Origin of the sequence: Haloplanus sp. GDY1, assembly GCF_023703775.1 — an archaeon.
In the GTDB taxonomy this organism is placed as follows: domain Archaea; phylum Halobacteriota; class Halobacteria; order Halobacteriales; family Haloferacaceae; genus Haloplanus; species Haloplanus halophilus.
The window spans coordinates 2,249,307-2,303,336 of record NZ_CP098514.1 but is presented as its reverse complement, the minus strand read 5'-3'; the positions used below and the strand labels follow the sequence as shown (position 1 = coordinate 2,303,336).

The 54,030-nt window shown below is 69.5% G+C and carries 61 protein-coding genes and 1 tRNA gene (2 of these 62 running past the window's edge); 33 read left to right on the top strand and 29 right to left on the bottom strand.

Features of this window, described 5'->3' with window-relative positions:
- From NBT67_RS12370 to NBT67_RS12345, 6 genes are all read left to right on the top strand, one after another.
- Nucleotides 1–609 carry the 3' portion of a [LysW]-lysine hydrolase gene (locus tag NBT67_RS12370; RefSeq protein WP_425498922.1) on the top strand. 456 nt of this gene lie to the left of the window's left edge, so the window shows 609 of its 1,065 coding nt (coding positions 457–1,065); its start codon lies off the left edge, out of view; the stop codon is at nucleotides 607–609.
- The gene (gene argF, locus NBT67_RS12365; protein ID WP_251342018.1) at nucleotides 606–1,505 is read left to right on the top strand and encodes an ornithine carbamoyltransferase; all 900 of its coding nucleotides are present in this window, start codon (nucleotides 606–608) and stop codon (nucleotides 1,503–1,505) included. Before NBT67_RS12370 ends, argF begins: the two co-directional genes overlap by 4 nt.
- 154 nt (nucleotides 1,506–1,659) lie before the next feature.
- Nucleotides 1,660–2,130: a histidine kinase gene (locus NBT67_RS12360; RefSeq protein WP_251342017.1), complete on the top strand. Its 471-nt coding sequence runs from the start codon at nucleotides 1,660–1,662 to the stop codon at nucleotides 2,128–2,130.
- 40 nt (nucleotides 2,131–2,170) lie between these two features.
- Entirely contained in the window at nucleotides 2,171–4,333 is a 2,163-nt protein-coding gene (locus NBT67_RS12355) for an ATP-dependent DNA helicase (RefSeq protein ID WP_256474649.1), read from the top strand.
- 72 nt (nucleotides 4,334–4,405) lie between these two features.
- Nucleotides 4,406–5,005, top strand: a complete 600-nt coding sequence (locus NBT67_RS12350; RefSeq protein ID WP_251342016.1) for a hypothetical protein — start codon at nucleotides 4,406–4,408, stop codon at nucleotides 5,003–5,005.
- A 56-nt stretch (nucleotides 5,006–5,061) separates the two neighbouring features.
- On the top strand, nucleotides 5,062–6,405 hold the full coding sequence (locus NBT67_RS12345; protein WP_251342015.1) for a cytochrome P450: 1,344 nt from the start codon (nucleotides 5,062–5,064) through the stop codon (nucleotides 6,403–6,405).
- Here NBT67_RS12345 and NBT67_RS12340 read toward each other — a convergent pair.
- Together NBT67_RS12340 and NBT67_RS12335 are read right to left on the bottom strand one after the other, a co-directional pair.
- Nucleotides 6,402–6,911: a 2'-5' RNA ligase family protein gene (locus tag NBT67_RS12340; protein ID WP_251342014.1), complete on the bottom strand. Its 510-nt coding sequence runs from the start codon at nucleotides 6,909–6,911 to the stop codon at nucleotides 6,402–6,404. The genes NBT67_RS12345 and NBT67_RS12340 overlap by 4 nt on opposite strands.
- Before the next feature lies 1 nt (nucleotide 6,912).
- Entirely contained in the window at nucleotides 6,913–7,101 is a 189-nt protein-coding gene (locus tag NBT67_RS12335) for a DUF7554 family protein (RefSeq protein WP_251342013.1), read from the bottom strand.
- A gap of 324 nt (nucleotides 7,102–7,425) precedes the next feature.
- Between NBT67_RS12335 and NBT67_RS12330 the strand changes: the two genes are divergently transcribed.
- Nucleotides 7,426–8,505, top strand: a complete 1,080-nt coding sequence (locus NBT67_RS12330; RefSeq protein WP_251342012.1) for a sulfite exporter TauE/SafE family protein — start codon at nucleotides 7,426–7,428, stop codon at nucleotides 8,503–8,505.
- 53 nt (nucleotides 8,506–8,558) lie between these two features.
- On the opposite strand, the gene NBT67_RS12325 is transcribed toward NBT67_RS12330, so the two are convergent.
- The 3 genes from NBT67_RS12325 to NBT67_RS12315 form a co-directional block, all read right to left on the bottom strand.
- Nucleotides 8,559–8,717: a hypothetical protein gene (locus NBT67_RS12325; protein WP_251342011.1), complete on the bottom strand. Its 159-nt coding sequence runs from the start codon at nucleotides 8,715–8,717 to the stop codon at nucleotides 8,559–8,561.
- A gap of 116 nt (nucleotides 8,718–8,833) precedes the next feature.
- Nucleotides 8,834–10,885, bottom strand: coding sequence for an excinuclease ABC subunit UvrB (gene uvrB, locus NBT67_RS12320; RefSeq protein ID WP_251342010.1), 2,052 nt, complete (start codon nucleotides 10,883–10,885; stop codon nucleotides 8,834–8,836).
- Nucleotides 10,886–10,923: 38 nt separating this feature from the next.
- Nucleotides 10,924–12,780: an SLC13 family permease gene (locus tag NBT67_RS12315; protein ID WP_251342009.1), complete on the bottom strand. Its 1,857-nt coding sequence runs from the start codon at nucleotides 12,778–12,780 to the stop codon at nucleotides 10,924–10,926.
- Between the two features lie 83 nt (nucleotides 12,781–12,863).
- Here NBT67_RS12315 and NBT67_RS12310 point away from each other — a divergent pair, with 83 nt between their 5' ends.
- Nucleotides 12,864–13,133, top strand: coding sequence for a DUF7553 family protein (locus tag NBT67_RS12310; protein WP_251342008.1), 270 nt, complete (start codon nucleotides 12,864–12,866; stop codon nucleotides 13,131–13,133).
- Between the two features lie 76 nt (nucleotides 13,134–13,209).
- On the opposite strand, the gene NBT67_RS12305 is transcribed toward NBT67_RS12310, so the two are convergent.
- Entirely contained in the window at nucleotides 13,210–13,833 is a 624-nt protein-coding gene (locus NBT67_RS12305; RefSeq protein WP_251342007.1) for a transcription antitermination protein, read from the bottom strand.
- 105 nt (nucleotides 13,834–13,938) lie between these two features.
- Here NBT67_RS12305 and NBT67_RS12300 point away from each other — a divergent pair, with 105 nt between their 5' ends.
- Both NBT67_RS12300 and NBT67_RS12295 read left to right on the top strand, forming a co-directional pair.
- Entirely contained in the window at nucleotides 13,939–14,820 is an 882-nt protein-coding gene (locus NBT67_RS12300) for an NmrA/HSCARG family protein (protein ID WP_251342006.1), read from the top strand.
- 79 nt (nucleotides 14,821–14,899) lie between these two features.
- Nucleotides 14,900–15,775 (top strand): hypothetical protein, encoded by an 876-nt coding sequence (locus NBT67_RS12295; RefSeq protein WP_251342005.1) that lies wholly within the window; start codon nucleotides 14,900–14,902, stop codon nucleotides 15,773–15,775.
- Nucleotides 15,776–15,931: 156 nt separating this feature from the next.
- Here NBT67_RS12295 and NBT67_RS12290 read toward each other — a convergent pair whose 3' ends face one another.
- Nucleotides 15,932–16,798, bottom strand: a complete 867-nt coding sequence (locus NBT67_RS12290) for a sulfurtransferase (RefSeq protein WP_251342004.1) — start codon at nucleotides 16,796–16,798, stop codon at nucleotides 15,932–15,934.
- 241 nt (nucleotides 16,799–17,039) lie between these two features.
- Here NBT67_RS12290 and NBT67_RS12285 point away from each other — a divergent pair, with 241 nt between their 5' ends.
- On the top strand, nucleotides 17,040–17,828 hold the full coding sequence (locus tag NBT67_RS12285) for a sulfurtransferase (protein ID WP_251342003.1): 789 nt from the start codon (nucleotides 17,040–17,042) through the stop codon (nucleotides 17,826–17,828).
- Between the two features lie 6 nt (nucleotides 17,829–17,834).
- On the opposite strand, the gene NBT67_RS12280 is transcribed toward NBT67_RS12285, so the two are convergent.
- A complete protein-coding gene (locus tag NBT67_RS12280; RefSeq protein ID WP_251342002.1) occupies nucleotides 17,835–18,836 on the bottom strand; it encodes an AI-2E family transporter in 1,002 nt (333 codons plus the stop codon).
- Between the two features lie 83 nt (nucleotides 18,837–18,919).
- Between NBT67_RS12280 and NBT67_RS12275 the strand changes: the two genes are divergently transcribed.
- Nucleotides 18,920–19,363, top strand: coding sequence for a DUF2391 family protein (locus NBT67_RS12275; protein ID WP_251342001.1), 444 nt, complete (start codon nucleotides 18,920–18,922; stop codon nucleotides 19,361–19,363).
- A 92-nt stretch (nucleotides 19,364–19,455) separates the two neighbouring features.
- On the top strand, nucleotides 19,456–20,040 hold the full coding sequence (locus NBT67_RS12270; RefSeq protein ID WP_251342000.1) for a DUF7090 family protein: 585 nt from the start codon (nucleotides 19,456–19,458) through the stop codon (nucleotides 20,038–20,040).
- 57 nt (nucleotides 20,041–20,097) lie between these two features.
- On the opposite strand, the gene NBT67_RS12265 is transcribed toward NBT67_RS12270, so the two are convergent.
- From NBT67_RS12265 to NBT67_RS12250, 5 genes are all read right to left on the bottom strand, one after another.
- Nucleotides 20,098–20,889 (bottom strand): DUF7089 family protein, encoded by a 792-nt coding sequence (locus NBT67_RS12265; protein WP_251341999.1) that lies wholly within the window; start codon nucleotides 20,887–20,889, stop codon nucleotides 20,098–20,100.
- Nucleotides 20,889–20,978, bottom strand: coding sequence for a hypothetical protein (locus NBT67_RS18175; protein ID WP_425498841.1), 90 nt, complete (start codon nucleotides 20,976–20,978; stop codon nucleotides 20,889–20,891). Before NBT67_RS18175 ends, NBT67_RS12265 begins: the two co-directional genes overlap by 1 nt.
- Nucleotides 20,979–21,371: 393 nt before the next feature.
- Nucleotides 21,372–22,079 carry an OapC/ArvC family zinc-ribbon domain-containing protein gene (locus NBT67_RS12260; RefSeq protein WP_251341998.1) on the bottom strand — a complete coding sequence of 236 codons (708 nt, stop codon included), beginning with the start codon at nucleotides 22,077–22,079 and terminating at the stop codon, nucleotides 21,372–21,374.
- Entirely contained in the window at nucleotides 22,079–22,468 is a 390-nt protein-coding gene (locus tag NBT67_RS12255) for a DUF2073 domain-containing protein (RefSeq protein ID WP_251344378.1), read from the bottom strand. Before NBT67_RS12255 ends, NBT67_RS12260 begins: the two co-directional genes overlap by 1 nt.
- Before the next feature lie 5 nt (nucleotides 22,469–22,473).
- Nucleotides 22,474–23,115, bottom strand: a complete 642-nt coding sequence (locus NBT67_RS12250) for an Era-like GTP-binding protein (RefSeq protein ID WP_251341997.1) — start codon at nucleotides 23,113–23,115, stop codon at nucleotides 22,474–22,476.
- Between the two features lie 886 nt (nucleotides 23,116–24,001).
- Between NBT67_RS12250 and NBT67_RS12245 the strand changes: the two genes are divergently transcribed.
- Nucleotides 24,002–25,525: a Cdc6/Cdc18 family protein gene (locus tag NBT67_RS12245; RefSeq protein ID WP_251341996.1), complete on the top strand. Its 1,524-nt coding sequence runs from the start codon at nucleotides 24,002–24,004 to the stop codon at nucleotides 25,523–25,525.
- 73 nt (nucleotides 25,526–25,598) lie between these two features.
- On the opposite strand, the gene NBT67_RS12240 is transcribed toward NBT67_RS12245, so the two are convergent.
- Nucleotides 25,599–26,372: a S26 family signal peptidase gene (locus NBT67_RS12240; RefSeq protein WP_251341995.1), complete on the bottom strand. Its 774-nt coding sequence runs from the start codon at nucleotides 26,370–26,372 to the stop codon at nucleotides 25,599–25,601.
- A 99-nt stretch (nucleotides 26,373–26,471) separates the two neighbouring features.
- Here NBT67_RS12240 and NBT67_RS12235 point away from each other — a divergent pair, with 99 nt between their 5' ends.
- Nucleotides 26,472–28,085 (top strand): DNA-directed DNA polymerase II small subunit, encoded by a 1,614-nt coding sequence (locus NBT67_RS12235; protein WP_251341994.1) that lies wholly within the window; start codon nucleotides 26,472–26,474, stop codon nucleotides 28,083–28,085.
- A gap of 96 nt (nucleotides 28,086–28,181) precedes the next feature.
- Here NBT67_RS12235 and NBT67_RS12230 read toward each other — a convergent pair whose 3' ends face one another.
- Nucleotides 28,182–28,610, bottom strand: coding sequence for a hypothetical protein (locus NBT67_RS12230; RefSeq protein ID WP_251341993.1), 429 nt, complete (start codon nucleotides 28,608–28,610; stop codon nucleotides 28,182–28,184).
- 81 nt (nucleotides 28,611–28,691) lie between these two features.
- Nucleotides 28,692–30,785, bottom strand: a complete 2,094-nt coding sequence (gene fdhF / locus NBT67_RS12225) for a formate dehydrogenase subunit alpha (RefSeq protein ID WP_251341992.1) — start codon at nucleotides 30,783–30,785, stop codon at nucleotides 28,692–28,694.
- Between the two features lie 155 nt (nucleotides 30,786–30,940).
- Here fdhF and NBT67_RS12220 point away from each other — a divergent pair, with 155 nt between their 5' ends.
- On the top strand, nucleotides 30,941–32,122 hold the full coding sequence (locus NBT67_RS12220; RefSeq protein WP_251341991.1) for an aspartate kinase: 1,182 nt from the start codon (nucleotides 30,941–30,943) through the stop codon (nucleotides 32,120–32,122).
- Between the two features lie 73 nt (nucleotides 32,123–32,195).
- On the opposite strand, the gene NBT67_RS12215 is transcribed toward NBT67_RS12220, so the two are convergent.
- Nucleotides 32,196–32,873: a metallophosphoesterase family protein gene (locus tag NBT67_RS12215; RefSeq protein ID WP_251341990.1), complete on the bottom strand. Its 678-nt coding sequence runs from the start codon at nucleotides 32,871–32,873 to the stop codon at nucleotides 32,196–32,198.
- Between the two features lie 78 nt (nucleotides 32,874–32,951).
- Between NBT67_RS12215 and NBT67_RS12210 the strand changes: the two genes are divergently transcribed.
- On the top strand, nucleotides 32,952–33,365 hold the full coding sequence (locus NBT67_RS12210; RefSeq protein WP_251341989.1) for a hypothetical protein: 414 nt from the start codon (nucleotides 32,952–32,954) through the stop codon (nucleotides 33,363–33,365).
- Here the strand turns inward: NBT67_RS12210 and NBT67_RS12205 are convergent.
- Entirely contained in the window at nucleotides 33,362–33,934 is a 573-nt protein-coding gene (locus NBT67_RS12205) for an IMP cyclohydrolase (protein WP_251341988.1), read from the bottom strand. The genes NBT67_RS12210 and NBT67_RS12205 overlap by 4 nt on opposite strands.
- Before the next feature lie 110 nt (nucleotides 33,935–34,044).
- Between NBT67_RS12205 and NBT67_RS12200 the strand changes: the two genes are divergently transcribed.
- The 10 genes from NBT67_RS12200 to NBT67_RS12155 all read left to right on the top strand — a co-directional run bounded on the left by NBT67_RS12200 (nucleotide 34,045) and on the right by NBT67_RS12155 (nucleotide 43,271).
- Complete coding sequence (locus NBT67_RS12200; protein ID WP_251341987.1) at nucleotides 34,045–34,524, top strand: FlaD/FlaE family flagellar protein; 480 nt, start codon at nucleotides 34,045–34,047, stop codon at nucleotides 34,522–34,524.
- Nucleotides 34,525–34,668: 144 nt separating this feature from the next.
- Nucleotides 34,669–34,741: transfer RNA gene (locus NBT67_RS12195), tRNA-Gln, on the top strand.
- A 124-nt stretch (nucleotides 34,742–34,865) separates the two neighbouring features.
- Nucleotides 34,866–38,426, top strand: coding sequence for a bifunctional DNA primase/polymerase (locus tag NBT67_RS12190; RefSeq protein ID WP_251341986.1), 3,561 nt, complete (start codon nucleotides 34,866–34,868; stop codon nucleotides 38,424–38,426).
- A gap of 167 nt (nucleotides 38,427–38,593) precedes the next feature.
- The gene (locus NBT67_RS12185) at nucleotides 38,594–38,839 is read left to right on the top strand and encodes a winged helix-turn-helix transcriptional regulator (RefSeq protein WP_251341985.1); all 246 of its coding nucleotides are present in this window, start codon (nucleotides 38,594–38,596) and stop codon (nucleotides 38,837–38,839) included.
- A 206-nt stretch (nucleotides 38,840–39,045) separates the two neighbouring features.
- Nucleotides 39,046–39,288 carry a hypothetical protein gene (locus NBT67_RS12180; protein WP_251341984.1) on the top strand — a complete coding sequence of 81 codons (243 nt, stop codon included), beginning with the start codon at nucleotides 39,046–39,048 and terminating at the stop codon, nucleotides 39,286–39,288.
- 3 nt (nucleotides 39,289–39,291) lie between these two features.
- The gene (locus tag NBT67_RS12175; RefSeq protein WP_251341983.1) at nucleotides 39,292–39,768 is read left to right on the top strand and encodes a hypothetical protein; all 477 of its coding nucleotides are present in this window, start codon (nucleotides 39,292–39,294) and stop codon (nucleotides 39,766–39,768) included.
- Nucleotides 39,765–40,781, top strand: a complete 1,017-nt coding sequence (locus tag NBT67_RS12170; protein WP_251341982.1) for a hypothetical protein — start codon at nucleotides 39,765–39,767, stop codon at nucleotides 40,779–40,781. The genes NBT67_RS12175 and NBT67_RS12170 overlap by 4 nt, the downstream gene beginning before the upstream one ends.
- Nucleotides 40,778–42,043 carry a hypothetical protein gene (locus NBT67_RS12165; protein ID WP_251341981.1) on the top strand — a complete coding sequence of 422 codons (1,266 nt, stop codon included), beginning with the start codon at nucleotides 40,778–40,780 and terminating at the stop codon, nucleotides 42,041–42,043. The genes NBT67_RS12170 and NBT67_RS12165 overlap by 4 nt, the downstream gene beginning before the upstream one ends.
- 303 nt (nucleotides 42,044–42,346) lie before the next feature.
- Nucleotides 42,347–42,628, top strand: a complete 282-nt coding sequence (locus NBT67_RS12160) for a hypothetical protein (protein WP_251341980.1) — start codon at nucleotides 42,347–42,349, stop codon at nucleotides 42,626–42,628.
- Nucleotides 42,629–42,701: 73 nt separating this feature from the next.
- Entirely contained in the window at nucleotides 42,702–43,271 is a 570-nt protein-coding gene (locus NBT67_RS12155; protein WP_251341979.1) for a hypothetical protein, read from the top strand.
- A 72-nt stretch (nucleotides 43,272–43,343) separates the two neighbouring features.
- On the opposite strand, the gene NBT67_RS12150 is transcribed toward NBT67_RS12155, so the two are convergent.
- Genes NBT67_RS12150 through NBT67_RS12120 form a run of 8 tightly spaced genes read right to left on the bottom strand, consistent with a single transcriptional unit; the run spans nucleotide 43,344 to nucleotide 46,082 of the window.
- Nucleotides 43,344–43,979: a transposase gene (locus NBT67_RS12150; RefSeq protein WP_251341978.1), complete on the bottom strand. Its 636-nt coding sequence runs from the start codon at nucleotides 43,977–43,979 to the stop codon at nucleotides 43,344–43,346.
- Nucleotides 43,972–44,217, bottom strand: a complete 246-nt coding sequence (locus NBT67_RS12145; RefSeq protein ID WP_251341977.1) for a hypothetical protein — start codon at nucleotides 44,215–44,217, stop codon at nucleotides 43,972–43,974. Before NBT67_RS12145 ends, NBT67_RS12150 begins: the two co-directional genes overlap by 8 nt.
- On the bottom strand, nucleotides 44,214–44,345 hold the full coding sequence (locus NBT67_RS18020) for a hypothetical protein (protein WP_256474648.1): 132 nt from the start codon (nucleotides 44,343–44,345) through the stop codon (nucleotides 44,214–44,216). Before NBT67_RS18020 ends, NBT67_RS12145 begins: the two co-directional genes overlap by 4 nt.
- A complete protein-coding gene (locus NBT67_RS12140) occupies nucleotides 44,342–44,563 on the bottom strand; it encodes a hypothetical protein (RefSeq protein WP_251341976.1) in 222 nt (73 codons plus the stop codon). The genes NBT67_RS18020 and NBT67_RS12140 overlap by 4 nt, the downstream gene beginning before the upstream one ends.
- Nucleotides 44,556–44,987: a hypothetical protein gene (locus NBT67_RS12135; protein ID WP_251341975.1), complete on the bottom strand. Its 432-nt coding sequence runs from the start codon at nucleotides 44,985–44,987 to the stop codon at nucleotides 44,556–44,558. Before NBT67_RS12135 ends, NBT67_RS12140 begins: the two co-directional genes overlap by 8 nt.
- Nucleotides 44,984–45,229: a hypothetical protein gene (locus NBT67_RS12130; protein WP_251341974.1), complete on the bottom strand. Its 246-nt coding sequence runs from the start codon at nucleotides 45,227–45,229 to the stop codon at nucleotides 44,984–44,986. Before NBT67_RS12130 ends, NBT67_RS12135 begins: the two co-directional genes overlap by 4 nt.
- A complete protein-coding gene (locus tag NBT67_RS12125; protein WP_251341973.1) occupies nucleotides 45,226–45,393 on the bottom strand; it encodes a hypothetical protein in 168 nt (55 codons plus the stop codon). Before NBT67_RS12125 ends, NBT67_RS12130 begins: the two co-directional genes overlap by 4 nt.
- Entirely contained in the window at nucleotides 45,393–46,082 is a 690-nt protein-coding gene (locus tag NBT67_RS12120; protein ID WP_251341972.1) for a hypothetical protein, read from the bottom strand. The genes NBT67_RS12125 and NBT67_RS12120 overlap by 1 nt, the downstream gene beginning before the upstream one ends.
- Nucleotides 46,083–46,300: 218 nt before the next feature.
- On the opposite strand from NBT67_RS12120, the gene NBT67_RS12115 reads away from it, so the two are divergent.
- Nucleotides 46,301–46,519: a hypothetical protein gene (locus NBT67_RS12115; RefSeq protein WP_251341971.1), complete on the top strand. Its 219-nt coding sequence runs from the start codon at nucleotides 46,301–46,303 to the stop codon at nucleotides 46,517–46,519.
- Between the two features lie 120 nt (nucleotides 46,520–46,639).
- Here NBT67_RS12115 and NBT67_RS12110 read toward each other — a convergent pair whose 3' ends face one another.
- Nucleotides 46,640–47,260, bottom strand: a complete 621-nt coding sequence (locus NBT67_RS12110; RefSeq protein WP_251341970.1) for a DUF8102 family protein — start codon at nucleotides 47,258–47,260, stop codon at nucleotides 46,640–46,642.
- Between the two features lie 54 nt (nucleotides 47,261–47,314).
- Between NBT67_RS12110 and NBT67_RS12105 the strand changes: the two genes are divergently transcribed.
- From NBT67_RS12105 to NBT67_RS12095, 3 genes are all read left to right on the top strand, one after another.
- A complete protein-coding gene (locus NBT67_RS12105) occupies nucleotides 47,315–47,452 on the top strand; it encodes a hypothetical protein (RefSeq protein WP_251341969.1) in 138 nt (45 codons plus the stop codon).
- Between the two features lie 177 nt (nucleotides 47,453–47,629).
- A complete protein-coding gene (locus NBT67_RS12100; protein ID WP_251341968.1) occupies nucleotides 47,630–47,797 on the top strand; it encodes a hypothetical protein in 168 nt (55 codons plus the stop codon).
- Nucleotides 47,798–47,959: a hypothetical protein gene (locus tag NBT67_RS12095; RefSeq protein WP_251341967.1), complete on the top strand. Its 162-nt coding sequence runs from the start codon at nucleotides 47,798–47,800 to the stop codon at nucleotides 47,957–47,959.
- Here NBT67_RS12095 and NBT67_RS12090 read toward each other — a convergent pair.
- Nucleotides 47,941–49,185, bottom strand: coding sequence for a tyrosine-type recombinase/integrase (locus NBT67_RS12090; protein WP_251341966.1), 1,245 nt, complete (start codon nucleotides 49,183–49,185; stop codon nucleotides 47,941–47,943). The two genes, NBT67_RS12095 and NBT67_RS12090, sit on opposite strands and share 19 nt — an antisense overlap.
- A gap of 194 nt (nucleotides 49,186–49,379) precedes the next feature.
- On the opposite strand from NBT67_RS12090, the gene NBT67_RS18015 reads away from it, so the two are divergent.
- Together NBT67_RS18015 and NBT67_RS12085 are read left to right on the top strand one after the other, a co-directional pair.
- Nucleotides 49,380–49,505, top strand: a complete 126-nt coding sequence (locus NBT67_RS18015) for a hypothetical protein (protein ID WP_256474647.1) — start codon at nucleotides 49,380–49,382, stop codon at nucleotides 49,503–49,505.
- Between the two features lie 256 nt (nucleotides 49,506–49,761).
- Nucleotides 49,762–53,580, top strand: a complete 3,819-nt coding sequence (locus NBT67_RS12085; protein WP_251341965.1) for a PGF-pre-PGF domain-containing protein — start codon at nucleotides 49,762–49,764, stop codon at nucleotides 53,578–53,580.
- A gap of 105 nt (nucleotides 53,581–53,685) precedes the next feature.
- Here the strand turns inward: NBT67_RS12085 and NBT67_RS12080 are convergent, their stop codons facing one another.
- Nucleotides 53,686–54,030 carry the 3' portion of a hypothetical protein gene (locus tag NBT67_RS12080; protein WP_251341964.1) on the bottom strand. 54 nt of this gene lie beyond the right edge of the window, so the window shows 345 of its 399 coding nt (coding positions 55–399); its start codon lies off the right edge, out of view; it ends in the stop codon at nucleotides 53,686–53,688.

The following is a 54,030-nucleotide window of genomic DNA, read 5'->3' as shown; positions in this document are numbered from 1 at the left end:
ATCACGCTCGGCTACCGCGGCCTGCTGGCGGGGACGTACGTCGCCACCAGCGAGTCGGGCCACACCTCCCGCCCGGAGAACAACGCCATCCAGGACGCGATGGACTGGTGGTCCCGGGTCGAAGAGGAGTTCGACCCCGACGAGTACCTGCCCGTCTTCGAGCGGGTCACCTGCAAACCCACCTCGTTCGAGGGCGGGACCAGCGTCGACGGGCTCTCCGTCGAGGCGACGATGGAGGTACAGCTCAGGGTTCCGCCGAAGTACACCGTCGACGACGTGCGCGAGATCGCCGACGGCCAACTCGACATCGGCACCGTCCACTGGTACGACCACGTCCCCCCGGTGATGGAGAGCCCGCGGACGCCCGTCGCGCGGGCGTTCCGCGCGGCCATCCGGGAGGCGGGCGGCGATCCGCGGCTCCTCCGCAAGACGGGGACGGCCGACATGAACGTCTTCGCCTCGGCGTGGGACTGTCCGATGGTCACCTACGGCCCCGGCGACTCGGACCTGGATCACGCGCCCGACGAACACCTCCGCCTCGCGGAGTACGACCGCTCCATCGACGTGCTGATCGACGTCTGTGAGCGCCTGACGGAGGTGGACGCGTGAGCGTCGAGACGACCGACCTGCTGGACGTGGACGACCTCACGGCCGCGGAACTGGCGGCGGTACTGGACCGCGCGGCGGCGATCAAGGCCGGCGAGGACGACACCGACCTGCCCCGGCAGACGCTCGCGATGGTGTTCGAGAAGCCGAGCACGCGCACCCGCACCTCCTTCGAGACGGCGATGACGCGCCTCGGCGGTCACGCCATCTTCCTCGGTCCGGACGACATCCACCTCGGCCGCGGGGAGCCGGTGAAGGACACCGCCCGCGCGCTCGCGGGCTACGCCGACGCCATCATGGCGCGGCTGTTCGACCACGCGGACGCCGAGGAACTGGCCGAGTACGCCGACGTGCCGGTCATCAACGGGCTGACCGACGACGCCCACCCCTGCCAGACGCTCGCGGACCTCCTGACGATCCGCGAGCGGTTCGGCGGGTTCGACGACGTGACCGTCGCGTGGGTGGGCGACGGCAACAACGTCGCCCAGTCGTTCGTCCTCGGGGCGGCGCTCGCGGACCTGGACGTGACGGTTTCGACCCCGCCGACCTACGGCGTCGACGGGGCGGTGATGGACCGCGCGGCCGAACTCGGGCGCGCGCCGACCGTCGTCGAGGATCCCGGCGACGCCGTCGCCGACGCGGACGTCGTCTACACCGACGTCTGGGTGTCGATGGGCGAGGAAGACGAACGCGAGGAGAAACTGGCGGCGTTCGAGGGCTACCAGGTGAACGCCGACCTCCTCGCGGGGACCGACGCCGCGGTGATGCACTGTCTGCCCGCCCACCGCGGCGAGGAGATCACCGACGACGTCGTCGAGAGCGACCGCGCGATCGTCTGGCAGCAGGCCGAGAACCGCCTGCACGCACAGGCGGGGCTGCTGGTCGAACTGCTGACGTAGGCGGACTGCCGACGGAAGCGGTCGTGCGTCGCCAGCGCACGACACCCGAACGCAACTACCGGACGACGTGACAGTTCATTATCCTTTCGGGGCGGTGTGTGGGCGGCGCCCGACTCCCGAAGGGGGTTCTCCCCGGAGCGCGTCGGCGTCGTGTATGGCGACGATAACCGACACGACCGACGACACCGGAGTCCGGAGCGGCAACTGGCGGGCGGGCGTCCTCGGCGGGATCGGGGGGGCGCTGGTGATGGGCGCGCTCGTCCTGGCGATGAACCCGCCGACGCTGGCGGTGGCGATCCCCTCGCTGTACGGGCTGGCGCCGCCGCCGAACCCCGGCCTGGGGATGGTCGTCCACGTCTCCCACGGGGCGGTGCTGGGCGTGGTCTTCGCGGCGCTGGTCGGGGCGGCGGCGGTCGAAGAACCGGTGCGGATCGTCGGCCTCGGGATCGCGTGGGGGGTCGCGACGTGGATCGGCCTCGCGGCGCTGCTCATGCCCCTCTGGCTGGGCGCGGTGGGGTCGCCGGCGTCGCCGCCGTTCCCCAACTTCGCGCCCCCGTCGCTGCTGTGGCACGTCGTCTACGGCGCGGTCCTCGGGGCCGTCTACGTCGCGACCGAGGGCGTGTGACTGCCGAGGGTTTTAATCCCGGCACGCGCAAGTCTCTCCCGTGGCAGACAGGGCGGGACACGAGCGGTTCTTTCCGTACGAGTCGCCGTATCCGAACCAGCGCGAGGCGATGGACCGGATCGCCAACGCGCTCGCTCGCGGTCAGGACGTGCTGATGGAGGGCGCCCCCGGGACGGGCAAGACGCTGTCCGCCCTGGTGCCGGCGCTCGCCCACGCCCGTGAGGAGGACCGAACGGTCGTCATCACGACGAACGTCCACCAGCAGATGCGCCAGTTCGTCGAGGACGCCCGCGCCATCGCGGCCGAGGAGCCCATCCGGGCGGTGGTGTTCAAGGGCAAGGCCTCGATGTGCCACCTCGACGTGGGCTACGAGGAGTGCCGGAGCCTCAAGGAGACGACCCGGTCGCTGGTCGAGGCCGAGCGGGACCGCCGGGAACTCGCCGAGCGAAGCGAGGCGCTCCTCGACGACGCCCGGGCCGGGGAGGAGGAGGCCGCCGAGGCCCGCTCGGCCGTCCTCGACGAACTCGACGGACTGGCGGAGGAAATCGAGGACCTGGAGTCGGCCAACGTCTGCGAGCACTACCGCGCGAACCTCACCCGCGACACCGACGACTTCCACGACTGGCTGTTCGAGGGCGTCCGAACCCCGGAGGAGATCTACGCCTACGCCGACGAGCGGGGGCTCTGTGGCTACGAACTCCTCAAGGAGGGGATGGAGGGGATCGACCTCGCGGTCTGTAACTACCACCACCTGCTCGATCCGTCGATCCGCGAGCACTTCTTCCGGTGGCTCGGGCGGGAGCCCGCCGAGGTGATCACCGTCTTCGACGAGGCTCACAACGTCGAGTCGGCGGCGCGGGACCACGCCACGCGGACGCTCTCGGCGCGCACGCTGGAGGGGGCGCTCTCGGAACTGGCGGACGCCGACGACTCGCGGGCCGGGCGGGCGAGAAACGTCGTCGAGGCGTTCCGGTCGGGGCTGGAGACCGCGGTCGACGACGCCCTCGGCTTCGGCGAACGCGAACAGGTCGGCGAGGAGTGGCACGAACTCGGCATCGCCAACGAGGACCGGCGGGACGACCTCACCCTCGCCTTCCTCGACGCCTACGAGGGCGGGGGGATCGACGCCGAAATCGACCTCGCGCGGCAGGTGGGCGAGAGCCTCGACGAGGCGTACGAGGAGGCCTACCGCCGGGGCGAGACGACGACCCGAAAGGAGTCCGCGACCCTGCAGGCGGCGGGCTTCATCGCCGACTGGATGGGCGAGGGGGCCGACCTCGGCCGGCACCCCATGGCCGCGGTGCGCCGCGACGCGGGCACCGACGAGGTGTACGGCCGGGCGGAACTCTACACCGCGATCCCCCGGCAGGTGACCGAGGGGCTGTTCGAGGAGGTGGCCGCGAGCGTGCTGATGAGCGCGACGCTCCGCCCGTTCGACGTCCTCGGGGACGTCCTCGGCCTGTCGGACCCGGTGACGCTCGCCTACGGGCTTGAGTACCCCGAGGAGCGCCGGCGGACCTTCGCCGTCGAGGGGCCGGCGCTGTTCGCGAGCGACCGCGACGACCCCGAGACGCAGGCGACGGTGGCCGAGACGCTCGACGACGTGGTCCGGATGACGCCCGGGAACGTCCTCCTGTTTTTCCCCTCCTACGGCGAGGCCGAGCGGTACCACGACCTGCTCGACGCCCCGAACGCCTACCTCGACGAGGCGGGGACACCGACGGAGGACCTCCGAGCGCGGTTCGTCGCCGACGACGGCGCCGCCCTCTTCACGTCGCTGTGGGGGACCCTCGGCGAGGGGGTGAGCTTCGACGGCGACGACGCGCGGGCCGTCGTCGTCGTCGGGGTTCCCTACCCCAGCCTCTCGGAGCGGCTGGAGGCCGTCCAGGACGCCTACGACCGGGTCTACGACGACCGGCGGGACGCGGGGTGGCGCTACGCCGTCGAGATTCCGACGATCCGGAAGACCCGACAGGCCCTCGGGCGGGTGATCCGCTCGCCGGACGACTACGGCGTGCGCGTCCTGCTGGACAAGCGCTACACGCGCGCCGGGCGCGACATGGGGAAGTACGGCGTCCGCGACTCGTTCCCGCCGGAGGAGCGGGACGAACTCATCGACGTGGCGCCCGAGAAACTGAAGTTCGCGACGCTGAACTTCTTCGCCGACCTGGACGCCTACGACGGCGATCCGCCGTCGCCGTGAGGGGTCACTCGCGTCTTCGATACCCGAGTCGGGGCCGCAAAACATTTGCGAGCGAACCCACAGGGGTCGGATATGCGACGCGGCGTTCCCGTCCTCGCCCTCGCCCTCTCGCTGGTCCTCGCCGGCTGTGTGGGACTGGCCCCCGAGGCATCGCCGACGACCACGCCGACGCCGACATCGACGGCCACGCCGACCCCCTCGCCGGTCGGCGTCGAGTACGTCGTCCGCGCGGGCACGGTGCCCGAGAACGTCGAGTCGGTGACCGTGACCCTGCAGGTGGTCTTCGTCGAACGCTCCGAAGACATGGGGCCGTGCTGGCGTGGGACGTTCTCCGGGCCGTACGAGCCGACGATCACGCCCATCGCCCCGCCGAGCGGCGAGTGTCGGCGCTCGGAGCCGGTCACCGTGGACCTCACCGAACTCGACGACGGCCGCTCGCTCGGCCGGATCGCCGCCCCCGGTCGGTTCGACGCCGGACACGCCCTGCTCGTCACCGACGTGACGGCGACGTACCCGAACGGGACGGCGGCGACCGGCGTTCGGGGCGCGAGCGGCAAGCGCGTCAGGGTGGCGTCCGGGCGCCCCGCGGGGCGCCACGAGGTGACGCTCTCGCTCGAAGCCTACACGGACCGGCCGTACGACTACTGGCTCGTCGCGGAGTCCGGGGGGTAGGTCCGGCGCCCGTACCGGGCCGTGCGCTTATGCCGGTCCCTTCCTAACCCCCCTCGATGCGCCAGCAGTCACGGCCGCCCGGTCCCCGCGGAGAGCCAGTCTTCGGCAACAGCAGGCAGTACGCCCGCGATCCCTTCGCGTTCCTGTCGGCGTGTGAGTCGGCCTACGGCGACGTGGTCGAGGTGGAACTCGGCCCGCTGGAGACGTACATCGTCACGAACCCGGCCGACGTCGAACGGGTCCTCGTGGGCGACCACGGGAAATACCGGAAGCCGGCGTTCCAGGACGACGCGCTCGGACGCCTCCTCGGCGACGGGTTGCTCCTGAGCGAGGGGGAGCGGTGGCGGCGACAGCGCGACCTCGCCAACCCCGCGTTCGACATGTCGCGGCTGTCGAGAATCGCGGAGGCGATGACGCGGCACGCGGCCGAGGCGGTCGGGGAGTGGTCGGCGGGCCAGCGTCTCGACCTCGAATCCGAGATGGCGCGGCTGACGGTGAGGATCATCGCCGACGCCATGCTGGGGGTCGACCTCGGCGAGGCGCGGGTGCGGACGATCCAGGAGAACCTCGAACCGCTGGGGGCGCGGTTCGAACCCGACCCCGTCCGGTTCGTCACGCCGGACTGGCTACCGACCCGCGAGAACCGGGCGTACGAGGCCGCCGTCGAGCGACTGGAGGAGGTGGTCGCGGACGTCGTCGCCGAGCGCCGGGGGACGGAGGGGAGCGACGCCGACGACCCGCCGATGGACCTGCTGTCGATCCTCCTGCGGGCGCAGGAACGGGGCGAACAGACCGACGAGCAGTTGCGCGACGAGGTGGTGACGATGCTGCTCGCGGGCCACGACACGACGGCGCTGACCCTCACCTACGCGTTCTACCTGCTCTCGCGACACCCCGAGGCCGAGCGCCGCGTCCACGGGGAACTGGACGCGGTCCTCGACGGCCCGCCGACGTTCGCCGACGCCCGCGAGTTGACGTATCTGGACCGGGTCCTCCAGGAGACGATGCGGCTCTATCCCCCCGTCTACGTCACCTTCCGCGAGCCCCGGGTCGACGTGAAACTCGGGGGGTACCGGATCCCCGAGGGGTCGGCGATCATGCTCCCGCAGTGGGCCGTCCACCGCTCCCCGCGGTGGTGGGCGGAGCCCGAGCGGTTCGACCCCGACCGGTGGACCCGGGAGCGACGGGCCGACCGCCCCCGGTTCGCGCACTTCCCCTTCGGCGGCGGGCCGCGGGGCTGTATCGGCAAGCAGTTCTCGCTGCTGGAGGCGAAACTCGTCCTCGCGGTCGTGGGTCGGGAGTACCGACTGGAGTACGACCGCGACGACCCCATCGACCTCCGGGGGTCGCTGACGATGCATCCCGAAGACGGGCTGCCGATGCGGGTGCGCGAGCGCTAGGAGCGCGGGAGCGGGACGCTCCGGACCGTCTCGCGGCGGGCGCGGCTCCAGAGGTGGAGTTCCGACACCGTCCACGTGACGGGGTCGATGTCGGTTTCGCGCAGGCGCGCGACGGCGTCGGCGGGACCGTCGCGCGCGAGAGTGACGTGGGGGACGTAGGCCGGCCCCTCCAGGTCGTCGTCGACGGCGCCGAACGCCTCGACCAGCCGCGAGTGCAGGTCGCGGAGTCCGGGGCTCTCGACGGCGAGGTAGACGACCGGGCCGGGGCCGTGCGTGGGCGTCTCGAAGGCGTCGATTCCGGTGATCCGCGCCTCGAACGCCGGCGTGGGCGAGAGCGCGGTGCGGAGGCGTTCGCGCAGGCGGTGCAGGTCGGCCTCGTCGGCCTCGAAGCGCTTGCAGACCAGGGAGTGACGGTCGCGGATCCGGTCGAACCCGGACAGGTTCGGGTGGAGGTCGGCCGCGAGGCGTTCGACCGCCCCGGGGACCGGCACGTTGAGGCTGTACACGTCAGATCCGGTCGAGGAGCCAGAGGACGATGAGGACGACGACGAGCAGTCCGATCACCGGCCGGAAGACGCCGAGCAGGCTGGTGAAGAGGTCGAGTACCGAGCCGAGGATTTCGAGTGCCAGCCAGACGACGACCAGCACGAGGACCAGTTTCAGCAGGTCCTCGACGTCGAGCGAGGCGCGGTTCATGGCTACTCGTGGGAGGGGCGCGGGCAAAAGGGTGGTGGCGGCCCCGCGTGGGGCCGCGACGCACGGCGACGACGAACCTCAAGGCTTTTTACACACACCACGCTACGAGGGTTCGAGAATGAGTCGTGACGCGGCTGCTGGCGTGTTGCACACTGGCACGGTCGGTTCGCACGGGGACGGACGCCGGATGGGCGTGACCGATCCGCGGGGGAGAGTCGTGGCACCGCGTGGCGGTTCGAACGACCCCGTCTCCGGCCCTGCGTCGTCGCACGACCGACCACGAACGAGCGTCACGGCCACCCACTACTGATCCTGACTGCGCCAATGAGTGCCTCGTCATACAGCCGCGTCCAGAAGTGGTTCCTGAAGTATCAACACGTGTTCGTCTTCGCGGCGCCGGTGATTTTCGTCGCCGCCGTCTTCTTCGCGGCGCCCGCGCCGAGCGACGCCGGCACGGACTACTGGCTGGAGTTCTGGTGGCTGTTCCCCGCCTTCCTGCTGGGGGCGACCATCGTGAACACCGTCGGCATCAGCGGGTCGGCCATCTTCGTGCCCTTCCTCATCTTCATCTTCCCGCTGTTCGCCGCCCCGCTCGAGCCCGAGACCATCGTGAAGGTCGGGCTGATCAGCGAGGCCTTCGGCCTGTCGAGTTCGTCCGTCGCGTTCATCCAGTACGGCCTCGTCGACCGCCGACTGGCGCTGTCGCTCGTCGGTGGGGCGATCCCCTTCGTCGTCGGCGGAGCGCTGCTCTCTTTCATCATCCCCGAACCGGTCTTTCACGCGCTGCTCGGAATCGCCCTGCTGTCCGCGGCGTACCTCCTCTTCAGGACCAACCTCGACCACGGCGGGGACGACGACGACGCCGCGGCGGACGGCGGGACGGCCGAAACCGGGGCGGAACTGCCGAACGACAGGGGGAAACTCGGGCCGGCGGGGGTCGAGACGGCCGACGACGGGACCGTCACCCGCGTCGACCGCGACGGCGACGACTACACCTACACCCGCGGGGGCTACCTGCGGCGGGCCGCGAACTACAGCATCGGCGGCACCTTCCAGGGACTCGCGGGCTTCGGCATCGGCGAACTGGGCATCATCTCGATGCTCGGGACCAAGGTTCCGGTTCGGGTGGCCATCGGGACGAACCACATCGTCGTCGCGCTGACGGCCATCCTGGCGTCGCTCGTCCACGTCTTCGGCGGGGGGTTCGTCGGCGGGCACTCCCTGTCGCTCGCGTCGACGCCCTGGAACATGGTCGCGTTCACCGTCCCGGCGACGGTGACGGGCGGACAGATCGCTCCCTACGTCTCCAACGCGCTCAGCACCCGGACGATCAAGCGGTTCGTCGCCGGCCTGTTCGGAACCATCGCGGTGGCGCTGTTCCTGATGGCGGCGGGGCTGGGATGACGGATCGACGCGGCGGCGGCTGACGACGCGAGAAGACGCGAGTCGCTGGTCGCTTACTCCTTCGGATCGAGCGCTTCGACCTGCATCTCGATATAGCGCCGCGGCCACTCGGCGAGATACGTGGTGAGACGGCCGAAGAGACCCTGCGACGCCGGGCCCTCGGGAGTCGGTCGCCCTTCTCCACGAAGGCGGGGATCGGTTTCGTGACTCATCGGTACCACCTGATAGTTCGTGACCCCTGGATAATAAACATTGGTGAGTATGGATGATATAAGGACATAGATACTCCTTAAGGCCACGCGTGGCGCGAGGGGACGCGCCGGGCGGGTCAGAAGTCGGAGTCGATTTCGGGGGCGACGCCGTCGTCGTCGGCCGCGAACTCGAACTCGTCGCGGAGTTCGCGGATCCGGTCGCGGATGTCGGCCGCGAGTTCGAACTCCAGGTTGTCGGCCGCCTCGGCCATCCGCTCCTCGAGGGCCTCGATGCGGGCGCGGGCCTCGTCCTCGCTCTCGGGGGCGTCGCCGGTGACGCCCGAGGTGTCCGTCTCGCTGCCCGGGAGGTTCGTCTCGCCGACCGGCTTGTCGATGGTCGTCGGATCGTGGCCGTGTTCCTCGTTGAACGCCTGCTGGATGCGGCGGCGGCGACGGGTCTCCTCGATGGCCGACTCCATGGCGTCGGTCGTCTCGTCGGCGTACAGCACCACCTCGCCGTTGACGTTTCGCGCCGCCCGCCCCATCGTCTGGACGAGCGTCGTCTCCGAGCGGAGGAAGCCCTCCTGGTCGGCGTCGAGGATGGCGACCAGCGACACCTCGGGGATGTCCAGTCCCTCCCGGAGGAGGTTGATGCCGACGAGGACGTCGAACTCGCCGAGGCGAAGCCCCCGGATCAGTTCGTGACGCTCCAGCGTGTCCGTCTCGTCGTGCATGTACTCGACGGCGACGCCCGCCTCCGAGAGGTACTCCGTGAGGTCCTCGGCCATCCGCTTGGTGAGCGTCGTCACGAGGACGCGTTCCTCCCGCCCGATCCGGTCGTCGATGCGGTCCATGAGGTCCTCGACCTGTCCCGTCGCGTCGGCAACCTCGACGGCGGGGTCGACGAGGTAGGTCGGGCGGACGATCTGTTCGACGACCTGCTCGGAGTGCTCCCGTTCGTAGTCGCCGGGCGTCGCCGAGACGTACATGGTGCGACCGGTCTTCTCCTCGAACTCCTCGAAGGTGAGCGGCCGGTTGTCGTAGGCGGTGGGGAGACGGAAGCCGTTCTCGACCAACGAGTCCTTGCGGGACTTGTCGCCCTCGTACTGTCCCTTGATCTGGGGGATGGTCTGGTGGGACTCGTCGATCACCGTCAGGAAGTCGTCGGGGAAGTAATCGAGCAGGGTGTAGGGCGCCTCGCCCGACTCCCGGTCCGAGAGGTGGACGGAGTAGTTCTCGATGCCCGAACAGTAGCCGGTCTCGCGAAGCATCTCGACGTCGAAGGTGGTTCGCTCCTCGATGCGCTGGGCGGCGACCAGGTCGCCCTGCCGCTCGAAGTAGCGCACGCGATCCTCCATCAGGTCCTCGATCTCCTCGATGGCGTTTTCGAGGCGCTCCTCGGGGATCGAGTAGTGTTCCGCGGGGTGGATCAGGACGGCGGGTTCCCGGCTCTTCACCTCGCCTTCCAGCGGATCGAGCTTCGTCAGGCGGTCGATCTCGTCGCCCCAGAACTCCACGCGGACGGCGTAGCGGCCGTACATCGGGAACACCTCGACGGTGTCGCCGCGGACGCGGAAGGTGCCCTGCGTGAAGTCCACGTCGTTGCGGTCGTAGTTCAGGTCGACCAGGCGGGCGAGCAGGTCGTCGCGGTCGATCGCCTGGCCCGTTTCGAGGCGCAACGCCATGTCGACGTAGTTCGCGGGGTCGCCGAGGCCGTAGATGGCCGACACCGAGGCGACGACGATGACGTCCTCGCGGGTCAACAGCGACCGGGTGGCGGAGTGGCGCAGGCGGTCGATTTCGTCGTTGATCGAGGCGTCCTTGTCGATGAAGGTGTCCGTCTGCTCGACGTACGCCTCGGGCTGGTAGTAGTCGTAGTAGGAGACGAAGTACTCGACCGCGTTGTCCGGGAACAGGTTGCGAAACTCCTCGTACAACTGGGCGGCGAGGGTCTTGTTGTGGGCGATCACCAGCGTGGGCTGCTGGAGTTCCTCGATCACCCAGGACACTGTGTTGGTCTTGCCGGAGCCGGTCACCCCGAGGAGGGTCTGCTCGTCCATGCCGGCCTCGTAGCCGGCGACGAGTTCCTCGATGGCGTCGGGCTGGTCGCCCGCGGGGTCGAAGGGGGCGTCGACCCTGAACGGCTCGTCGACGTCGGGGCGGTCCGGCTGGAGCGGGCCGTCTGTCACGCCCGTCGGTTGGGGCCGCGACTACTTGGGTCGCTCGGCTACACGCCCCAGAAGACGGCCAGCCCGAGCGTCGTGACGACGGCCACGAGGGCCTGCAGCGGCCCGCCGACACGGAGGTAGTCGGTGAACCGGTAGCCGCCGGGGCCGTAGACCATCAGGTTCGTCTGGTAGCCGACGGGCGTGACGAACGCCGTCGACCCCGCGAACATGACGGCGAGCAGGAAGGTGAGGCGGGTCGCGCCGATGCGGGCGGCGGTGTCGACGGCGACGGGGATCATCAACACGACGCTCGCGACGGGCGTGATGAGGTTCGCGAGGGCGGCGGTGACGACGTAGACGAGCGCGAGGACGCCGAGCGCGGGGAGGAGGGCGTCGCTCGCGACCAGCACGCCCGCGAGCACAGCGTCGCCGCCGGTGCGCTGCATCGCGAGGCCGAGCGGCAGAATGCCGGCGAGCAGGAAGATCACGTTCCAGCTGACGGCGTCGTAGGCGTCGGTCGGGCGGAGACAGCCGGTGACGATCATGGCCACGACGCCCCCGAGCGCGGCGATGACGATGGGGAGCCAGTCGAGTGCGGCCACGGCGACGACGCCGAGCAGGATGGCGACGGCGACCGGCGTCCGGGGATCGAGCGGGTCGGCGGCCTCGGCTCGCTGGGGAGCGTCGAGGCTCGGCGGATCCTCGGCCTCGCGGGTGACGACCACCTCGTCCCGGTCCGCGAGGTAGGCGATGGCGCCGGCCGTCGTCTGGAGCAGGAGCGTATCGCCGGCGCGGAGTTCGACCGCGTCGAGGCCGTCACGCGTCAGCTCGTCGCCGCGACGGAGGGCGAGCACCGTCGTGTCGAACCGCTCGTCCAGCGCGGAGTCGCCGATTCGCCTGCCGACGAACCGCGACTCGGGCGGGATCACCACCTCGGCGAGCGTCCCCCGGTGGGGCGTCTCCGAGAGGTCGTCCTCGGTCACCTCGTCGCGGTGGCGGTGCCGGAGGCCGAACTCCCCGGCCACGCGGTTCGCGGTCTGCAGGGAGGTGCGGACGGTGAGCAGGTCGCCGGCCCGGAGTCGCTGGTCGCTCGTCGTCGCGAGGTACGACTCGCCGTCGCGTTCGATCTGGAGGATGTCGACGTCGTGCCCGGCGGCCGCGAGTTCCGCGTCGGCCGCCTCGGCGGTGGCGTCGATCAGGGGGGACGACTCCCGAACGACGAGGCGGACGAGGTGGTTCTCCAGGTCGAACGTCTCGGTCAGGTCCGACGCGGGGTCGATCCGGGCGGGCGTGAGCCACCGGCCGACCGTGAGCAGGTACGCGACGCCGACGAGGAAGACGACGACGCCGAGCTTCGTGAACTCGAACATCGAGAGCGGGTGGCCGAGCAGTTGCCGGGAGAGGTCGCTCGCGAGGATGTTCGTCGCCGTGCCGACGAGCGTCAGGGTGCCGCCGAGCATGGCCGCGTAGGAGAGCGGGAGGAGGAGTTTCGACGGCGAGAGGCCGTAGCGGTCGGCCAGATCCGTGATCATCGGGATGAACACCGCGACGATTGGGGTGTTGTTGACGACGCCGGCGGCGAGTCCGGTCGTCCCCACCGTCGCCCCGAGGAGGCGTCGCTCGTCGCCGCCGGTGATCCGCCCAAGCGTCGCACCGAGTCGGGAGACGAGGCCCGTGCGCTGGATCCCCTCGCTCAGCATGTACATCGCGACGACGGTGAGCGTCGCCGGGCTGGCGAACCCCGAGATGGCGTCTGCCGGCCCCACCCGCGTCCACGGTTCGAGAACCGCGAGCGAGACGAGGACGGCAAGCGCCGTGGTGTCGTTCGGGATGCGCTCGGTGACGAAGAGGAGGAGGGCGACGAACACGAGGCCGAACACCAGCAGGGTGCCGGTCGGGAGCGGTGTCGGGACCATCGCCTCCCACTCCGCGGGGAGCGAAAATATAGGTGGAGGTCGACAGGGACAGGAACTTGATCCCCGGGGGCGTAGCGCCGACCATGACGCGACCCCAACTCCAGCGAGCGAGCGACGAACTGTCGGCCGCGGCGGAACTGACCGACGGCGACGCGAAGGACCGGCTCGAATACCAGGCGGACCAACTGGCCACGCTGGCGACGCGGGAGTCGGAGACGGACCACGGGCGCCTCGCCAGACACACGAACGCCCTACGCGAACTCGCGGCGGCGACGGAGGGCGAGGCGGCGGCCCACGTCGAGGCGGCGATGGACGCGATCAGCGAGTACCGCGAGACCCTCGACGGGGTGTGAGCGGGGACGGCGGGCGTGAGAAGGGACGGGGATGTGAGAACCGTTCACGAACCCCCACGCTTCGGGTGGAGATTCCTCAACAGACGTTCTTCGGCTCGATCCCCATCGACTGAAGCGTCTCGACGTACTCCTCGTAGGCGGCCTCGACGACGGCCGTCGCGGCGCTCCGGGCGCGGTCCCAGTCGTCCCCGCCGTCGAGGGCCGAATCGAGCGTGGCGACGATCCGGTCGCGGTCGGCGGCGGCCTCGCTCCGGAGGTCACGGAAGGTGTCGGCCGTCGAGGGGTCGGCGTCGCCGACGAAGAAGCCGACCATCTGGCCGAGCGTCCGGTCGGTCACGAGGGCGTAGCCGAGCGCCCCGCCGAGGCGGGACGCGGTCCCGTCGAGACCCGCGAGCGTCCCGTGGGTCCGCCGGTCGGCGTCGGCGGGGTCGGCGTCGACCGCCTCGCGTCGGTCGGCCGCCGTCGTCGCGAGGGACTCGAAGAGCGTCGCGGCCTCCGCTTCGCCCTCGCCCTCGGCGTCGGCCGCCCACGTCTCGAACCGCTCGGCCGCGGCGTCGGCGTCGGCGGCCGCGGCGGCGCGAACCGCGTCGCCGGTCATCTCGCCGCCGGTCAGGGCGTACAGCCACTTCGAGGAGCCGAGTCGGGAGAGTTCCGTCTCCAGGTCGTCGGTCACGGTGTCGACGAGCGTCGTTTCGTCCATGGCTCGCGGTACGTGAGGCCCCGGTTTGTATGCATCGGGAGGCGAGCGCGTGCTATCACGCCTCCATACGAGGTTATGTCCTGTGAAGCCGTTTACACGTTTGCTATGTCGAAGATTCTCGTCACGGGCGCGACCGGACAGCAGGGCGGTGCCGTCGTCGACCACCTGACGTCGGGCGCGTACGGGGAGTGGGAGGTGTACGGGCTGACGCGCGACGCCGACGGGGCGGGCGCGCGAGCCCTCGCGGAGCGCGGCGTCACCGTCCTCGAGGGCGACCTGACCGACGCCGAGCGGATGGCCGAGTGCTGTGCGGGGATGGACGGCGTCTTCCTCGTCACCACCTTCTTCGAGGACGGGACGGCCGCGGAGCGACGGCAGGGGGAGACGATGGCGACGGCCGCCGCCGAGGCGGGGGTCGACCACCTCGTGTTCTCCTCCGTCGGGGGCGCCGACCGCGACACCGGGCTGGCCCACTTCGAGTCGAAATACGGGATCGAACGCCACATCGACGGCCTCGGGATCGACGCGACGATCGTTCGGCCCGTGTTCTTCATGCAGAACTTCGACCGGACCCCGACCGACGAGATCCGGGCGGGCCGGCTCCCCATGCCCCTCGCCGCGGGCGTCACGCTCCAGTTGGTCGACGCGGACGACATCGGACGGATCGCGGCCGCGGCCTTCGGGGACCCCGAGCGGTTCGTCGGCGAGGTGATCGAACTCGCGGGCGACGACCGGACGCTCGAATCGATGGCCGGCGTCTTCGCCGATCACCTCGGGACCGACGTGGAGCCGATCCACGTCGACGTCGAGGACTACCGCGCCGAGGCCGGCGACGAGATGGCCGACATGTTCGCGTGGTTCAACGCGGTCGGATACGACGCCGACATCGAGGACCTGTCCGCACGATACGGCATCGATCTCACGGACCTCCCGGCGTACCTCGACGCGAGCGACCACTGGCACCCGGCGCCCGCCGCGACGCGGTGACGGCCACCCGGATGCGGTGACCGAAACGCTCGGCTGACCCTTCTGAAGACACTTATCCCCGCGGCGAGTTGGAGGAGGTATGCCCCGCCCGTCGCGCCGTCGCATCCTCGCGGGGGTCGGCCCGTTGCTGGCCGGCCTCGCAGGGTGTGGCAGCAGTTCCTCCTCGACGCCCGATCCCTCGACCGACACGGCGACGGCCGCACCCGATCCGGCGCGCCTCCGATTCGACCCGGTCCCCGTCGCGAACGCCGACGAGGGCGACCGGATCGGCGTGTACCCGCCGAACCTGAAGGCGTGGATCCGCGAGGCCGCGGCGGGCGACGGTCCGCTCCGGGTCGACGCGCCGGCGCGGGTGTCCTCGCCCGACGCCCCGTTCGTGCTGTTTCGCCGGGCACGGGTGGCCGCCGACGAGTCCGACGTCGCCGGCTCGTACGCGGTGCGGGCGACCGGCGGGCCGCGGTATCGCTACCTCGCCGACGCGCGGGAGGCGACGCCGCCGGCGGACGCGACGGTGACGCCCGTCTCGAACCTCCCCGAGGACCGGCGACGACTCGTCCGGGCGGCCGTCTCGGATCGCGCGCGGTTCTACCCCGAGACGGAACGCGGGGCGTGGGCGCGACGGTTCTTCCTCGGGGGCTACTTCCGCGTCGACGGGACCGTCTATCGGGGCCACGAACTCCAGCGAACCGACGCCGCCTTCTTCAGCGAGACGGCCTGGTACGTGCTCGACCTGGATCCGATCGACGGGGCGTCGGCGCCGACGTTCGACGTCGGGGGCGTCGACGCCGGAGTGCGGTCGGTGATCGACGAACTGCTGGACCGGCGGAATCCCACGGAGGCGGTGACGCTCGACGCCGGCGCCCTCCCCGAGTCGGTGGTCCGGTTCGTCGGGGAGCGGGACTACCTCCTGACCCACGCGGCGCTGCTGAAATCGAGCGTCGAGCGCGGCGGGTGAGCGCGCCGGATCGAAAAGAACGGTCGTTCGGACCGGCGGCCGCGGGGTTCGGGAGGGCCGATTCGAGGTCGATTCGAGGTCGACTAGTCGTCGGCCTCGCCCGCTTCACGGCTCGCTACCGCTCGCCGTTCCGCCACGAGGCCTCGTTCCCTGCGGTCACTCGGCCTCGCCTTTCTCTACCGGGGCGCCCACGAGGTTCCCCCACTCGGTCCACGAGCCGTCGTAGTTGATGGTGTCCTCGTAGCCGAGGAGTTCGTGGAGCGCGAACCAGGCGACCGAGGAGCGCTCGCCGATCCGGCAGTACGCGACGGTCGTCCCCTCGCCGTCGATGCCCTCCTCGGCGTACAGGTCCTCGATCTCCTCGCGGGTCTTGAACGTGCCGTCGTCGTTCGTCACCGCGGCCCACGAGATGTTCCGCGCGCCGGGGATGTGGCCGCCGCGCTGGGCGGTCTCCTGCAGTCCCGGGGGCGCGAGGATCTCGCCGCGGAACTCCTCGGGGCTTCGCACGTCGACCAGCGGCAGGCCGCGCTCGATGGCGTTCTCGACGTCCTCGCGGTACGCGCGGATGCTCTCGCGGGGACCGGAGGCCTCGTAGTCGACGGCGGGGAACTCCGGCACCTCCTCCGTGAGCGGGTAGTCGTTGTCGAGCCAGTAGTCCCGGCCGCCGTCCATCAGGCGCACGTCGTCGTGGCCGTAGTACTTGAACTGCCAGTAGGTGTAGGCCGCGAACCAGTTGGAGTTGTCACCGTACAGCACGACGGTGGAGTCCTCCGAGATGCCGTGGCCACCCAGCAGCGCCTCGAAGTCGCCCTTCGAGAGGATGTCGCGGGTGGTCTGGTCCTGCAGCTGGGTCTCCCAGTTGAAGCCGATGGCACCCGGAGCGTGGGCGTCGTCGTACGCCTCGGTGTCCACGTCGACCTCCACGAGTCGATAGTCGGGGTCGTCGCTCTGGAAGTCGTCGAGGTGGTCTTCCACCCAGTCCGCCGAGACGAGAACGTCCTTCGCGTACGCTGAATCTGACATGGCGATCCCACCTACGTCACCCTCCCCTATAACCCTCACACAACGGGCAGACACGGCCATTCCTCACCTGAACCGGAAAGAATTGCCACAGCTTCCGGGGACGAACCGTTCGCCGGCCCGGATCGGCCCCGAACCGTCGGTGCGACGGCGCGACGTTCCGGCAAACATTGCCACGAAGAGCGACGGGCGCGCGAACCGCGGAAACGCCGTCACTAAATCCGACGGGCCCCCAGCCCCGGGCATGGACGAGGACATCGTGGTATCCATCGACTGGCTCGCGGCCCACCGCGACGAGGTGCGCGTGGTCGACGTGCGCGACGCCTGGGAGTTCGACGGCATCGGTCACGTGCCCGGCGCGGTCAACGTCCCCTTCGAGACGTTCCGGAGCGAGGCGGACGACGAGGGGATGCTCCCCGGGGCGGAGCGGTGGGCGGAGCTGCTGTCGGAGGCGGGAATCGCCGCCGACGACCGGCTGGTGGCCTACGACGACGAACACGGGGTCTTCGCGGCCCGGTTCCTGGTGACGGCGCTGCTGTACGGCCACCGCGACCTCCACCTGCTCGACGGCGACTTCAGCGCGTGGAGTCGGGGACACGGGACGACGACGGCCGAGGCGGACGTGACGCCGACGACCTACGAGGTCCGCGACCCCGAGTCGTCGCCGCTGGTCGACTTCGAGACGGTGCGGGACGCGCTCGACTCCGAGGCGGTGATCGTCGACACCCGCGAGGCGTGGGAGTACGAGGAGAGTCACCTCCCGGGCGCGGTGCAGCTCGACTGGCGGGAACTGGTCGACGAGGAGACCCGAGGGCTGAAACCCCGGTCCGAACTGGAATCGCTCCTCGCCGACCGGGGGATCACGCCCGACCGACGGATCGTCCTCTACTGCAACACGGCCCGGCGCATCAGCCACACGTACGTCGTCCTCCGGCATCTGGGGTACGGCGACGTCGACTTCTACGAGGGGAGCCTCACGGAGTGGAAAGAGCGGGGCGGGCCCCTGGAGGCCGGCGCGGACGACGGCCCGTGATCCCCGTCAGTCCTCGTCGACGGGGACGGCGTTGAGTTCCTCCGAGAGGAGTTCGGCAGCCTCGACGACGAGCGCGACGACCAGCGGACCCGCGATGATGCCGACGGTGCCCACCGTCAGGAGGCCGCCGACGAAGCCGACGAAGTAGAGGCTGCCGGGCAGGTCGGCCGTCTCGCGGGCCAGGCGGGGCCGGACGACCACGTCGGGGAGCCACGCCACGAGGACGCTCCCGGTGACGAAGACCAGCGCCGCGCGGGTCGGTTCGCCGACGCCCAGGTGAGCGACCGAGAGGACGACCACGAGCAGCGAGGGGCCGACGACGGGGAGGAACTGCAGGACCGCCGAGAGGACGGCGAGCGTCAGGAAGTAGGGGTAGCCGAGCAGGAAAAAGAGCACGAGGGCGACGGCGAAGGTGGCGACGGCCGTGGCCGCCTGGAGGACGTAGATGCCGAAGAGGGTGGCGCGGGTCCGGCGGCTCAGCGCCCGAACGACGTCGCGGTAGCCGGGCGGGACGACGGCGATGGTCGCGCGGTGTGCGTCTGCCGTCCGCGAGAGGAGGGCGAAAAGCACCATCACGAACACCGTCAGTTTGAGCGCGAGGACGGGCGCCGCGACGGCGAAGGAGCGAGCGAGCCGACGGCCGAAGGCGACGGCGACCGACCGCGCCTCGGAGAGGGTGACCGTCGCCGAGAACCCGTAGACGTCGACGGTGAACGTCGGCGGGAGCCCCAGGAGGAAGGTCACGACGGCGTCGAGGCGGGTGGCGACGACGACCACGAGCGGGAGCGCGAGCGCGAGGACGGCGCCGGCGGCGGTGATCGTCGCGACGAGGCTGGCCCGCCACGAGGAGAGGCCGCGATCCGTCAGTTCCTCCCGGAGCGGGATGAGCAGGTACGCGACGGTGACGGCGAAAAAGACCGTCGCGAGCACGTCCGCGAGGAGGGCAGCGGCTCCGACCGCCAGCACGGCGACGAGGATCCCGAGGACGTACCGTCGCTGGAGCGTCACGGTGGCACCTGCGACTGGCGCGGTGAAAACCGTTTCCCGGGATCGAGCGGCGCGCCTATACACCGGGAGCGCGAGGGTGGGGTATGGTCGGAGCGAGTCGGCGGTTCAAACTGACGGACACCGCCCAGCAGATCGTCGGCGGGTTCCTCCTCGCGGGACCGTTCGTCGTCACCGAGGAGGTGTGGACGCTCGCCGCGAACATGTCGTGGGTGCAGGCGCTCGCGACCGTCGGCATCGTCCTCGGGATCGGATACGGCGCGCTCTACAAGGCCGACGACCGCGACCCGGAGCGCGAAACGGAGATCGGGGGCGTCCCGCTCCGGTTCGTCTCCCTGATCGTCGTCTCGTACTGCTCGGTCGTCGCGCTCGCACTCGCGTTCGGGGCGCCGGGGACGTTCCTGGGCGATCCCCCGGGGCCGACGGTCGGGGGCGTCGCCGTCCGGACGGTCGAGGTGACGCTCAAGGCCGTCAGCGTCGGCGCGGTGTTCAGCGTCGTCGGCGCCGCGACGGCGGACTCGCTGTTCTGATCGTTCGACCGGGGCGGTCACGGCGCCCTCCCGCGTCGAGGCCCGAGCGGACGCCTCGCAGAAGTTAAGTCCGTCCAGTCGGTGGAAGTGGTATGGATTACACGCTCGCCATCGACGGCGCGCCGGAGACGATTCCCGGCGGGACGGGTGTGCTCTTGCTCCACCCGAGCATCGGCGAGACCGACCGCATCGACACCGACTTTCTGAAGACCGACACGGACAACTTCCTCGTCATCTCGACCCGAACCACCGCCCGCGAAGTGGAACAGAAACTCGAACACTACGACGTCGACGAGTCGCGCGCGGACATCCTCGATACGCTCTCGGTCGAGCGGGGCTACTCCCGCCGCCCCTCGGACCGCGTCCACTACGTCGCCTCGCCGGACGACCTGAACGGCATCGTCGACAAGACCGAGGCGTTCCTGGAGAGCCACGGCGGCAAGCGACGGGTGAGCGTCGACTCGCTCACCGAGATGGCGTACTACGCGGACGAGGAGCGGGTGTACCAGGCGACGGAACGGCTGCTCGACCTGCTGGTCGAGTACGACGCTGTCGGACTGTTCCACCTCTCGAAGGAGGTCCACGACGAGGAGACGCTGTCACGCTTTCGGGACCTGTTCGACGGGGTGCTCGACCTGGGCGTCGACGGCGACGTGACCGCGTCGTTCGAGACCTGAGCGGGTGACCGGGGTCGAAACGCCGGGCGGATCGACGGGGGAATCCCGGCCCGCCGCTCACCCGTCGCGCTCGTCGAGTTTTTCGAACGTCGTCGCCGCCCACCGGACGGCGTACTCGGGGCCGTAGTCGACGTAGGCCGTCGTATCGAGGGCGGCGAAGGGCGCGGGCAGGTCGAGGCCGTGCTTGATCGCCGAACAGGCGAGTTCCGTCGCGTCGGCGAAGTCCGTCTCGCCCCGGGCGACCGCCCCGGGGAGGCCGTCGACGCGGTCACGGATCCCCTCGCCGGCGTCGACCCACGCGCCATGGAGGCGGGGGTGGTCGTCGTCCCAGTCGGAGAGGACGGGCCGGGTCCGCAGGCCGAGCCAACCGTCGTAGAGGGCCGCCGCGATCTGATAGACCGACGCGGGGTCGAGCGGGACCGCCGCGTCGAGGTCCGGGTAGGCCGCACCGAAAAACGGGAGGAAGGACTCGGGGGCGTCGAGGCCGACCTGGACGAGCGCCTCCGCGATCAGGAAATCGAGGAAGTCGTCGGGCGTGCCCGCCGCGCGAGCCTTCGCGAGGACGGTCGGCGGGGCGGTCTGGCGGGTCCACGTCACCGTCCCGTCGCCCGGGAGGCCGACGGTGAAATCCGGGCCTGCGTAGCGGTGGAGGGGCCGGGGGGCGTCCTCGGGCACCCACTCGGCGGGGTACGCCGCGGGATCGAGGGCGTCGACCAGCAGGCCGAGATCCTCCGCGGTCGCCGGGGGGAGCGTCTCGAAGTCGGCGTCGGCGTCGAGGACGAGCGCGTCGGGTGCGTGTCGCTCGCGGACGGCGTCCAGTTCCTCGGGGAGCGATCGACGCTCGAACATCAGCCGAGCAGGATGCCGACCACGAGGGCGGCCGCGAGAACCGCCGATACACCCACCGTTCCCACCACGATCTTCGTCGCCTGACTCATACGGGAGGGTCGGAGCGGGGCCGCCATAAACGTTGTAGTCTCCCCGACGGCCGGCGACCCGTCGAACCAGGTGAGGCCGAGTGACCACGGGGGACGGGACCCCGTGGCGGAACGGCGAGCGGTAGCGAGCCGTGAACCGCACAGGGGCCGCTTTTCCGGCGCACGACCGACGTTTCACCTCCACAGAGAGTCCGACTTGAAAGCGTTTTGAATGAGGTTTGGAGGTGAATTGGAGTTGAAAGGAAGGGGTCGAAACCGAGTGACGGGTGGGGGCGAGAGGTGGGAGATGGGGAGAAAGAGGAGCGGGAAGCGAACGCGGAAGGGCGGGACGGGCGGAGCCACTCGCTGACGGGGAACGGTGCGGGACGGGGGGAGATGAATCCTGTGGAACCGCTACGACTCGTCGTCGCGCCAGGTGTCGGCCACCTCGATGACGTAGTGGCCGTCCTCCTGCAGCGAGATGATGCACTCCTGTCGGTCGTACAGCTCCATCAGGTTGAGTTCGTACTGACCGGGTTCGAGGATCTTGATGCTCTCGAACTGGTCGTTGAGTTCCGCCCGGAGGTCGTCGATACCCGGGGAGGCCGCCGAGTCGGGGGGGACGGCGTGTGCCGCGTCGTCGGATCCGGGGGGCGGGGAGGAGGACGCGTCGTCGAGTTCGTCGGGAGTGACCACGTCGCGGCGGGCGTCCGCCTGGGCGGTGTCCTCCCCGAGGACGCTGGGGTCCGACTCGGCCTCGATGAAGTCGCCGTCGGATCCGGGGGACTCCGTGGCGTCGGCCGCGGTCGTCTCGGGATCCGAGTCGGAGTCGGAGTCGGAGCCGACGGGCGGGTCCGCCGCGGGAGTCGACGGTGATCCGGCGGGCGGATCGGCGGGCGTCGACGGCGGATCGGTCGACGCCGACGGCGCGTCGACCGACTGCGAGACGTTCGGACTCGACCCCGCGTCGTCGCTACCCCCGTCGTCGCCGAGGGTCGGCGTCTCCGTCGCGGAGTCCGGCTTGAACTGGAACTTGTTCCCGCCGCAGTCGGGACACCCCGAGAGCATCTCCTTGGAGCCGTCGGGGAAGGTCCGCTCGCAGTTCGTACACTGGTGGGGCATTACTTTCGGGAGACGAGCGCGCTGATGAGGTTCTCGTCCTTGTGGAGCGTCTGGATCTGGTTGGCCGGGCCGATGACGGTGAGTTTCTTCGTCGACTCGCGACCCATCAGTCGGTCGAGGAAGCTCCGGTCCGCGGTCTCGGATCGAGGGTACGTCTCGATTTCGATGCCGTTGAACTCGTCGGGGCTGATCTCGGTCATCGTCACCTCGATGAGCTTCGACTCCTCGTCGGGGGTGAGCCCCTCCTCGAGGATGACGATGTTGCCCTCGCGGACCCCGTCGAGGATGAGCCGGATCTTCTCCATGCTCGCGAGGTCCTCCATCCGCGCGCCGCTGATGAGGTCGATCTGAACGCCGTCGTCGTCGACGTCGGGAGTGGCTTCAGGCATCTCCATCACCCGAAGTACTCCGCGATCTTGTCGTACACTTCGTCCATGTTGTCGCCTTCGAGCGCCGAGAGGGGGACCGTCTCGTGTTGCGGGAAGGCGTTCTCGATGCGCTTGACGTTGGCGTCGTCGAGGTCGGTCTTGTTCGCGAAGATGAGCACCGGGAGGTCCTGGCTCTCGATGATCCCGATGAGCATCGTGTTCACCTGGGTGAACGGATCCTCCGTGCTGTCGAGGACGTAGATGACGCCGTCGACGTCCTCGCGAAGCCAGTGCATCGCCTCGGCGACCCCCTCGGTGGCTTCGCGGGAGCGACGGACCGCGTCCTCCTCCTCGATGTCGTGTTCGAGGAACTCCTTGTAGTCGACCTTCGTGGTGACGCCGGGCGTGTCGACGATGTCGATGGTGACGGTGCGACCGTTGCGTTCGATTTCGACGTTCTCCTTCCGGCGCGCCCGACGGGTCTCGTGGGGTACGTGACTCTCCGGACCGATGGCGTCGCCCGTCCAGTCGCGGGCGATCCGGTTCGCGAGCGTCGTCTTCCCCGCGTTCGGGGGGCCGTAGATCCCGATCCGCTTGGGGTCGCTGGCCGAGAACAGTCGTTCCGTGACGCGTGTGATGCTGTCTCTGAGTCCTGTGAGCAGTCCCATCCTATCCTCCCGCACCTCCCGTCTATCGCCGCGAGAGGGCGTATGCGCGATGAAGGTCGCCGCGTTCACTTAAGTGTGCGTCAGACAACCATAACCGACCTGTCAGTAGCGTCCGGCGTACGGACGGGCCGTGGGGAGCGGACCGAGTCCGGAACGCCCCGGAACTCGGCCCGTCGTGTCACGTTTCGGTCGTGTCGTATGTCCGGACGGACCGGCCCGGCTGTCGAGGGGCCCGGCTGTCGGCGGGCCCGGCCGTCGGGGATCGGCGGTCCCCCTGTCCCTGCCCCCCACCCCTTCGTTTCAAGTGGAGAGGGCGATGGGCACGGGGACGATGGCGATCTCCGCGGTGGAGTCCGGCCTCGATCCCTAGAATCCACAGCCGAAGCCATTGAAAAGAGAGTTTCTACTGGTTTACGGATGTCATTTCCATTGCTAGGTCTTATATCTTTCTCCACTAGTAGCCTCCCTCCCCCCACCCCTCCTTCTCACCGTTCCACCCGAAACGAAGGGGTGGGGGGGGTTCCCCTCCCCGCCGCTTCGCCTGCAACGCCGCGGACACCTCGACGCCGGGGGTCCGCCGCCGCATCGGCACCGCGTCGGCGCCCCCGTCGACGTCGCGGCGCCCCAGTCGACGTCGCGGCGGCACCGCGTCCACATCGCATCGACACCACGTCGGGAGATCACGGAGCGAGTGGTGACCCCAGATCGTGTCCCTTCGGAGACGTTTCGGTGGCGCAGCCGCCGAGGGGGAAGGTTTTTCTATCACCTGTTCCTCTATTTCCGCTGGATCATCTGGACGCGCCGAGGGCCTCGGGGGTGGTGGATGCAGCCGAGTTATCCCGGTTCCGTCGCGCGTCTTCCAGTCGAAACGACGGGGTTTCATCGAATGGACGCGAACGACTCATCTCCCGACGACCGCCCGGACGTCGACCCCGACGAGCGCGATCTGGACGCTTCGCCCCGGGACCGGACGACCGACATTTCCCGCGACGTCGACATCGACGACGTGCTCGACGACGAGGACGACAGCCAGGGACTGTTCGACGACCTGCTCTCCGGGGATCCCATCTTCGAGAACAAGGAGGTCCTCCGTCCCTCCTACACCCCTCACGAACTCCCCCACCGGAACGAGCAGATCAACCAGATGGCGACCATCCTCGTCTCCGCGCTCCGGGGCGACACGCCGTCGAACATCCTCATCTACGGGAAGACCGGGACCGGCAAGACCGCGAGCGCGAAGTTCGTCAGCAAGGAACTGGAGTCCACCTCCCAGAAGTACGACGTTCCCTGCGAGGTCGAGTACATCAACTGCGAGGTGACGGACACGCAGTATCGCGTCCTCGCCCAGCTCGCCAACAAGTTCATCGAGAAAAACCGGACCGTCATCGAGGACCGGATCGACGACCTCTCCGCACTGCGGTCGGCGGTCGCGGACGGCGAGCGGACCCTCGACGACACCGGCTTCGACTCCGTCGACGGGATCGACGACCGGGTCGACTCCCTGGAGGCCGACCGCGAGGAGATGGAGTCCGTCCCGATGACGGGGTGGCCGACCGACCGCGTCTACAACTCCTTCTTCGAGGCGGTCGATTACCACGAGCGCGTGGTCGTCATCATGCTCGACGAGATCGACAAACTCGTCGAGAAGTCCGGCGACGACACGCTCTACAATCTCTCCCGGATGAACTCGGAACTCGACAACTCGCGCATCTCGATCATGGGCATCTCGAACGACCTGAAGTTCACCGACTTCCTCGACCCCCGCGTCAAGTCGAGCCTGGGCGAAGAGGAGATCGTCTTCCCGCCGTACGACGCCAACCAGTTGCGCGACATCCTCCAGCACCGCGCCGACGTGGCCTTCGAGGACGGCGCGCTCACCGAGGACGTCATCCCGCTCTGTGCCGCCTTCGCGGCACAGGAACACGGCGACGCCCGCCGGGCGCTCGATCTCCTCCGGACGGCCGGCGAACTCGCCGAGCGCGGTCAGGCCGACACCGTCGAGGAGAGCCACGTCCGACAGGCCCAGGACAAGATCGAACTCGACCGGGTGATCGAGGTGGTTCGGACCCTCCCCACCCAGTCGAAGATCGTCCTCTTTGCCATCATCCTCCTTGAGAAAAACGGCGTCCACAACATCAACACCGGCGAGGTGTACAACATCTACAAGCGCCTGTGCGAGGAGATCGACGCCGACGTCCTCACCCAGCGGCGCGTCACCGACCTCATCTCCGAACTCGACATGCTCGGCATCGTCAACGCCGTCGTCGTGAGCAAGGGTCGGTACGGCCGAACCAAGGAGATCAGCCTCTCGGTTCCCGTCGAGGAGACCGAGGCGGTCCTGCTCTCGGACTCCCGACTGGGCGACATCGAGAACGCCCAGCCGTTCGTCCAGGCGCGGTTCGACAACTGAGCGGCCTCGTCCGACCGCGGTCCGTCACCCCTCGCGGTCCGTCACTCCTCGCGGTCCGTCACCGACCCCGTCGCTACGACCCCGCGGCCCCCGAAGCCGGTTCGGGTCCGCTCCCCACCGGCCACGCCACCGGTTCCGGTGACTCGACCACGACGGGCGACGCGTCGAGGACGACCCCCGAGACGCCGAGGCGAACCCACCCGAGATACGGGATCCTGACGCGTGCGACGCCGACGATCCACTCGGGCTTGACCGGTTCGTCGCTGATGCTGTTCACCTGGTCGTACTGGGCGTTGGCGTCGCCCTTGGTCACGAACCCGGCGTTCGGCGCGGGACAGTTCGGCATCTCGTCGCACCCGCTCGACGAGATGTAGTCGGGGTTGGCGCGGTCGTACCAGTTCTCCCCGTCCTCGACCCAGAACTGGGCGCGATGGATCACGGGCGGGCCGGGTTCGCTCGGGTTGTCGTAGACGATCACCGACCCGTGCGCGCCGAACTTCCAGTACCCGGTCTCCTGGGCCGTCTCCCGGGTGACGACGCCGGTCCCGTCGTAGGCCGCGTCGGGTGCGAACCGGCCGTTGTCGGTGATGAAGACCAGATCGCCCCTGTGCATGTGGGGCTCCATGCTCCCGCTCTCGACGGCGACCATCGGTGGCCACACGCCGCTGATGGCAAAGAGGAGGGCGCCGATGGCGACGACGGCGCCGACGGACAGCGCCGTCTCGCGAAGCACCAACAGCGGGCCGCCGGTCGCCGTGACCACCCGCCGGAGCGGTCCCGTCTCCCCCCGCTGTTCGCCGTCGCCCGCTGAGTCGTCGGGTGGACGGGGACCGTCGTCGGCACTCATCGGTCGACGTTTACCGTCACCGGAGTTGAAGCTTCTGGACTTCGAGTCCGCCGCCCGGCGTTCCAGCATCCTTTTGCCCGCGCCCGTCCTGCGTCCCGTGTGCCTCTCGAGACGCCCGCACGGATCGCCCGGGAACTCGCCCGTCGCGGCTACAACGCCGAGCGCGAGGCCGTGACGCTCCTCGCGGGCGCCACCGACCCGGCGAGTGCCCTCGACGCGGCCGTCGAGACGGCCCCCGACGACGCGCTCCGTCTCACGACCGACCACGTCCGGTCGGCGCTCGCCGCGGCCGACCCGTCGGCGTCGGCCGACGACTCGGACGCCGCGTCCGCCGGGCCGTCGGCGTCCCACGCGACCCCGACTGCCGAGACGACCGACACCCCGACTGCCGAGACGACCGACACCACCGTTTCGACTCCACCCGATTCGACGTCTCGTTCCATCACGGAAAATGGTTCTCCAGTCGAAACGAAGGGGTCCGAGGAGGGGGGTGAATCCGGGCGACGACCCGAGCCCCCGGAGGTCGACGGCGACGTGACCGGCCGGAGTACCGGGACCGGCGAGTACGCCGACTTCGTCTCGGTGTTTCGCGACCGGTACGAGAAGCTCTCGGGGCAGCTCCGGGGTCGGGTGAACCACCGCCCGGCCACCGCCATCGCCGACATGCCGGGCGGCAGCGACGTGGCGATGATCGGGCTGGTCGACGAGATACGCACCTCGGCGAACGGCCACTGGATCGTCGAACTCGAGGACACGACCGGGACGTTTCCCTTCATGGTCACGAAGGACCGCGAGATCACGGACCTCGTCGACGAACTCCTCCTCGACGAGTGTCTCGCCGTCGAGGGGACGCTCTCGGACGACGCGGGCATCGCCTTCGTCGACTCGCTTCACTTCCCGGACGTGCCCCGGACGTACCGGCCGTCGACCGCCGACCGGCACGTGCAGGCGGCGCTCGTCTCCGACATCCACGTCGGGAGCCAGGAGTTCGAGGCCGAGGCCTGGGAGCGCTTCGCCGACTGGCTCCACACCGAGGAGGCGTCGGCCGTCGAGTACCTGTTGATCGCGGGCGACATGGTCGAGGGGGTGGGCGTCTACCCCGATCAGGACGAGGAACTCGACATCGTCGACATCTACGACCAGTACGAGCGGTTCTCGGAACACCTCAAGTCGGTGCCCGGCGACCTGGAGATCGTGATGATCCCGGGCAACCACGACGCCGTCCGCCTCGCGGAGCCCCAACCGGGCTTCGACGAGGAACTCCGGGACATCATGGGTGCCCACGACGCGCGGATCGTCGGCAACCCCTCGACGGTCACCGTCGAGGGCGTCTCGGTGCTGATGTATCACGGCGTCTCGCTCGACGAGGTGATCGCCGAACTTCCGGAGGAGAAAGCGAGCTACGACCACCCCCACCGGGCGATGTACCACCTGCTGAAGAAACGCCACGTCGCGCCGAAGTACGGCGGCCACATGCGACTCGCCCCCGAGGAGCGGGACTACCTGGTCGTCGAGGACGTCCCCGACATTTTCCACACCGGCCACGTCCACAAACTCGGCTACGGCAAGTACCACAACGTCCTCGCGGTCAACAGCGGCTGCTGGCAGGCACAGACCGCCTTCCAGGAGAGCGTCAACATCGACCCCGACGTCGGCTTCGCGCCCATCGTCGACCTGGACACCCTGGACCTGACGGTCCGGAAGTTCGCCTGATACGTCGCCTGATACGGGTTGTCCTACGTCAGTACCGGCGGTTCGCCGGATCGTCTCGTCGAACCACCGGTAACCAGTTACCGGAATCCGCCCGAGTCAGGCGGGGTCGAGCCGGTAGCGCACGGTCGGGTTCCCGTCGAACGTCGGTCCCGAGCCCTCGTGCTCGAAGCCGGCGGCCTCCGCCGCCTCTCGGATGGCGTCGTCGCCGCTGATCGCCAGCAGTTCGACCGTCATTTCCTCGCCCGTGGCGAAGCGGACGGGTTCGGCGAGCAGTCGCTCGCAGGCCGGTCCGGTCCCCGCCAACTGCGTCACGTGGACGGTCCCGTCCCGGACGTCGAAGCTGACGAACCCGGCCACGTCGCGCCCCTCGTCGTCGGTGTCGGCGTTGGGGCCCGCGGCCGTCGGGTCGCGGAGCGCCACCCGGACCGTCCGGTCGTGGATCAGGTTGCGGACCACGTCGGCCGGCACGTCCGCGATGGCCGAGAGCGCGTCGGCGTCGGCCTCCACCGCGTCGCGCACTTCCATGCCACGCTCTAACGGCGGGAGCCGCTTAAACGCTCGCGTGCGCCCCCCTCGACGGAGCACCGCGTCGAGGCGCCGGGGTCGTCAGTCGTCCCCGGCCGCCTCCGCACCCTCTGTCGGTTCGAGCGCCACCGCAGCCGCCTTGTACTCCGGGATCTTCGCCCGCTCGTCGAGCACGTCGTTCGTCAGGCGGTTGGCCGACGACGCCGCGAAGTGTGGCGTCGTCCACACCGTCCCCTCCTTGATGTCCTCGGTGACCTGTGCCCGCACCTCGATTTCGCCGCGTCGCGAGCGGAGCGTGACCCGGTCGCCGTCGGCTACCCCGTACCGCTCGGCGTCCGCCGGGTGGACGTCGACGAAGTTCTCGGGGTGTTGGCGATTCAGCGTCGGCGACCGCCGGCTCATCGTCCCCGTGTTGTAGTGTTCGATCAGCCGCGCCGTCGTGAGGATCAGCGGGTACTCGTCGTCGGGCACTTCCTTCGGCGGTTGGTGGCGGACGCCCTCGATGTAGCCGAGGCCGTTTTTCGTCGTGAACTCCTCCTCATAGAGGTAGGGGTCGCCCTCGTCGCCGGGTTCGAGACAGGGCCAGTGGATCCCCGTCTCGCCCAGGCGGTCGTAGGTCATCCCGGCGAAGATGGGACAGACCTTCCGGAGTTCCTCGAACACCGCCTCCGGCTCCTCGAAGTCGAAGCCGGCGCCCGTGCCGAACAGCCGCCGCCCCACGTCGGCGACGATGTCGAGGTCGTGTCGCGTGTTCGGGTGGACCGTCCCGATCCCGCGCATGCGCTGGACCCGTCGGTCGGTGTTGACGACGGTGCCGCCGCGCTCCGCCCACGAGGTAGCGGGGAGGACCACGTCGGCGTACGCCGTCGTGTCCGTCGGGAAGACGTCCTGGACGACCAGGAACTCCAGGTCCGCTAGCCGCTCCTCGACCCGATTGGCGTCCGGTTCGCTCATGATCGGGTTCTCGCCCATCACGTACAGGCCGTGGACGCTCCGCCCGGCCTCGTGGGAGAGTTCCACGTTCGTCAGCCCCGCGTTCGGCGGGACGTCGAACCCCCAGACCGCCTCGACCTCCGCGCGGAGCGCCTCGTCCTCGACGTTCTGGTAGCCGGGCAGCGTGTTCGGCATCGCGCCGACGTCACAGGTACCCTGCACGTTGTTCTGGCCGCGGAGGGGGTTGACGCCCGTGCCCGGACGGCCCAGGTTCCCGGTGATGAGAGCGAGGTTGATCTCGTTTTGCACGTTGTCGACGCCGCAGGTGTGCTGGCTCATCCCCATGCCCGTGAAGATGGCCGCGTTGTCGGCGGTGGCGTACACCTCGGCCGCACGCTCGATGTCCTCCAGGGGGACGCCACACTCCGCGGCAGCTTCCGCTTTGTCGAAGTCCGCCAGCGTCTCCTCCAGGTGCTCGAAGCCCTCGGTGCGCTCCTCGACGAACGCCTCGTCGACCCACCCGTTCTCCAGTACGGTCTTGATGACGACGTTCAGGAGGGGAATGTCCGTCCCCGGTTCGAGTTGGAGATGCATGTGCCGGTCGGTCCCCTCGACGTCGAACGCTCGGGTCGTCTTGTTCGCGTGCGGGTCGACCTGGACGACGGTCGCCCCCTCCAGCACCGCCTGCCGGAAGTAGACGCTGTTGGCGATCGGGTGTTGCTCGGCGGGGTTGGCGCCCTGGATCCAGAGCACGTCCGCCGCCTCCCGGAGGTCGGCCATGCTGTTCGTCATCGCGCCCGCGCCGAGGCTCCGACGCAGGGCGTACACCGTCGAGGCGTGACACATGCGCGTGCAGTTGTCCACGTTGTTCGTCCCGTAGCGACGGGCGAGTTTCTGGAGGAGGTAGTTCTCCTCGTTCATCGCCTTCGAGCAGCCGAAAAAGCCCATCGCGTCCGGGCCGTGGTCGTCGCGGATCCGCTCCATCTCCGCGACCACGTAGTCCAGCGCCTCGTCCCACGTGGCCGCGTGGAGTTCGCCGTCCGACCCGCGGATCAGCGGGTCGGTCAGTCGGTCCTCGTGATCGACGACCTCCGTCGCCGCGCCACCCTTGATGCAGATCCGGCCCTCGTTGACCGGCGCCTCACCCCACGGCGCGAACCGCATGTCCTCGGTCACTTTGATTCCACATCCCACTCCGCAGTACGGACAGATCGTCTCGACTCCGTCCGGTGTGTCGCTCATGATTGATCTCCCTACATGTGAACGTAATGACTCGAACGCACAAATACGCTCCTGACGGAAATCCGACCCGTGGGCGAGTGAACACAGTTATTACCGTCCACCTCGCTACCCCATCGCATGATCCCGTACCGGTTGGAACCCGTGGAGGCCCCACGATGCGCGTAGTGGCGAAGTTCGGCGGCACCTCGCTGGGTAGCGGCGACCGCATCGAGCGCGCGGCCGACACCGTCGCGAAGGCCGTCGAGGAGGGTCACGAGGTCGCCATCGTCGCGAGCGCGATGGGGTCGACGACCGACGAACTCCTGGAGGAGATCACCTTCGAGGCCGAGGACACCGACCGCGCGGAGATCGTCAGCATGGGGGAGCGAACGAGCGTCCGGATGCTGAAGGCGGCGCTCTCCTCCCGGGGCGTCGAGGCGACGTTCGTCGAACCCGGCTCCGAGGCGTGGCCGATCATCACCGACGAGTACGGCGAGGTCGACGCCGAGGAGACGCTGCGACGCGCCCGGGCGCTCGCGGACGAACTCGATCACGTCGTGCCCGTCATCACGGGCTTTCTCGCCCAGACCATCGACGGCAAGGTGACCACGCTCGGCCGCGGCGGCAGCGACACCACCGCCGTGATGCTCGGGAAGTTCATGGACGCCGACGAGGTGGTCATCGTCACCGACGTCGAGGGCGTCATGACCGGCGATCCCCGGGTCGTCGAGGGCGCGCGCAACGTCGGCAACATCACCGTCGACGAACTGCGGAACCTCTCCTTTCGCGGCGCCGAGGTGGTCGCGCCGAGCGCCCTCTCCTACAAGGACGAGGACCTGACGGTCCGGGTCGTCCACTACCAGCACGGCGACCTGCTGACCGGCGGCACGAAGATCGAGGGACAGTTCCAGAACCTCATCGACATGCAGGACGAACCGCTGGCCTGCATCACCGTCGCCGGCCGCGCGCTCCGGAACCGGCCGGGCATCCTCGCCGACCTCACCCAGTCGCTCCGCGAGGAGAACATCAACATCGACGCCGTCGCCAGCGGGATGGACTCGGTCACCTTCTACGTCAACGGCGACCTGGCCGAGGACGCCGAGTTCGTCCTCCACGAACAGGTGGTCGACGACGAGACCCTCTCCTCGGTGACGGTCGAGCGACAGTTCGCGGTGATCCGGGTCACGGGCGGCGAACTCCCGAACCGCCCCGGCATCATCCTCGACATCGTCCAGCCGGTTTCGGAGGCCGGCATCAACATCCACGACCTCATCACCTCGGCCACCTCCGTCGCCATCTTCGTCGAGTGGGACGACCGCGAGGAGACCCTCGAAATCGTGCAGGAACAGACGATCTGACGGCGCGCCCGTGGCGGATCCCCGCGAGTCGCGTGCCCGCCGTCGACGTCGCCCGACCGTCGACGCCGGCGGTCTACTGCCCCTCCCGAAGCCGGGTCCCGATCCGCGTCGGCAGTCCCGCGTCCGCCACGGCCTCGACGACCGCGTCCACGTCGTACTCGACGCGACGCTCGTCGACCGTCACCGCGTCGCCGCCCGCGCCGTCCCCGAGTTCGACCACCGCGTAGCCCGCCCGTGGGTCGCCGTCCCGGGGTTGCCCCACGCTCCCCGGGTTCATCACGACGCCCTCGTCGAAGACGCGGTGGCCCTGCACGTGGGTGTGTCCCGTGACGAGGAGGTCCTCGTCGTCCAGCATCGACGCCGCGAACTCCTCGGGGTAGGTGTACCGGTCTGGGTCGTCGGGGTGGCCGTGGACGAGTTTCACCCGCCCGTCGACGACGCGGCGCTCGTCGGGGAGGTCGGACAGCCACGACAGGGCGTCCGCGTCGAGTCGGCGCCGGGCGTACTCCACGCCCGCGGCCGCCATCGCGTTGAACCGGAACCCCGTGTCCCGGGCGACGGCGCGGTCGTGGTTCCCCATCACCGTCGGAATCCCCCGGTCGCGGACGGCCGCCACGCAGTCCGCCGGCCAGGGATTGTACCCGACCACGTCGCCCGCACACACGAGGCCGTCCACCGTCGGCAGGTCGTCGAGGACGGCGTCGAGGGCGACCCGATTCCCGTGGATGTCCGAGATGACGCCCAGTCGCATGGGTCCCGCTTTCGCGTGTGGCCTGTTAGGCCTTGCCTCGACCCAACGCTTACGCCGGCCGCCGTCGTAGCCGGCGCCGTGACCGCCCCAGGTCCCGCTCCCTCCCCCTCCCCGGACGCGGCCGCCGACCTCGACGGCCGGATCGTCCGCACGGAACTCGGCATCGCCTGTGCGACGTTCGTCACCGCGTCGCTGCTGACGGTCGTCGCCCGTCCCGCGACCGGCTGGTGGCCCGTCCCGCTGGTGGCACTCGGCTGGGCCCTCCTGACGGCCGCGTCGGACCGCAGCCGTCTCGGTCTCTACCTGCTGTACGCCGCCGCCGCGCTCCTCATGCTCGGCGTCGTCCGGGCGGCGACGGCCGCCGGCGAGGGTCCGATGGGTCTCGTCCCGCTGGTCCTCTACGGGCTCGGCATCGGCTTCGCGGCCAACCGCCTGCTGTTCGGCGTCGTCCGCCCGGTGCCGGCGACCCGCCGCCGCCGCGAGCGGGGCTAGTCGCCGTTCACCACCGCCGTCTCCACCCCGCCGTCGACGGCGACGCCCGCCGCACAGATCGCGTGTTCGAAGTCGAGGCCGTACGCCTCCCGGGCCGCCGCCGCGGCGTCCGCCGCCGCGAACTCGAACGCCCGTGGCTCGGTTTCCTCGTAGGTGGCGACCAGCGTCGGCTCCGCCACCGATTCGACGAGCAGGGCGTCCCGGCGGACGACCCCCACCGTCGCCGTCCCCGCCTCGACGACGCCGGCGATCCGCGGGGTGTCGTAGTCGTCCTTCTCGTAGTCGAGCGAGAGCAGCGCCGTCGCCAGCGCGTCCCGCGCCGGGTAGCCCATGTCGAGTTTCTCCGTCACCGGGTCGACGTGGGAGCCGTTGCCGAGGACCGCCCGCCCCTCGCTCTCGCGGACGCAGTTGTAGGAGACGTAGGGGTTGTCCGTCTCGGGCGCGTCCGGCGTGGGCGCGACGGTCAGCGTTCCCTCGCGCTCGACGATCCGACGGTTCGGGAAGGACCGGGAGGAGACGCGGTAGGCGCCGATCCCCGGCCCGACGACGACGAAGCGACCGACGTACATACCCGCCCGTTCGCCCACCTCCCACCTACCTCTTTCCGTCCACACCGATCCCGGGTCCGGGGGCGTCGACCGCCCACAAGAGCCTTCACCGCTGCCCCCCACCGTCCGCCGTGCTCGATCCCTCGGACTACGATCCGTCGGAACTCCGCGACGTCGCCGACCTGGGGGACGCCGACGCCGAGGCGGGCGTCAGCCTCCCGCGCCCGGAGGGCGCCGACTACCGCCCGGCGACCCCGGACGAACCCTCCCACGAGCAGTGCGAGCGACTCGTCGCCGTCGGCGGCGTCGCCCCCGAGGCGGTGGGCGAGCGCCCGTACCTCCCGACCTTCCCGGACGTCCCGGAGGGTCGGCGGATCGGCCGGGACTGGATCGCCCACCTCGTGCGGACGGCGGGCGAGGCGGAGACCCGGGCGGCCATCGCCCGCTACCGCGCCCGAGGGTGGATCGGCGAGGACGCCGCGGCGACGCTCGACGACCGCGTCGGCGACGCGGTGGCGGCGCTCGACCCGGGGGACGGCTCCCTGGACCGGGCCGATCACCTGCTGAGTTTCGCGCACGTGGTTCGACTGCTCGGGGTCGGGCGGGAGTGACGGCCCCGCGCTCCCGACCCGACGCTCGCGGGCGCGTTCCCCGACGTCCCGCCCCCGTCCCGCGGCGACTTCGCAACACTCATATGCGACTCGGGGCTATGGCCTGATACGGTTTCGGGCGCGGTGTCCCGGCCGAATACGTCCAGTCCCATGGGGTAGCGGCCAATCCTGAAGCCTTCTGGGGGCTTCGACCCAGGTTCGAATCCTGGTGGGACTACTAAAAATTCTTACATAATCCAAACGCCTGAGCGCGGCGTCTCTGCGGCCGATTCTCCACTCGATACCCAAGGGTATTGCTCCGGAAACAGACAGGTTAGCGACCGCGCCGGGAGGGGGTCGGCGTGACTCGCGACGCTCCCGTCGCGGAGTGTTTCCGCTGCGGTGAGCCGGCGACCGAGGCCTTCGGTGGGAGTGCCCTCTGTGCGGACTGTGACGCTGCGCTTGACGCCGGCGACGCGACTGACGCTCCGGATCGCCCGGATCGAACTCCCGGGTCGAGCGAGATCCCCGCGCCGCTCGACACGCTTGGCCAGATGTTCGTCCCGATAGAACCCCGGGAGAAGGGCACGCGACGCCCCCGAACCGACGAGCACCTGTTCGCACCGGGCGATCCCGTCCTCGAGGCGTACCTGGAGGCCGGCCACGGCTACGGTGTTGTCTGTCGGAACGACCTCGTCGTCCTCGACGCCGACGCGCCCGAGCGCCTCCGCGAGGTGATCGAGGCGCTTCCCGACACCGCGTGGCAGGTCTCGGGGAGTGGCGAGGGCGAACACTACTTCCTGCAGGTGCCGGGCATCGACGAGGACCTCAAGCTCTACCACCCCGAGGACGACGAACACCTCGGCGAGATCAAAGGCGCCGCGCAGTCCTACGTCGTCGGGCCGGGGTCGATTCACCCCTCGGGCAACCGCTACGGGCCCCTGCAGGTCGAGGAGATCGCGACCGTCGAGGAGGAGACGCTTCGGGACCTGCTCGATCCGTTCCTCCGCGAGTCGCGGCGCTCGCAGGACGGGGAGCCACCCCACGAAGCCGATCACGATGGAACGAGTGGGGTAACTGCCACCGACGACGTCGACCTCTCGGCGTACGATGTCCTTACCCGCGGACGCTACCCTGTGGGCGAGCGTCGCGAACATCCATTCCACGGTTCCGAGACCGGCGCGAACTTCATGGTCGACGACCGCGGCGAGACCTTCCGCTGCTGGCGCCACGACTGCACGGGCAACGCGCTCCACCTCATCGGCATCGAGCAGGGAATCATCGACTGCGGGGAGTGGCTCCCGAGTGGCCTTGACTCGGACACCTGGAGCGACATCTTCGCCGCCGCTCGCGAGGCTGGCTACGACCTCCCCGAGTTCGAACCCAGCGAGTCGGGGAACACCTCCCGTGTCGTCGAGTGTGCCCCGCCAGCCGACGGTCTGGAGCCGGTCGATATCGACGCCGTTCGCGAGCAGATTCGCGGCCCCATCTACGACGGCTTCGTCAAGCGCGACGACGCGCCGACCGTCTGCGCCCACGATCCCGGCGCCGGCAAGACGACGACGGCCCACCTCGCGGCCGCCGATCGCGACCGACCGCTCGGGTTCCTCTTCGACAAGCACGCGAAGGCCCACGAACACCGCGCCGGCGGCATCACGCCCGACGTCGACCTCCACCTCCGCGGTGCCTCCCAGCCTCGCGAGGACGACTGCGCCCGCGTCACCTACGAGGGCGAAACGTGCGACGAGCACGGCGATCCCTCGAACTGCCCGCGGATGTGCCCGCTCTACGACCTCCCCGAAGGCCACGCCGACCGCGAGGCGTTCGAGGCCCTGGCGGCCGAAGTGGGACCGGTCCGCGCCCACCTCATCCTCGAACCCCACGGTGGCGACGGCTGCGCCTGGATCGACGAGTTCGCCGACCTCGAGGGCGCCGACGCCGTCGTCGGTGTCCACGAGTACCAGCGCCTCAAGACCGTCCGCAGTGCTGGCGACGAGCCGCGAGACGTCCTCGTCGACGAGAGTCCCGGCGTGCTCGCCGACGACCGGCGGCTCACGGTTCGGGATCTCGTTCAGCTCGCGAACACCCTCGAAGGCTGGCATGGGCGCGGCCGCGTCGGTGAGACGCTCCGGCGGGTTGGCCGCTTCGCTCGCGATGTCGCCGACGCCCTGGTGGCGGGCGAGGACCTCGGCGAGATCACGCCGCCGACCCCGGTGGCCGACAGCTACGAGAGCCACGACGACGCCGCCGGGCACTACATGGAGTACGTCGAGGCGGACGAGTGCGACGACGCCCGGACCGTCGAAGCCCTCGCGAGGGCACGACGGGCGTTCCTCGACCACCACCTCGGCGCGATCCGCGATCCGGATCGGGAATGGAAGGGGACGCCGCTGGCGATCGACGCGCTGCTCGCCGCCGCGGCGGCCGCCGGCCTCGACGAGGACCTCGTCCGGACGGTCGCCGGCCGCCCGCTCGACCTCGACCACTGCCCGGTGTGTGCCTCGGAGCTCGAGTTCGGGGGTGGCGGCCGACACTGCCCCGCCTGCGAGTGGACCGAGCAGGACGGCGCCCTCACGGCTGGCGACCCCACGCCGGCGCGGATCCTCGCCTGGATCGACGCGGAGCCGCGGGACCCAGCCGAGGAGCCGGCCCTCGTCCGCCGCCGACTCCCCAGCGTCGACGAGCTACCAACTGACCCGCTCGTCCTCGACGCGACGGCGACGCCCGAGCGGATCGCCGCGCTCTACGGCGCCGAGCAGGACGACGTCCACATCGCCGGCGCCGAACAGTACGCCCTCCCCGGCGCCCGCGTCACGCAGATCCTCGACGGCCAGTACCACGCCTCGACGTTGCGGAAAGCCGTCGACGAGGACCGGTCGACCGCTCGGCGCGTGCAGGCCCGCCTCGACCGCGCGGAGGTCGTCTACGACCGCCCGCTCGTCGTCGGGCGCCAGGACACGCCGGCGCTGTTCGACCTCCCCGACAACGCCCGGTTCATCCACTTCCACGCCGCCCGCGGGCTCAACTTCGAGGAGTGCGACGCCGTCATCGTCGTCGGGGCACCCCATCCCGACATCGAGGACCTCCGCCGGAAGGCCGAACTCCTCGCCCAGGGACGAGAGGACCTCCGGGTCGGTGGCGTCGAGCACTCCACCCGCGAGGACTGTCCGAACCCGCCGATCTACCGGAAGCTCCGGTACGTCGACGACGAGGGGCGTGGGCGGGCCGTCGCGACCAAGCACTACACCGGGCTCGTCGGCGCGCTGTTCCGTGAGGCCCGGGAGAAGGAACTCGAACAGGTGGTCCACCGGGTGCGGCCGCTGCTGGGCGATCCCGACGACCCCGTCGACGTCGAGCTCCTCACGAACGTCCCGACCTCGCTCCCCATCGACGAGGTGTGTTCGCTCGAGGAGCTCGCCGAGACGCCGGCGGCGATGCTGCCGGTGACCGATGGAGCGCTCGACCTCGCCGGGACGCTCGCGAACATCGCCGCCGGTGAGGGACCGGACGGCTTCCGCGCCGCCGCGCTCGTCGAGCGAGACGGCGACGGTGTCCGGTTCCGGATCCGGGAGGTCCACCGCGTCGCCCGCGTCACCGGCCACGACGTGACCGAGCGGACGGTCCGGCGCTGGATCGAGGACCTGGAGGACCTCGGGCTCGTCGACGCCGGTGACTACGCACCCCGCGAGGGCGTGCCCTATTCGGCCGACGGCGCCACTTTGACACGGGCGTTAGAGGTTCTAACGAATAACGCCGATGTCGAAGTGGCGGTAAAGCGCCGCTTGGCGGCTCTCGCGTCCGAATTAGATTCGGCAGCCGAGTGGCTTCGGCGAGCCTCGGCGCTCGTCGACCTCCGCGGCGGGGCAACCGCCGCCGGATCCGCGGCGAACCGGGGTGATCGGCCGCCCGATGGCGCGGACTGACCGACCGACACCGGGGCGCGATGACCGCCGCCGAGAGCGGTGCGATCAGCCGCGCGAGCGCCTTGCGGCGTCGAAAGAGTGCCCGCGACGTCCCCTACTTAAATTATTTCACCCGTGGGAACGCTGCGCGACGCTCTCCCCCGTTCGGTTCCCCTCCATCGCAACCCATGCCACCAGAATCCACAACCGGCCAGGTGCGTCGCCGACAGACACCCGTCGAGGACCGCGAGCTCCTCGACGCGGTCTACCGCCACACCCCCGCGGGGACCCAGGAGATCGCCGACACCGTCGGTATCTCTCGGCAGGGGACCGCCTATCGACTCCAGCAGCTCGAGGAGGCGAGGCAGATCTGGAGCAAGAAGGTCGGTCCGACGCGGGTGTGGATGCACCCGCAGGTCACGCCCCCGCGGTGACCGTTTGCTCCGGCGCGAATTCTCGGAGTCGCCCATTGCGCGGGCGAGCGGCGCTGTCGACTATTTGCGTCGGCGCGAGTTCTCCCGCGGTCTCGCACGCGCGCGTAGCCTCCTCCCAGAACAGTCGCCGGAGCAACGAGCCCCCGCGCAACGCCGTGATGACCTCGGGAGTCGCGCCCCGAGCGAGCAAAGCGGGCCCGCTACGCATGAGTACGGAACCAACGACGCTGTCCGACTTCGCCGACGACGCCGACGGTGGTGACTCAGCCGGGATGGAGTGTGGCGGTGCTCCCACGCCGGCGGAGACTTCCCCCGACATCGATCACCTCGCCGACTGTGTCGAAACACTGGCCGATCAGGTCGGCACGCTCGTCGACGAACTCGAGAAGCAGGACACGACCGGCGGTATCGACACGAAACCAGCAACTGCAGAGCGGATGTTCCAGTAACCCATGACAGAAGACACGACCACCAAGAGTACCGAATCGGACGACAACAGCGACAGCGCCGGCGTGCCGCACGTCTTTGCGCTCCGGCCCGGCGGGCGGTACCACCTCGCTGAGGGGCCCAACTTCGGCCACGGAGTCGGCGACGAAGCGTACCGCTTCGTCCAGGATGATGAGATCGCGGCCACACTCCGAGAGGCGGAGCGCGCAGGGGAGTCGGCATTCCGGTACATCCGGTCTCGCCGTCTCGCAGAAGCACTCGACACGGCTGACAGGGCGATCACCGCGATCGAGACCGGCGAGTTCGACGACGTCCTTGACTTGGTGCTGTTCGCCGAGCGCAACGAGTTCGCCAACCGCGTCACAGTCATCGACGCGATTGCTGACCGGAAGACCAAGGTCGAACAGCAGCGCCAAACTCAACCTGGCGATACAGGCGGCCTTTCGCTCGACGAAGTCGCCCCCAAGTCTGGATTGGAATGACCGATTTCAGCACCCGAACGATGTTGGAGGTCGAAGTCGACTCGGGAAGCCTCAACGATGCCCGTGACACCATCGAGTCGGAGTTCGGCAGCGTCCGGGCGACGATCGGCTCCGGGACCGGCGCAAGTACTACGAACGACGTGGCCCCTCTCTCCGACGGCAGGGGCGGCGTCCGCGATCTTCTCGAACAGCAGACCGAGCACCTGGAGGAGATTCGCGAGGCCATCGAGGACGGGGCCCTTCGCGGTGGTGGTGGCGGTGGTGGTGGTGGATTCGCGGCTGCTACCGGCGGCGCCGCATCGGCAGCCGCGACGGCCACCGGCATCGGGCTCGCCGGTCTCGCCCCGATTGCCGCCTTCATCGCTGCGATCAGCGCGAACGCCGAACGCGGCCCGCTTACTGACCCCGGCGCGCCACCAGCGCGCCCCGACACCGGCGAATCGGCCCGTGACACGGGAGAGATGGACGCCGAGCCGCTCGTCCGCCCGCCGGACCTCTCGAACCTGTCCTGGCCGTCGATCCCGGCGCCGTCGTGGCTGTCGCGGCTCGCCTCGCTGCGCTTCGAGACGCCATCGTGGCTGTCGGAGCTGACGACCCTCCAGTTCGAGACGCCGTCGTGGGTGACCGACCTCACGACGCTTCGGTTCGACACCCCACGATGGCTCTCGACGCTGACGAACCCGCGGATCCAAGAGCCGGACTGGCTCTCGACACTGACGAACGTCCGTTCCGAGACGCCGTCATGGATCCAGGACCTCCAGCGCCTCATCGCCGGTGACCGGAACGCGCCGCCGGCCGCGCCGGCTGCGACCGACCGCGGACTCGCCCCACCGGATCAGCGCCTCCTCAACGAGGCAACACGAGCACGTAACCGCGGTCAGTCCCGGCGACCACTCACCGTTGACGCGAGGGTTGAGGCGACGATCAACGGCCTCTCGTCGATGCGGCGGGACTTCAAGCGGGTTGCCAAGGATGCCGCTCGCGAGGGCTTCCGGGAGGCGTGGACTTCGTGAGCGAGTTCAGTACCGAGGCATCGCTCCTCGTCTCCCCTGACTCGGCCAGCCTTCGCAGCGCCAGAGCTGAGATCGAGGATACCCTCGGTGACGTTGCCGTTGACGTCTCGACGAGTGGCGCCTCGGCACGGGCGACCAGCGGCAGTCGGAGCACCGGGAGGGAGCGGGCGATGTCCCGGCAGCTTCTCACGGACCAGAATTCCCGCCTCGAAACGGTCACCGAACACCTGGACCGCGGACTGGAACTCGACGAGACGCGCAACGAACTCCTCCGGGATCTCCTTGAGGAGACGGAGTCGGGGAACTTTTCGCAGGCAAAGGGCGGTGGTCTGGGCGGGCTCGGTGGCGTGTTCGCTGGCCTGCTTGGTGGGGTTGGTCTCGGCGGCCTCATCGCGACCCGCGTCGCCGACGTGCTCGGCGATCTCGACCCGGCCGAGGCCATCGGAGCGGTGGACCTCCTCCCGGGCGACGTACTCGCCTCGGGTGCGTCGGTGACGGCGAGCGCCCTGATCGGCAATCCCGCCGATGTGACTGCCTCCGACGTGATCGACGCGCCCGTCCCGCTTACCGCCACAGATCTCGTCGCCGGCGGGGCGTCCGTCGCTGCGGCGACCCTGATCGACGATCCGGCCGTCGTCGACGCGATCGATGTCGTCGACGACCCCGCCGGGATCGAGGCGTACCACCTCATCCGCGACAAGGCCGGGATCGACGCCCCGGACGTGATCGACGAGCCCATCGACCTCGCGGTGGCAGATCTCGTCGACGTCCCCGAGGGCGGCATCGACATCAAGGAGGTCATCGCCGGCGCGCTCACTGCCGGTGCGGGCGCCGAGGCGGCCCGGCAAGCGTCTCAGGGGAGCGGCCCCTTCGGATCGGCGGCGCGTGTCGGGTCGGCCGTGACGGCGCCGTTCATGATCCCCTCGATGCTCGTCGCACAGTCCGAGCGCCGTCGCGACCGCGGCGAGGGCGGCCTTCTGGAGCGCTTCCTCCCCGACCTGCCGAACTTCGGTGGTGGGCAGGATCGCACGCGACGGGCGTCGATGGGCGTGACGCCGACGGCGTCGTCCTCGGACAGCATCTCGGCGACGAACGCGGCGCGTGACCGCTACGATCGGCGTGGGGGCGGGACGAACGTCGAGGTCAACGTGACTGCCGACGGGCCGGATCAGCGAGAGTTGGACCGGGCGATGGAACAGGCGAAGCGGGAGGCAAAGAGGGAGATCGCGAAGCAACTCGGCGGCGGCCCGGGAATCCGGTAGTCTGCCCCCCGGACTTTCTTTATCATCGACGTGGGGTGGACGTCCGCCCCGGTCGGGCCCACCCCCTGCCCCGGCTTTTTCCCATCCTTCGCCCATCCTCCTGCGGGTAGTGGCAGGTGGGACCACCCCGGGTACCACCCCCGGAACCACCCGCTCACCACGTGGGTCACCACCCTTCACCACCCCCCGCAGTTGCGCGACCCCCCTCCGAGTCGAGGGGGTGGTAGGGGACGGTCACCGGCCCCTGCAACCCGGCGTAAAACGTCGCCCCGTTTGATAGGCGCCGCGTGCCTACCCGGAGCCATGTCAGCGACAGACGTCGACCGTCAACGGCGGCAGCAGCGTGCGTTCATGCAGACCCTCGACGACGAGGAGCTCGAGGAGATCGCGACCGCGCCGGACTGGTACAAGCTCGGCCCGTACTTCGCGCGGGGGCTCCAGTTCGGCGTCGACATCCGCTCCCGGGAGCGCCTGGAGTACCTGGCCGAGCAGGAGAAGCAGCGCCGGCGTCGCGAACGGCAGGCCGAGGCGAACGAGGCGCAGTCGGCGGCGGAGTTCGAGCCGTTCCGCGTTGTCTCGTTGTGACACATTGAGGAACAGAGAGTAACGTCTGAGAACAGGAGCACTCTTTTGTCAGTCGAAAAGACCAACGTGTAGTATGGATCGACGCGCGTTCCTCGCGGCGATCGGTACGCTTGGGGCAGGATGCGCTGGTGGGAATGGTGATAGCGCGGACAGTAACCCGACACCAACAGCGACGGCAACAGGGACCGCGACTCCAACTCCGGAACCGACACCTACGTCACCGCCGACAAGTCAGTTCCGCGGTCCCACTCAGGAAGACCCTCAATACGTCGACATTCGCTACCGAGACTACACGCCTTCTGAGATCGAGACGGTTCGACAAGACGCTCGGTCGATGGATTACCGGACGCTTTTCCGAGACATCGACTCCTATGTCGGGAGAGCCGTCAAATATCGGGCAACTATTGGCCAGGTGCTCGAAGGTCGGGGTTATTTCACATTCTTTCTCCTAATCGGCAATTCGATTCAGCAGCCCGCATACGCCTCTTGGGTCGGTGAGCGGTATCTGACAGAGGACGTCGTCGACATCTGGGCCGAGGTGCTCGGCACGGAAAGTTATCAAACCGGTGCAGGTGCACAAAAAACGGTGCCAGCGTTGTCGATCGCCGCGATGGACCGCATCACAACGACTCCCCAAGAATAACCGCCGAGGGAGGCGGTTACTCGCCGACGCTGTCGGGAAGGCAGCGCCGGCTGGGTTCGCAGTGGGTCTCGATCACACCCCCCGCTTCGCGATCGACACCGCGGCGCCGCAGTCACGGTCGACGACGTCCACCGAGCATGACGCCGTTGTGCACCGGAACACGGTGCCGAACTCGGGAAGTTCGCCACGCTCACCGCAGGCGTGACACTTCCGTGTCGTTCCGTTCGGCGGCGTCCACAGGATCGGAATGCCGGCCGCGGTCGCGGCGTCGACGAGACGGGCTTGGACGAGCGTCACGACCCACGGGCTCCAGGCCGACCGCTCGGCGTCGCGAAGCTCCCACAGCGTCGGTGGGTCGTGGCCGAGGTCCTCCAGGACGAGCACCGGCGCGGTGTGGCCGTGGGCGTACTCAAGGACGGCCGGGATCGCCCCGTCGACCATGCTCCGGAGCTCCCGCCAGTAGCTCGCGACGACCGCCGCCTCGACGGCGTCGCCGACGGGCGCGCCGGATCGGAGCACGCGGATCGTCTCGACGAGCGCATCGGCGGTGCTCCCGAGTCCGTCGCCGCTGACCGTCCGAGCGTCATTCGGCGCCGTGTCGGGCGTCGCGACGGCATACAGCGGATCTTCCCCGACGTCGACGCCGATGGGTGTCGTCGCCGGCGGGAGCGCGGACGCAGTCGCCTCGGCGCGCAGGCGGCTACTCATCGGCGTCCTCCAGGCCGTCGGGAAAGCACCGCCGACACGGCGTGTAGTGGCTCTCGATCACCGCGCGCTCCTTCAGGTAGGGATTGCGCCCCTGCTGGCCGCACGCCGTCACGTGTTCGCCCTCGAGTGTCTCGCGAACGCGGTGGTAGACCCGACCGCCGTGGCCGCCGAAGGTGAGCACGACCGCCGGCGGATCGCCCTCGAAGCGCGCGGGGTCGACGTCCGCAGCGGCGCTCATCGGATACCCTCCGCGCGTTCGTGATTCGCCTTCACCCCGGCCAGTGCCACCCGTGCCCGCGGGATCCCCGAGACCAGCCCTTCGGCGAGGGTCCACTCGCCGCGTTCGGTGCGGGTGCGGGTCGTCACGACTCGGCCTCCTGGCTGCCACGCTGGGGTTGCTGACGCCGGTAGCGAAGACATAGCTCCTCAACTGTGTCGCGAGCGTCGAGCAGCTCCCGGAGTTCGTCGACGGTGACCGCGTTGTAGTCGACGTGATCGAACGCGACGAGGGCCTCGGACAGCTCGTCAGCAATCGCCCGGGACGACGAGGCCGCGCCCTCGTCCGGCGCCGTGAGGTCACCCATCGTTGACGGCCTCCAGGAGGACGTCGACGGCGTCGCGACCGTCGGGCGTGCGGAACTGTTCGTCGGCGTGGGCGTACTCGACGAGGAGCTCCTCAACGTACCAGCGGTCGATCTTGTCTGGATCGGCGTGATCGAGCCGCCACCGCACCGCCTCGAAGGCCCACGGCGGCACCGTGACCTCGACCGCCTCAGTGTGGGTGTGATGCACGTCGGGGATCGGACCCTCGTCGGGAACAGCCGCGGGCGGGAACACGACACCGGCGATGCCGCGGAGCCGCTCCGGCGGATCCTCGAGCGCCGGGACGGCGTCGAACGGCGCCGGGATCCCCGCCTCGGCGTCGGTCGCAGGTGCGCCGCCGGCCGCCGCCGGCGCTAGGGCCATGGCGCCGAGGACCCCCTCGAGTACGTCGCGACGGGACGTCATCGGTTGATCGCCTCCTCCAGGGCCGCATGCAGCGCTGCGGCCGCGTCGGCGTCGAGTTCGAGCGTGGCCTTGTAGTCCGGGCCGTCGACGCGGATCGTGGCGTGGGTCTCGATGGCGGCGAGTGGCTGGCGGTCGGGAATGTGGACGCGCGCCGTCGTCTCGCTCGACGCGGTCATCGACACGCGGCCGTCGGTGATTCTGACCATCGTGTCGACGGCCTCGACCGTGGTCGGGCGCGTCATCGGCTGTCCTCCGTCGAGTCGATGAGATCGGCCACGCGCCGGGCGTCGGCCGCGCAAAGGTCGGCAACGAACATACTCCCGTCCGGCTGTTCGACTTCGAGGTAGTGCGGGATGCCGACGGCATCGCCGCAGCGCCGGCAGGTTCGCTCGTTGGCGGCGGCCATCATGCCTCCTCCTCCTCGCCGGCGCTCGCCGGCGTCTCGAAGCCCTCGCGGTAGCAGGGCCAGCATGGCAGGCCAAGCCCCCCGTTCCACGCGCCGCAGTCGCAGTCGTCGGGGCGGTCGGGGTCGGCCTCGCCCGTGACCTCGCTCAGGTCGACGACGTCGTCATCCTCGTCGAGGAGCTCACCCTCGTCGCCGGCCTCGACGATCCCGCCGTCGGGGACGACACGCTCGGTGGGCGTCGCGGCGGCCTCGATCTCGCAGTCCGAGCACCGGACAGCGTCATCGCGAGCGGCGGCGCTCTCGGCACAGAATCCCCGGCCGTGCTCGCACGCCCACCGAACGGGGCCGTCGACGTGGGCGCCCAGCTGATCGTCGACCGCGTCGGGGTCGGCCGCCGCCGGGATCGCGTCGGCGCCGGTCGCGAAGGCCACGCGACGGACGTGCTTACAGCCGCCGTCGGGGTCGCGGTGCTCCGCGTCGGGACAGGTGCAACTGCCGCCGCGAGCGTCGACGCAGTACTGCGAGCCGCTCTCAGAAACGACGACGTACAGGTCGTCGGCGCCGGCGGCCTCGTCGACGTCGTCGAGGACGGTCAGGTACTGTTCGAGCGCGCGGCGCGTGCGCTTCTCCAAGTCGGTACGATCGGTCGTGGGGTCACGTTCAAGTGACCCGAAAGCGTCGGTTGACATGGCTGCTCTCTGGCGAGACAGCCCCGCTCGGGTGCTCCAACACCCGGGCACTTCTCCGAGAAGAAGCGCCCCGAGGAGCGGGGACCGTCTCTACTATACACTATATTGCGAACCCACTTATAGATTGCGTGTATATTGCGAACGTTGTTTGTTTGGTGTAGACCTTTACAAGCTCCCAGTCCACAACATATTGTATGGCAACAGCCGAATCGGCCTGTATGGCCGACCGTCGGGCGCTGCTAACTGATCGAGAACGAGAGATTGTCGCTGGCGAAGCCGACGTCTCCGACAGTTACCGATACCAAACCATCAGCCGGGTTCGTGCTCGGTTCAAGCGGCTGGACGGAGACCTCGAAGCTCTCGAAAAGCACGGTGAACTCGCTGACGAACTCCGCGAGGTGGTGTGCGACGACGTCGACGAGGAGGACGGCCGATGACCGACGACGAACTCGACGTCTTCCGCCGGCTCGCCGACCGCTACGAGGAGGGCGACCCCGTCGGTGATGTCTGTCGCGCCGTGCTCCGGAGCGCCGGCGGGGAGTGAGCGTGTCGGTGGGCTACTTGTCGTCGTCCGAGTCGGTGTCGCGCCCAAGTTTGAGCGCCATCACCTCCGCATACAGCTCGTTATCGAGGTCGTCTCTCCGAAAGAGAAAGTCGATCGTCTCGCGAGAGAGTTCGGCCAGTTCGGCCGGTGTCATCTCCGAAACGGAGCGCCCGAGACCCACCGTGAGTTCGTTGTCGACCTCCTCCGGGACCTGGTCGAACTCCAGGTCTTCGAGCGCGGCAGTGACACCGCGTTCGACCTGGCTGTCGAACGACTCGGTGATCCATTCTATCCGATCCTCTATGGGCCAGTCCTCGCCAGGAGATGAGAGAACCCCGACCATGTCATCCCGATCACTGAAAGTTGGGTGTTCGACCGCCCACAGAAACAAGAGCGCAGGGAGAGCCCACATGCGCCCGGCGTCGATGTCAGTTAGTACCTGCTCGACGTCGTCCTCAAACGCTTCGACGTCGGTATTTAATATCAACCGCAGGTCGTCGAAAGCGGCGTCTAACCGATCCCTAATCCTCGCGCGTGCGGCCCGTTCGCCTCGTTCACCGAGGTCGCCCTCCCCACGCAGGAATGTCCGCTGCCGATCCGTGAGAATGGCCGTCGGCCGGTCACTATCACTCATGAGGAACATATTGCTGAGCGCAAGGATAAATATATTCCGGACGTATGGACAAACATGGCAGTCGGAGGTACCACAGTTGGACCCCTCGAATCGGAGATCCGCGACCGCCTCGCGGACTACCGGGACGAACACGGTCATCCGAACTACAACGAGGCACTCCGGTCGCTACTCGACAAGGAAACCGAGCGATGACTCTCAGGATTCTTGAACCGAACACCACGGCAGGAAAGGCACCCAACCCAGCCCTGCACGTGGCGAGCAACACCAACGACGACGCCGAGGGGGCCTCGTCACGCCGGCCTACGGGTCGGCGCGACAAGGGCTTTTCGGCGCCGTCCGGCTCCCGCCGGGCCGCAACCGGCGCCACCGATGAGTGCTGACCACGACCCCCCTACGACCGGAACGGACTGTTCGAGCGGCTGGATCGACGAGTACGACCGCCTCGACTGTCCGACGAGTATCGAGCCCGAAAACATCATTCAGAGTGACGAGACCGATCCCTACGCCCGCAAGCACGAACTGGGGGTGTCCAGTTAGATGAGCAAGAGCCCGCTACTTGATCCCGACGGCAGTATCGAAGACCTCAGCGACGAGCAACTCCTCGAACGAATCGCGAACCTCGATCCCGAGGAGTACCCGCTCGCTCGCGTCGCGAAGCGGGCCCTGGAACACGACATCGCTCAGGGGGACTCGTCATGATCGCCGGCGACGCGTTCCCGAAAGGCCGGATCCTCGTTGAACCGGCGGCGGAACTCGGCGAAGTAGTCGATCTCCTGACCGTCGGCCGCGGCGACGGAGTCAAAGGTCGCGTCTTCGACCGACTGCTTCTCCTCGCCCGCGGCTTGGGTGAGCGGCGCACCACACCCGGGGCAGAAACGGGCCGTGTCCCGAAGTGGCGACCCGCACTGCGGGCAGTTTTCCAGGTTCGGGCGCGCCGTCTCGCGCTCGCCGACGTCGATCCCGTAGTGGTCGGCGATGTCGGTGATCACGTTGTCGTCGGTGACGCCCGAATACGTCTCGAACTGCCGGCTGTCGTCCACCCAGAACGCCCGGTTTTTGATCCACTGTTCGGGCTGGCCTTCCCGGATCCAGCGCGTGATGGCGCTCTTTCGGAAGTTGTGGGCGTTCAGTCGCCCGGCGTCGATTCCAGCACGCTCGCCGACCTCCTTGATCCGACGGCTGAGGTACTGGTAGGTGAGCGCACCATCGTCCTCGCCGGCGGTGTGGTGACCGGCGTTCTTGTGGATGAGGGCGGCGTCGGGATCGTCGCGACGGGGATGGACCTCGAGGTAGTTCGCGACGTACCCACGGCTCCAAGTCATCAACGTCTTGCCACTCGCCCCCTTCACGTTGGCGTCCTCGTTGATGTGCAGTTCGGCGGGCTGTGCGGAGAGGTCGACATCCTTCACGCGGAGGCTCGCGAGTGCGCCGATGCGGATCCCCGTGTCCGCGAGCAGCGCGACGGCAGCCTTGTCACGGGGGTTCTCGGCGGCGTCGAGGATGGCGTCGATCTCGTCATCCGAGAGGAGCTGGTCCGGGTCGACCGACCGCTTCGGCGAGGGGCCGATTTCGATGTCCTCGCCCCAGTCCTCGCCGCGCCACTTGTAGAACTTCCGGAGGGCCTTTCGGTACTCTCGCAGCGTGCCCTCCCTGAGACCGTACTCACGCTTCAGCGTCCCCATGAGTGCCGTGATGTCACTCTCCTCGGCCTCGGTGAGGGGCGTCCCGCCGCGCTCGGCGGCAAGTCGGAGCCGATTCAGGTTCGAGACGATGGTTCCCTGGTTGTTGCTGGTTCGGACGTCGAGGTAGTCGACGAACTGTCGGATCGTCTCACGGTCGTCATCGGGAATATCGGCGTCTTCGAGCTTCTCCAGTTGGTTCTGGAGCTTTCGCCCGTATTCTTGGACGTCGTTGGTGTCGGCCATGTTCCCACTCACGGACGTGGGAACTATGTAACCTCTCACGGTAGTTTCTGGTGGGACTATGATTTCTGACCCTCCAGCGTTGCGCTCGCCGTGACGGATCGGACACCCCGCCCTGCGGAGCCGTGTCTGCGAGTCTCGTCGTTTCGCGACGCCCGCCAGATCCAAGTGTGTCAAACGGTAACACCGAACGGGCCATGATAACGCCCACCGTCCGCACGGACAGATCGGCGTTCGAGCGCATCCGCGACGCCATCCTCAATCGCGAGGATCCGAACGACGACGGGAAGCCGACGGGACCCGGGGTGCCGACGCCGGGTTGAGCGCCGTCGGCTTCCGCTTCGGCCGCCGCGCGAGCCGGCCACCCGGTGCGACCCCTCGGTCGAGCAACGCCGCCCGTATCGATTCGCTCGTCGGGGCGTTCGCGCCACTAACCATTCGAAAACTAACACATTCTCCGATCCACCCCGCCTACTGGTCGTGCGGCGGATTTCACCCCACCTCGTCGCCCCCCGACGGCGATTAGTGTCGGCCGAGTGATGATAAAGTATAACCTATTCCCACATTTTGTCATCTCCTATGATCGAGTCACCGGACCGGGATTCGGCTCGGGGTGTACTCCTCGCCCTCCTCGCCGCCGCCGTCGTCGTTGGCGGCGTCGTCGGGACGGCCGGCGTGGCCGCGGGGACGGCGAGCGGACCGAACATCGATTCGCCGACCGACGACGACGGCGACGGGACCGTCGAGGTGCGGAGCGCCGCGTCGACCGACGAGGGGGCCTCGACGGTTCGGGTCACCGTCAGCATCGGGACGGCCGGCAACAACGCGACGTTCGTCTTCGACGCGGACGGCGACTTCTCGACGACGCCCGACGATCAGGGCGTCAACGGCTCCACCACTGCAGTGACGATCACCGACGGGGGTGCCGGCGACCTGGACGGGTCGGAGGACGGGAGCATCACGACCGACCTGGTCGTCGACGGGGGGAGCGCGAACACCTTCACCGAGGGGAGCATCGTCCTCGGGATCACCGAAGGGACCTCGATAACCACCTCGCCCGACACGACCGTCACCTCCCTCGCCGTCGACAACACCGACCCGACCATCGACACCGTCGTCACCCGGGACGCGGGCCCGGCGCCGGGGTCGGTGATCGCCGGCAGCGACGGGAGCGCGTCGACGGCGGACGACGGCCAGATCGACCAGCTCGTCGTGACGTTCTCGGAGGACGTGGACGACTCGACCGTCAGGACCGACGACTTCGACGTCACGGGCTACACGATCGACGCCATCACCGACGCCGGCACGCCGAACAACGACACGGTGGTCATCGACCTGGAGGAGTCGGGGTCGGTCGACACGGGCGCGACCCCGACGGTGCAGTACACGCAGGGGACGCTGGCCGACGAGGCGGGGAACCTGCTCGACGACACCACGGAGTCGAACCCGACGGACGGCGTCGGGCCGCGGCTCCTCGGCGCGCAGACGGGCGACGCGGACCGCGACGGCACGGTCGACCGGATCAACGTCACCTTCTCGGAGAACGTCGACGACGGGAGCCTCGACGCGGGTGATTTCTCCTCCGGGACCGCGTCCATCGACGCGGTGTCGAACCCGGACGGGAACGACGACGCGGTCGCCAACCTGACGGTCTCGGGGCTGCCGGCCGACGACACGAGCGTCACGCCGGACCTGACGCTCGCGCAGGGCAACGTCACCGACACGGCCGGCAACCCCGGTCCGGAGGGTAGCGACCAGACGCTCACGACCGCCGACGGGGCGGCGCCGGCCGTCGTCGCGGCGAACACGTACGACTCCTCGAACGACGGGTCGGTCGACCAGTTCAACGTCACGCTCTCCGAACCCCTGGACGACGGCGCCTCGACGTTCGACTCGGGGACGTTCTCGCTGGGCACCGGCACCGCCGACGACGCCGGCACCGGCGACGGCGGGGGCGACGACGCCGTCGTCGTCACCGCCTCGGGCATCTCGGGCACCGGCGCGACGCCGACCGTCACGCTCAACGCGGGACAGCTCTACGATTCGGCGGGCAACGCGCTCGGATCGAGTCAGACGTTCACGGGGACGACCGACGGGGCGGCACCGCGGATCGATACCGCGGAGACGGGTGACGCGACCGACGACGGCACGGTCGACCGGATCAACGTCACCTTCTCCGAGGCGGTGAACGACACGAGCCTCGCGGCCGCCGACTTCTCGGTCGTCGGGGGCTCGGTCGGGAGCGTCGCCAACCCCGACGGGACGAACGACGCGGCCGCCAACCTGACGGTCTCGGGGCTGCCGGCGGCGAACACGAGCGTCACGCCGGACCTGACGCTCGCGCAGGGCAACGTCACGGACCTGGCGTCGACGCCCAACGACGGCCCCGGTGACGGCGACCAGACGCTCACGCCGACCGACGGCGTGGGACCGCGGATCGACACGGCGGTCACGGGCGACGCGAACCGGGACGGCACGGTCGACCGGATCAACGTCACGTTCACCGAGAACGTCGACGACGGGACCCTCGCGAGGGGGGACTTCTCGTCCTCCAGCGCGTCGATCGACGGCCTCGCGCACCCGGGCGGCCCCGACGACGCGGCCGTGAACCTGACCGTCTCGAAGCTGGAGACCGAGAACACGAGCGTCACGCCTGACCTGACGCTCACGCAGGGGAGCGTCGACGACCTGGCGTCGACGCCCAACGCGGGCCCGAGTTCGGCACAGACGGTGACGTCGGCCGACGGCGCGCCCCCGCTCGTCGTCGCGGCGCGGACGAGCGACGCGAACGACGACGGCGACGTCGACGAGATCGTCGTCACCCACAGCGAGGCCATCGACGACGCGGCGTCGACGCTCGACACCACGACGTACGCCGTCGGCGCGGGCAGCGTGACCGGCGTCGACACCGGGACGAGCGGCGACGACGACAACGCGACGATCACGGTGTCGGGGCTGACGGGGACGAGCGCCGCGCCCGACGTGACGCTCGACGCGAGCCGCGTCTACGACCCCGCGGGCAACGCGCTCGCGTCGAGTCAGACGTTCACGGGGACGACCAGCGGGGCGCGGCCGGTCGTGACGGCGGTGACCACGCTCGACCGCGACGGCGACGGCGACGTCGACGCCGCGGAGGTGACCTTCTCCGCCGCCATCGACGACTCCACGCTCTCGCCGAGCGCCTGGACCATCGGCGGGAGACAGCCCGATTCGGTCGTCACCGGGGCGACGCCGAACGACGACGCCGTCGAACTGCGGATCGCGACCGACGGCGACGAGGTGCCCGGCACGGGACCGGCGCAGGTCACGTACACGCCGGGAACGGCACGGGACACCAACGGGAACGCGCTCGCCGCGCTGACGGCCGGCGGCGTGGACGAGACCGACGCGGCGACGCCGGTGGTCACGAACGTCTCGGCGTCCGCCACCGACGGGGAGCTTCTGGTGACGGTCGAGGCCAGCGAGCCGCTGGCGTCGATCACCGTCGACGTGAGCGGCCCGGCGCCGACGACGCTCTCGAGCTTCTCGACGAGCGGCAGCGGGCCGTACACCCACACGCTCGCCTACGAGCCACCGGCCATCGGCGAGTTCACCGTCACGCTCGACACCGCGGCGGACGCGGCCGGCAACGACGGCGCGGGCGGGGAGACGGCGACGGCCACCATCTCCGGTGGCGGCGGCGGGGGCGCGGCCTCCTTCGCCGGGTCACCGTCGAACCGCGCCGCCTCCTCGCGGGCCATCGTCTTCTCGGACAGCGAGTCGACGACGCTCTCGCTCTCCGGGACGACGTTCTCGGCCGTCGAGATCCGTCCGGAGTCGGCGACCACCGGCTTCGTCCGGGCGTCGGAACTCAGGTCGCTGCCGGACGGCACGGCACCCCTCCCGAACCGCGTCGGCAATCCCGTCAGCGTACAGGTGCCCGCGGAGATGGCGGGGCGTTCGGCCACGGTGCGGCTCTCGGTCCGGCAGTCGCAGGTCGGCGTCGACGCGGAGCGACTCCGGATCGCCCACTACGACGACGCGACCGACACGTGGGAGACGCTCGACACGCAGGTCGCCGGCCGAAGCGGGTCGATCGTCACCGTCCAGGCGGAGACGCCCGGATTCTCGACGTTCGCGCTCACCGCCGCCCAGCCCGCCGGCTCGAACGCGACGACGTCCACCCCCGCGGCCGACGGGGCCGAGGACGCGACGGCCACGGCGACGCCCCGGCCGGACGGGAGCGACGACGCCACGGCCGCACCCGGCGGCGACGACGGCGACGGCGGCGACGCCACCGCGGCGGCCGCGGACGACGCCACGGCCACCGAGTCCAGCGGCGACGGGTTCGGCCCGCTGCCCGCCCTCCTCGCGGCCGTCGCGGCGGCGCTGCTGCTCGGGCGCCGGCGGTCGGCGTAGCCCGGATCCGCCGCTCACGGCGGGTCGGCGACGCGGACGCGGCGACCGGACGAGCGGCTCACCGCTCACGAGACGTCGACTGCGGAGAAGGAGGTCGGTCGCGACCTAGCTCTGGAACGGTTCCTCGTCCCGGTGGTTGTCGACGTTCTCCTGATCGGCGGCCTCGGCCTCGCGGCGCCGCTCGTCCGGATCGGCAGGGGCGTCGGGTTCGCCGCGGGCGTCGTCGTCGACCGGTCGGTCGTCGCCGGTGTCGGCCACCCGGTCGCGGTCGACGAACTCGACGTCGTCACCGTCGACGAGCAGCGCCAGCCGGCCGCTCTCGAAGGCGTCGAAGAAGGTCGACCACTCGATGCGGTCCTCGACTTCGACGCCGGTCGACAGGCCGACCGGCGCGCCGGTCGACTCCCCGCCACGGACCGGCACGGCGTCGTGCGTCTCGGCCCACGACCG

What these genes read in the sequence shown, in the direction of transcription:
- NBT67_RS12360 (WP_251342017.1), top strand. Translation starts at nt 1,660, where the DNA reads ATGGCGACGATAACCGACACGACCGACGACACCGGAGTCCGGAGCGGC.
- NBT67_RS12350 (WP_251342016.1), top strand. Translation starts at nt 4,406, where the DNA reads ATGCGACGCGGCGTTCCCGTCCTCGCCCTCGCCCTCTCGCTGGTCCTC.
- NBT67_RS12345 (WP_251342015.1), top strand. Translation starts at nt 5,062, where the DNA reads ATGCGCCAGCAGTCACGGCCGCCCGGTCCCCGCGGAGAGCCAGTCTTC.
- NBT67_RS12335 (WP_251342013.1), bottom strand. Translation starts at nt 7,101, where the DNA reads ATGAACCGCGCCTCGCTCGACGTCGAGGACCTGCTGAAACTGGTCCTC.
- NBT67_RS12330 (WP_251342012.1), top strand. Translation starts at nt 7,426, where the DNA reads ATGAGTGCCTCGTCATACAGCCGCGTCCAGAAGTGGTTCCTGAAGTAT.
- NBT67_RS12325 (WP_251342011.1), bottom strand. Translation starts at nt 8,717, where the DNA reads ATGAGTCACGAAACCGATCCCCGCCTTCGTGGAGAAGGGCGACCGACT.
- NBT67_RS12315 (WP_251342009.1), bottom strand. Translation starts at nt 12,780, where the DNA reads ATGGTCCCGACACCGCTCCCGACCGGCACCCTGCTGGTGTTCGGCCTC.
- NBT67_RS12310 (WP_251342008.1), top strand. Translation starts at nt 12,864, where the DNA reads ATGACGCGACCCCAACTCCAGCGAGCGAGCGACGAACTGTCGGCCGCG.
- NBT67_RS12305 (WP_251342007.1), bottom strand. Translation starts at nt 13,833, where the DNA reads ATGGACGAAACGACGCTCGTCGACACCGTGACCGACGACCTGGAGACG.
- NBT67_RS12300 (WP_251342006.1), top strand. Translation starts at nt 13,939, where the DNA reads ATGTCGAAGATTCTCGTCACGGGCGCGACCGGACAGCAGGGCGGTGCC.
- NBT67_RS12295 (WP_251342005.1), top strand. Translation starts at nt 14,900, where the DNA reads ATGCCCCGCCCGTCGCGCCGTCGCATCCTCGCGGGGGTCGGCCCGTTG.
- NBT67_RS12290 (WP_251342004.1), bottom strand. Translation starts at nt 16,798, where the DNA reads ATGTCAGATTCAGCGTACGCGAAGGACGTTCTCGTCTCGGCGGACTGG.
- NBT67_RS12285 (WP_251342003.1), top strand. Translation starts at nt 17,040, where the DNA reads ATGGACGAGGACATCGTGGTATCCATCGACTGGCTCGCGGCCCACCGC.
- NBT67_RS12275 (WP_251342001.1), top strand. Translation starts at nt 18,920, where the DNA reads ATGGTCGGAGCGAGTCGGCGGTTCAAACTGACGGACACCGCCCAGCAG.
- NBT67_RS12270 (WP_251342000.1), top strand. Translation starts at nt 19,456, where the DNA reads ATGGATTACACGCTCGCCATCGACGGCGCGCCGGAGACGATTCCCGGC.
- NBT67_RS12265 (WP_251341999.1), bottom strand. Translation starts at nt 20,889, where the DNA reads ATGTTCGAGCGTCGATCGCTCCCCGAGGAACTGGACGCCGTCCGCGAG.
- NBT67_RS18175 (WP_425498841.1), bottom strand. Translation starts at nt 20,978, where the DNA reads ATGAGTCAGGCGACGAAGATCGTGGTGGGAACGGTGGGTGTATCGGCG.
- NBT67_RS12260 (WP_251341998.1), bottom strand. Translation starts at nt 22,079, where the DNA reads ATGCCCCACCAGTGTACGAACTGCGAGCGGACCTTCCCCGACGGCTCC.
- NBT67_RS12255 (WP_251344378.1), bottom strand. Translation starts at nt 22,468, where the DNA reads ATGCCTGAAGCCACTCCCGACGTCGACGACGACGGCGTTCAGATCGAC.
- NBT67_RS12250 (WP_251341997.1), bottom strand. Translation starts at nt 23,115, where the DNA reads ATGGGACTGCTCACAGGACTCAGAGACAGCATCACACGCGTCACGGAA.
- NBT67_RS12245 (WP_251341996.1), top strand. Translation starts at nt 24,002, where the DNA reads ATGGACGCGAACGACTCATCTCCCGACGACCGCCCGGACGTCGACCCC.
- NBT67_RS12240 (WP_251341995.1), bottom strand. Translation starts at nt 26,372, where the DNA reads ATGAGTGCCGACGACGGTCCCCGTCCACCCGACGACTCAGCGGGCGAC.
- NBT67_RS12230 (WP_251341993.1), bottom strand. Translation starts at nt 28,610, where the DNA reads ATGGAAGTGCGCGACGCGGTGGAGGCCGACGCCGACGCGCTCTCGGCC.
- fdhF (WP_251341992.1), bottom strand. Translation starts at nt 30,785, where the DNA reads ATGAGCGACACACCGGACGGAGTCGAGACGATCTGTCCGTACTGCGGA.
- NBT67_RS12220 (WP_251341991.1), top strand. Translation starts at nt 30,941, where the DNA reads ATGCGCGTAGTGGCGAAGTTCGGCGGCACCTCGCTGGGTAGCGGCGAC.
- NBT67_RS12215 (WP_251341990.1), bottom strand. Translation starts at nt 32,873, where the DNA reads ATGCGACTGGGCGTCATCTCGGACATCCACGGGAATCGGGTCGCCCTC.
- NBT67_RS12205 (WP_251341988.1), bottom strand. Translation starts at nt 33,934, where the DNA reads ATGTACGTCGGTCGCTTCGTCGTCGTCGGGCCGGGGATCGGCGCCTAC.
- NBT67_RS12185 (WP_251341985.1), top strand. Translation starts at nt 38,594, where the DNA reads ATGCCACCAGAATCCACAACCGGCCAGGTGCGTCGCCGACAGACACCC.
- NBT67_RS12180 (WP_251341984.1), top strand. Translation starts at nt 39,046, where the DNA reads ATGAGTACGGAACCAACGACGCTGTCCGACTTCGCCGACGACGCCGAC.
- NBT67_RS12175 (WP_251341983.1), top strand. Translation starts at nt 39,292, where the DNA reads ATGACAGAAGACACGACCACCAAGAGTACCGAATCGGACGACAACAGC.
- NBT67_RS12170 (WP_251341982.1), top strand. Translation starts at nt 39,765, where the DNA reads ATGACCGATTTCAGCACCCGAACGATGTTGGAGGTCGAAGTCGACTCG.
- NBT67_RS12160 (WP_251341980.1), top strand. Translation starts at nt 42,347, where the DNA reads ATGTCAGCGACAGACGTCGACCGTCAACGGCGGCAGCAGCGTGCGTTC.
- NBT67_RS12155 (WP_251341979.1), top strand. Translation starts at nt 42,702, where the DNA reads ATGGATCGACGCGCGTTCCTCGCGGCGATCGGTACGCTTGGGGCAGGA.
- NBT67_RS12150 (WP_251341978.1), bottom strand. Translation starts at nt 43,979, where the DNA reads ATGAGTAGCCGCCTGCGCGCCGAGGCGACTGCGTCCGCGCTCCCGCCG.
- NBT67_RS12145 (WP_251341977.1), bottom strand. Translation starts at nt 44,217, where the DNA reads ATGAGCGCCGCTGCGGACGTCGACCCCGCGCGCTTCGAGGGCGATCCG.
- NBT67_RS12140 (WP_251341976.1), bottom strand. Translation starts at nt 44,563, where the DNA reads ATGGGTGACCTCACGGCGCCGGACGAGGGCGCGGCCTCGTCGTCCCGG.
- NBT67_RS12135 (WP_251341975.1), bottom strand. Translation starts at nt 44,987, where the DNA reads ATGACGTCCCGTCGCGACGTACTCGAGGGGGTCCTCGGCGCCATGGCC.
- NBT67_RS12130 (WP_251341974.1), bottom strand. Translation starts at nt 45,229, where the DNA reads ATGACGCGCCCGACCACGGTCGAGGCCGTCGACACGATGGTCAGAATC.
- NBT67_RS12125 (WP_251341973.1), bottom strand. Translation starts at nt 45,393, where the DNA reads ATGGCCGCCGCCAACGAGCGAACCTGCCGGCGCTGCGGCGATGCCGTC.
- NBT67_RS12120 (WP_251341972.1), bottom strand. Translation starts at nt 46,082, where the DNA reads ATGTCAACCGACGCTTTCGGGTCACTTGAACGTGACCCCACGACCGAT.
- NBT67_RS12115 (WP_251341971.1), top strand. Translation starts at nt 46,301, where the DNA reads ATGGCCGACCGTCGGGCGCTGCTAACTGATCGAGAACGAGAGATTGTC.
- NBT67_RS12110 (WP_251341970.1), bottom strand. Translation starts at nt 47,260, where the DNA reads ATGAGTGATAGTGACCGGCCGACGGCCATTCTCACGGATCGGCAGCGG.
- NBT67_RS12105 (WP_251341969.1), top strand. Translation starts at nt 47,315, where the DNA reads ATGGCAGTCGGAGGTACCACAGTTGGACCCCTCGAATCGGAGATCCGC.
- NBT67_RS12100 (WP_251341968.1), top strand. Translation starts at nt 47,630, where the DNA reads ATGAGTGCTGACCACGACCCCCCTACGACCGGAACGGACTGTTCGAGC.
- NBT67_RS12095 (WP_251341967.1), top strand. Translation starts at nt 47,798, where the DNA reads ATGAGCAAGAGCCCGCTACTTGATCCCGACGGCAGTATCGAAGACCTC.
- NBT67_RS12090 (WP_251341966.1), bottom strand. Translation starts at nt 49,185, where the DNA reads ATGGCCGACACCAACGACGTCCAAGAATACGGGCGAAAGCTCCAGAAC.
- NBT67_RS18015 (WP_256474647.1), top strand. Translation starts at nt 49,380, where the DNA reads ATGATAACGCCCACCGTCCGCACGGACAGATCGGCGTTCGAGCGCATC.
- NBT67_RS12085 (WP_251341965.1), top strand. Translation starts at nt 49,762, where the DNA reads ATGATCGAGTCACCGGACCGGGATTCGGCTCGGGGTGTACTCCTCGCC.